Annotated in this window: 50 protein-coding genes (2 of these 50 only partly in view); 35 read left to right on the top strand and 15 right to left on the bottom strand. The window is 63.6% G+C overall.

Annotated elements, in window-relative coordinates; all coding sequences use genetic code 11:
• From ACZYTC_RS12695 to ACZYTC_RS12685, 3 genes are all read left to right on the top strand, one after another.
• Positions 1-43: the final stretch of a CsbD family protein gene (locus ACZYTC_RS12695; RefSeq protein WP_434955728.1), read on the top strand. 140 nt of this gene lie to the left of the window's left edge; only the last 43 of its 183 coding nucleotides appear in the window; its start codon lies off the left edge, out of view; it ends in the stop codon at positions 41-43.
• Between the two features lie 160 nt (positions 44-203).
• Complete coding sequence (locus tag ACZYTC_RS12690) at positions 204-1,733, top strand: PAS domain S-box protein (protein ID WP_441774006.1); 1,530 nt, start codon at positions 204-206, stop codon at positions 1,731-1,733.
• A 146-nt stretch (positions 1,734-1,879) separates the two neighbouring features.
• On the top strand, positions 1,880-2,728 hold the full coding sequence (locus ACZYTC_RS12685) for a transglutaminase-like domain-containing protein (protein ID WP_441774005.1): 849 nt from the start codon (positions 1,880-1,882) through the stop codon (positions 2,726-2,728).
• Between the two features lie 32 nt (positions 2,729-2,760).
• Here the strand turns inward: ACZYTC_RS12685 and ACZYTC_RS12680 are convergent, their stop codons facing one another.
• Positions 2,761-3,795: a DUF4424 family protein gene (locus ACZYTC_RS12680; protein ID WP_488989718.1), complete on the bottom strand. Its 1,035-nt coding sequence runs from the start codon at positions 3,793-3,795 to the stop codon at positions 2,761-2,763.
• Between the two features lie 250 nt (positions 3,796-4,045).
• Between ACZYTC_RS12680 and rsmH the strand changes: the two genes are divergently transcribed.
• The 6 genes from rsmH (at position 4,046) to murD (ending at position 11,556) form a co-directional block, all read left to right on the top strand.
• Positions 4,046-5,083, top strand: a complete 1,038-nt coding sequence (gene rsmH, locus ACZYTC_RS12675; protein WP_488989717.1) for a 16S rRNA (cytosine(1402)-N(4))-methyltransferase RsmH — start codon at positions 4,046-4,048, stop codon at positions 5,081-5,083.
• On the top strand, positions 5,080-5,436 hold the full coding sequence (ftsL, locus tag ACZYTC_RS12670; RefSeq protein WP_434955733.1) for a cell division protein FtsL: 357 nt from the start codon (positions 5,080-5,082) through the stop codon (positions 5,434-5,436). Before rsmH ends, ftsL begins: the two co-directional genes overlap by 4 nt.
• Entirely contained in the window at positions 5,433-7,253 is a 1,821-nt protein-coding gene (locus tag ACZYTC_RS12665) for a peptidoglycan D,D-transpeptidase FtsI family protein (protein ID WP_488989716.1), read from the top strand. Before ftsL ends, ACZYTC_RS12665 begins: the two co-directional genes overlap by 4 nt.
• Before the next feature lie 154 nt (positions 7,254-7,407).
• Positions 7,408-8,859 carry a UDP-N-acetylmuramoyl-L-alanyl-D-glutamate--2,6-diaminopimelate ligase gene (locus ACZYTC_RS12660; RefSeq protein ID WP_488989715.1) on the top strand — a complete coding sequence of 484 codons (1,452 nt, stop codon included), beginning with the start codon at positions 7,408-7,410 and terminating at the stop codon, positions 8,857-8,859.
• Positions 8,860-9,031: 172 nt separating this feature from the next.
• Positions 9,032-10,153 carry a phospho-N-acetylmuramoyl-pentapeptide-transferase gene (gene mraY, locus ACZYTC_RS12655; protein WP_434955736.1) on the top strand — a complete coding sequence of 374 codons (1,122 nt, stop codon included), beginning with the start codon at positions 9,032-9,034 and terminating at the stop codon, positions 10,151-10,153.
• A gap of 14 nt (positions 10,154-10,167) precedes the next feature.
• The gene (gene murD, locus ACZYTC_RS12650) at positions 10,168-11,556 is read left to right on the top strand and encodes a UDP-N-acetylmuramoyl-L-alanine--D-glutamate ligase (protein ID WP_488989714.1); all 1,389 of its coding nucleotides are present in this window, start codon (positions 10,168-10,170) and stop codon (positions 11,554-11,556) included.
• Positions 11,557-11,567: 11 nt separating this feature from the next.
• Here the strand turns inward: murD and ACZYTC_RS12645 are convergent, their stop codons facing one another.
• Complete coding sequence (locus tag ACZYTC_RS12645) at positions 11,568-12,452, bottom strand: LysR family transcriptional regulator (RefSeq protein WP_488989713.1); 885 nt, start codon at positions 12,450-12,452, stop codon at positions 11,568-11,570.
• Between the two features lie 113 nt (positions 12,453-12,565).
• Here ACZYTC_RS12645 and ACZYTC_RS12640 point away from each other — a divergent pair, with 113 nt between their 5' ends.
• Positions 12,566-12,751, top strand: coding sequence for a 4-oxalocrotonate tautomerase (locus tag ACZYTC_RS12640; RefSeq protein WP_434955739.1), 186 nt, complete (start codon positions 12,566-12,568; stop codon positions 12,749-12,751).
• A 92-nt stretch (positions 12,752-12,843) separates the two neighbouring features.
• On the opposite strand, the gene ACZYTC_RS12635 is transcribed toward ACZYTC_RS12640, so the two are convergent.
• Positions 12,844-13,815 (bottom strand): alpha/beta fold hydrolase, encoded by a 972-nt coding sequence (locus tag ACZYTC_RS12635; protein WP_488989712.1) that lies wholly within the window; start codon positions 13,813-13,815, stop codon positions 12,844-12,846.
• Positions 13,816-13,893: 78 nt separating this feature from the next.
• Between ACZYTC_RS12635 and ACZYTC_RS12630 the strand changes: the two genes are divergently transcribed.
• From ACZYTC_RS12630 to ACZYTC_RS12605, 6 genes are all read left to right on the top strand, one after another.
• Positions 13,894-14,511 carry a TetR/AcrR family transcriptional regulator gene (locus ACZYTC_RS12630; protein WP_454816727.1) on the top strand — a complete coding sequence of 206 codons (618 nt, stop codon included), beginning with the start codon at positions 13,894-13,896 and terminating at the stop codon, positions 14,509-14,511.
• A 179-nt stretch (positions 14,512-14,690) separates the two neighbouring features.
• The gene (locus ACZYTC_RS12625; RefSeq protein WP_149251433.1) at positions 14,691-15,860 is read left to right on the top strand and encodes an FtsW/RodA/SpoVE family cell cycle protein; all 1,170 of its coding nucleotides are present in this window, start codon (positions 14,691-14,693) and stop codon (positions 15,858-15,860) included.
• Entirely contained in the window at positions 15,854-16,948 is a 1,095-nt protein-coding gene (murG, locus tag ACZYTC_RS12620) for an undecaprenyldiphospho-muramoylpentapeptide beta-N-acetylglucosaminyltransferase (RefSeq protein ID WP_488990005.1), read from the top strand. The genes ACZYTC_RS12625 and murG overlap by 7 nt, the downstream gene beginning before the upstream one ends.
• A 387-nt stretch (positions 16,949-17,335) precedes the next feature.
• On the top strand, positions 17,336-17,968 hold the full coding sequence (locus tag ACZYTC_RS12615; protein ID WP_441773996.1) for a MarC family protein: 633 nt from the start codon (positions 17,336-17,338) through the stop codon (positions 17,966-17,968).
• Entirely contained in the window at positions 17,968-19,080 is a 1,113-nt protein-coding gene (locus tag ACZYTC_RS12610; protein WP_434955742.1) for an HlyD family secretion protein, read from the top strand. Before ACZYTC_RS12615 ends, ACZYTC_RS12610 begins: the two co-directional genes overlap by 1 nt.
• Positions 19,070-20,122 (top strand): DUF2955 domain-containing protein, encoded by a 1,053-nt coding sequence (locus ACZYTC_RS12605; protein WP_434955743.1) that lies wholly within the window; start codon positions 19,070-19,072, stop codon positions 20,120-20,122. Before ACZYTC_RS12610 ends, ACZYTC_RS12605 begins: the two co-directional genes overlap by 11 nt.
• A gap of 72 nt (positions 20,123-20,194) precedes the next feature.
• Here the strand turns inward: ACZYTC_RS12605 and ACZYTC_RS12600 are convergent, their stop codons facing one another.
• Positions 20,195-20,665 carry a hypothetical protein gene (locus tag ACZYTC_RS12600; RefSeq protein WP_488989711.1) on the bottom strand — a complete coding sequence of 157 codons (471 nt, stop codon included), beginning with the start codon at positions 20,663-20,665 and terminating at the stop codon, positions 20,195-20,197.
• Between the two features lie 212 nt (positions 20,666-20,877).
• Between ACZYTC_RS12600 and murC the strand changes: the two genes are divergently transcribed.
• Both murC and ACZYTC_RS12590 read left to right on the top strand, forming a co-directional pair.
• The gene (gene murC / locus ACZYTC_RS12595) at positions 20,878-22,281 is read left to right on the top strand and encodes a UDP-N-acetylmuramate--L-alanine ligase (RefSeq protein WP_434955745.1); all 1,404 of its coding nucleotides are present in this window, start codon (positions 20,878-20,880) and stop codon (positions 22,279-22,281) included.
• A gap of 51 nt (positions 22,282-22,332) precedes the next feature.
• Positions 22,333-23,013 (top strand): DNA alkylation repair protein, encoded by a 681-nt coding sequence (locus tag ACZYTC_RS12590; RefSeq protein ID WP_488989710.1) that lies wholly within the window; start codon positions 22,333-22,335, stop codon positions 23,011-23,013.
• Positions 23,014-23,044: 31 nt separating this feature from the next.
• Here ACZYTC_RS12590 and ACZYTC_RS12585 read toward each other — a convergent pair whose 3' ends face one another.
• Entirely contained in the window at positions 23,045-23,596 is a 552-nt protein-coding gene (locus tag ACZYTC_RS12585; RefSeq protein ID WP_441773993.1) for a DUF4269 domain-containing protein, read from the bottom strand.
• Positions 23,593-24,180, bottom strand: a complete 588-nt coding sequence (locus ACZYTC_RS12580; RefSeq protein ID WP_434955748.1) for a nucleotidyltransferase family protein — start codon at positions 24,178-24,180, stop codon at positions 23,593-23,595. The genes ACZYTC_RS12585 and ACZYTC_RS12580 overlap by 4 nt, the downstream gene beginning before the upstream one ends.
• A 115-nt stretch (positions 24,181-24,295) precedes the next feature.
• On the opposite strand from ACZYTC_RS12580, the gene murB reads away from it, so the two are divergent.
• The 13 genes from murB (at position 24,296) to ACZYTC_RS12515 (ending at position 39,345) form a co-directional block, all read left to right on the top strand.
• Positions 24,296-25,213, top strand: coding sequence for a UDP-N-acetylmuramate dehydrogenase (gene murB / locus ACZYTC_RS12575; RefSeq protein ID WP_488989709.1), 918 nt, complete (start codon positions 24,296-24,298; stop codon positions 25,211-25,213).
• A gap of 355 nt (positions 25,214-25,568) precedes the next feature.
• Positions 25,569-26,465 carry a cell division protein FtsQ/DivIB gene (locus ACZYTC_RS12570; protein WP_441773991.1) on the top strand — a complete coding sequence of 299 codons (897 nt, stop codon included), beginning with the start codon at positions 25,569-25,571 and terminating at the stop codon, positions 26,463-26,465.
• A complete protein-coding gene (gene ftsA, locus ACZYTC_RS12565) occupies positions 26,462-27,787 on the top strand; it encodes a cell division protein FtsA (RefSeq protein WP_434955751.1) in 1,326 nt (441 codons plus the stop codon). The genes ACZYTC_RS12570 and ftsA overlap by 4 nt, the downstream gene beginning before the upstream one ends.
• Before the next feature lie 238 nt (positions 27,788-28,025).
• A complete protein-coding gene (ftsZ, locus tag ACZYTC_RS12560; protein ID WP_441773990.1) occupies positions 28,026-29,690 on the top strand; it encodes a cell division protein FtsZ in 1,665 nt (554 codons plus the stop codon).
• A 326-nt stretch (positions 29,691-30,016) separates the two neighbouring features.
• Complete coding sequence (gene lpxC / locus ACZYTC_RS12555; protein WP_434955753.1) at positions 30,017-30,976, top strand: UDP-3-O-acyl-N-acetylglucosamine deacetylase; 960 nt, start codon at positions 30,017-30,019, stop codon at positions 30,974-30,976.
• Between the two features lie 263 nt (positions 30,977-31,239).
• Complete coding sequence (locus ACZYTC_RS12550) at positions 31,240-32,106, top strand: outer membrane protein assembly factor BamD (protein ID WP_434955754.1); 867 nt, start codon at positions 31,240-31,242, stop codon at positions 32,104-32,106.
• 117 nt (positions 32,107-32,223) lie between these two features.
• Positions 32,224-33,918 (top strand): DNA repair protein RecN, encoded by a 1,695-nt coding sequence (gene recN, locus ACZYTC_RS12545; protein WP_441773989.1) that lies wholly within the window; start codon positions 32,224-32,226, stop codon positions 33,916-33,918.
• Positions 33,919-33,986: 68 nt separating this feature from the next.
• Positions 33,987-34,550, top strand: a complete 564-nt coding sequence (locus tag ACZYTC_RS12540; protein WP_488989708.1) for an REP-associated tyrosine transposase — start codon at positions 33,987-33,989, stop codon at positions 34,548-34,550.
• Between the two features lie 106 nt (positions 34,551-34,656).
• Positions 34,657-36,795, top strand: a complete 2,139-nt coding sequence (gene ligA, locus ACZYTC_RS12535; protein WP_454813399.1) for an NAD-dependent DNA ligase LigA — start codon at positions 34,657-34,659, stop codon at positions 36,793-36,795.
• Positions 36,788-37,267, top strand: coding sequence for a DUF3828 domain-containing protein (locus tag ACZYTC_RS12530; protein ID WP_488989707.1), 480 nt, complete (start codon positions 36,788-36,790; stop codon positions 37,265-37,267). Before ligA ends, ACZYTC_RS12530 begins: the two co-directional genes overlap by 8 nt.
• Positions 37,268-37,335: 68 nt before the next feature.
• Positions 37,336-38,193, top strand: a complete 858-nt coding sequence (locus tag ACZYTC_RS12525) for a helix-turn-helix transcriptional regulator (RefSeq protein ID WP_434955759.1) — start codon at positions 37,336-37,338, stop codon at positions 38,191-38,193.
• A 119-nt stretch (positions 38,194-38,312) separates the two neighbouring features.
• The gene (locus tag ACZYTC_RS12520) at positions 38,313-39,053 is read left to right on the top strand and encodes an AzlC family ABC transporter permease (protein ID WP_434955760.1); all 741 of its coding nucleotides are present in this window, start codon (positions 38,313-38,315) and stop codon (positions 39,051-39,053) included.
• A complete protein-coding gene (locus ACZYTC_RS12515; protein WP_434955761.1) occupies positions 39,043-39,345 on the top strand; it encodes an AzlD family protein in 303 nt (100 codons plus the stop codon). Before ACZYTC_RS12520 ends, ACZYTC_RS12515 begins: the two co-directional genes overlap by 11 nt.
• A gap of 72 nt (positions 39,346-39,417) precedes the next feature.
• Here ACZYTC_RS12515 and ACZYTC_RS12510 read toward each other — a convergent pair whose 3' ends face one another.
• From ACZYTC_RS12510 to ACZYTC_RS12500, 3 genes are all read right to left on the bottom strand, one after another.
• Positions 39,418-41,229 (bottom strand): aminopeptidase P family protein, encoded by a 1,812-nt coding sequence (locus ACZYTC_RS12510; protein WP_454813402.1) that lies wholly within the window; start codon positions 41,227-41,229, stop codon positions 39,418-39,420.
• Positions 41,230-41,369: 140 nt separating this feature from the next.
• The gene (locus ACZYTC_RS12505; RefSeq protein WP_488989706.1) at positions 41,370-42,293 is read right to left on the bottom strand and encodes a 50S ribosomal protein L11 methyltransferase; all 924 of its coding nucleotides are present in this window, start codon (positions 42,291-42,293) and stop codon (positions 41,370-41,372) included.
• Positions 42,294-42,375: 82 nt separating this feature from the next.
• Complete coding sequence (locus tag ACZYTC_RS12500) at positions 42,376-43,536, bottom strand: aminotransferase (RefSeq protein ID WP_488990004.1); 1,161 nt, start codon at positions 43,534-43,536, stop codon at positions 42,376-42,378.
• Positions 43,537-43,640: 104 nt separating this feature from the next.
• Between ACZYTC_RS12500 and ACZYTC_RS12495 the strand changes: the two genes are divergently transcribed.
• On the top strand, positions 43,641-44,876 hold the full coding sequence (locus ACZYTC_RS12495; RefSeq protein WP_488990003.1) for a cytochrome P450: 1,236 nt from the start codon (positions 43,641-43,643) through the stop codon (positions 44,874-44,876).
• Positions 44,877-45,243: 367 nt separating this feature from the next.
• Entirely contained in the window at positions 45,244-46,605 is a 1,362-nt protein-coding gene (locus tag ACZYTC_RS12490; RefSeq protein WP_488989705.1) for a dicarboxylate/amino acid:cation symporter, read from the top strand.
• A 205-nt stretch (positions 46,606-46,810) separates the two neighbouring features.
• Here the strand turns inward: ACZYTC_RS12490 and ACZYTC_RS12485 are convergent, their stop codons facing one another.
• Complete coding sequence (locus ACZYTC_RS12485) at positions 46,811-49,171, bottom strand: ATP-dependent helicase (protein WP_441773983.1); 2,361 nt, start codon at positions 49,169-49,171, stop codon at positions 46,811-46,813.
• A gap of 140 nt (positions 49,172-49,311) precedes the next feature.
• Positions 49,312-50,229, bottom strand: coding sequence for a DMT family transporter (locus ACZYTC_RS12480; RefSeq protein ID WP_434955768.1), 918 nt, complete (start codon positions 50,227-50,229; stop codon positions 49,312-49,314).
• A 101-nt stretch (positions 50,230-50,330) separates the two neighbouring features.
• Between ACZYTC_RS12480 and ACZYTC_RS12475 the strand changes: the two genes are divergently transcribed.
• Complete coding sequence (locus ACZYTC_RS12475) at positions 50,331-50,972, top strand: LysE family translocator (protein WP_488989704.1); 642 nt, start codon at positions 50,331-50,333, stop codon at positions 50,970-50,972.
• 203 nt (positions 50,973-51,175) lie between these two features.
• On the opposite strand, the gene ACZYTC_RS12470 is transcribed toward ACZYTC_RS12475, so the two are convergent.
• The 4 genes from ACZYTC_RS12470 to ACZYTC_RS12455 form a co-directional block, all read right to left on the bottom strand.
• Entirely contained in the window at positions 51,176-53,155 is a 1,980-nt protein-coding gene (locus ACZYTC_RS12470) for an ABC transporter permease (RefSeq protein ID WP_488989703.1), read from the bottom strand.
• Positions 53,152-54,228 carry a quaternary amine ABC transporter ATP-binding protein gene (locus ACZYTC_RS12465; RefSeq protein WP_441773979.1) on the bottom strand — a complete coding sequence of 359 codons (1,077 nt, stop codon included), beginning with the start codon at positions 54,226-54,228 and terminating at the stop codon, positions 53,152-53,154. The genes ACZYTC_RS12470 and ACZYTC_RS12465 overlap by 4 nt, the downstream gene beginning before the upstream one ends.
• 231 nt (positions 54,229-54,459) lie before the next feature.
• The gene (locus tag ACZYTC_RS12460) at positions 54,460-55,431 is read right to left on the bottom strand and encodes an ABC transporter substrate-binding protein (RefSeq protein WP_441773978.1); all 972 of its coding nucleotides are present in this window, start codon (positions 55,429-55,431) and stop codon (positions 54,460-54,462) included.
• A 108-nt stretch (positions 55,432-55,539) separates the two neighbouring features.
• Positions 55,540-55,719 carry a hypothetical protein gene (locus tag ACZYTC_RS12455; RefSeq protein WP_441773977.1) on the bottom strand — a complete coding sequence of 60 codons (180 nt, stop codon included), beginning with the start codon at positions 55,717-55,719 and terminating at the stop codon, positions 55,540-55,542.
• Between the two features lie 32 nt (positions 55,720-55,751).
• Here ACZYTC_RS12455 and ACZYTC_RS12450 point away from each other — a divergent pair, with 32 nt between their 5' ends.
• Positions 55,752-56,540: the 5' portion of a DUF817 domain-containing protein gene (locus ACZYTC_RS12450; protein WP_441773976.1), read on the top strand. Its footprint extends 21 nt past the window's final position; the window shows 789 of its 810 coding nt (coding positions 1-789); the start codon lies at positions 55,752-55,754; its stop codon lies off the right edge, out of view.

Here is a 56,540-nt window from a genome sequence, read left to right as displayed (position 1 = left end):
TGGCGGTGCCAAGGATGCGGCGCGCGACGCATTGAAGAAGTGACGAGAGCGGGGAGTGTCCAGGGGCGCTCCCCGCATTGAAGCGGTCATTTACCGGCGCCTGGAAGTGGAGCGCTGTTCCTTTCGCCTCACACCGTTCCGGACTATGGTTCCGTCCGTAAGAGATGGCATGCCGCGCCTCTCGCCGGCAGTGGGAATAGGTCATGGCGAACGAGGTTCCGGATGTGAGCATCCTGCGACGACAGGTGGATCGGCGTCAGCTCCAGGAGATCATTGCGGGGCTGGCCGAAGGCATCTTGTTGATAGACCCTGCGGAGGGGATCGTCTGGGCCAATGAAAGGGCCCTCGACCTGCATGATGCGGGAGAACTGGCGGAGTTGGGCAGGACGCCGGACGAATATCGGCGGAATTATATGCTGAAATACCGCAACAACCATTCGCTGGCTCCCGAGCAATACCCTCTGAATCGCCTGCTGGCCGGCGAAGTTTTCAAGGAACTGGTCGTCGAGGTCGTCAAAGCGGCGCCGCGCGGAAGGAAACAGGGGTGGCGCTGCATCCAACAGCTTCGAGGACTGGTTCTCGTCGATGCGGCCGGTAATCCTGAGTCCTACGTGCTGGTCATCGAGGATCTGACCGAGCGTTTCACCGCGGAGGAGCGCTTCGAGCGGACTTTCGCTGCCAATCCGGCGCCGGCCATCATCTGCCGGATATCGGATCTGCGCTATGTGAAGGTCAATCAGGGCTTCCTGGAAATGACCGGCTACAAGCGCGAGGAGGTTCTCGGCCGCTCGACCTACGAAATCGACGTGTTGGAGAATGCCGGAGTCCGGGAGAGTGCGATCACCTCCTTGCGCGAGGGGCGCACGATTCCACAGACCGAGGCAAGTTTACGCCTGGCCGATGGCGACTCGAAGCTGGTCATCGTCGCTGGCCAGCCGATCGAGATCGGTGAGGAGCCTTGCATGCTCTTCACCTTCATGGATATGGAGCCGCGCAGGCGGGCCGAACAGGCCTTGCGGCAGAGCGAAGAGCGTTTCGCCCGGGCCTTTCGCATGACTCCCGTGCCGACCATCGTGATGGCCCGCAAAGATTTCCACGTGCTGGATGTCAACGAGGCCTTCGCCGTGGTCATGGGCTACGCGCGTGAGGACGTGATCGACAAGCCCATCGCGCTGGTACCGATCTGGTCTTCGAGCGGGTCTAGGCGTCAACTCGAACGTGACATCGAGACCGATGGAGCTTTGCGCAACCGGGATTTGGAGCTGCGCAGCCGGCATGGGGAAGTCCTGGATTGCCTGGTCTCGGCCGAGACCGTCGGCATTCAGGGCCAGGACTGCGTCCTGATCGTCCTGCAGGACATTACCGAACGCAAGCGATCGGAAGTCGAGCTGATGTCCGCCATCGAAGCCGTGATGCAGGATACGTCCTGGTTCAGCCGTACGGTAATCGAGAAGCTGGCCAATCTGCGGGGCGGAGGGACGTCGAACGGGGCCTCCACGGAGCTGGCCGACCTGACCCCGCGGGAGTTGGAAGTACTTGGCCTGCTCTGCCAGGGGCTGACCGATGTCCAAATCGTCAAGGCGTTGAAGCTCACCCGCAATACGGTGCGCAACCACGTCGCCCGCATCTATGGCAAGGCCGGTGTGCACAGCCGGGCCGCCGCCGTGGTGTGGGCGCGCGAGCGCGGATTCACCGGCGCTTCGCAAAAAGCCCGGCCCACCCGTTCAAGCTGAAGCACCTGATGCATCCGCACTAGCAATGCTGACGTATCGGCTTCTATTGCTGCAGGTTTCCCGGCGCTAGCTTGCACCCCTCGGCATGCCGCCACCTCCCCAGCGGGATGAGGATGCGGGCCGGTGCCGTTTATGGGAAAGCCAAGATGCATATCCGCTACGGTTTCGATATTGCGATGCAGTTCTCGCAACCGACCACGCTGATCACCGTTCTCGATGTTCACCCCTCACGGCGCGGCGACATCGTGCGCGAGCAGGATCTCTCCACCCTGTCGAACCATCCGACTCAGGCCCACATCGACGTTTTCGGCAATCTGTGCCGGCGCATTCATGTCGAAGATGGTTTCCTGCATCTGCGCTGCGACGGCGTCATCCGCGACAGCGGGGAGCCTGATAAGGCGGTCGAGAGGGCGAAAATCCTGCCCATCATGGCCCTGCCGAAGGAAACGCTGACCTATTTGCATGCCAGCCGTTATTGCGAAACCGATCTCCTGTCCGACTTCGCCTGGGAGCGTTTCGGAGACATAACCGATGGCTGGCAGCGCGTTCAGGCCGTCACGGACTTCGTCCATTCGCATTTGAGCTTTGGCTACGAGCACGCCAGCGCGACGCGTTCGGCCTTGCAGGCCTTCGAGCAGAAGGTTGGCGTGTGCCGGGATTTTGCCCATTTGGCGGTTGCGCTGTGCCGTTGCCTCAACATTCCGGCGCGCTACTGCAATGGTTATCTCGGTGACATCGGGGTGCCTCCCGATCCGGCCGCCATGGATTTCAATGCCTGGTTCCAGGCCTATCTCGGCGGGGAGTGGTATACCTTCGACCCGCGGCACAACCAGCGCCGGATTGGGCGGATCCTCATCGGCTTCGGCCGCGATGCCGCCGACGTCCCGATGATCAGTTCCTTCGGCCGTCACAGCCTGAGCAAGTTCGAGGTTGTGACGGAACGAGTTCCGGACGAACAGGCGGCTGCAACCACGGAGCGGCGGCTGTCACCGTAGCAGCGTCCGGAAAATCGTGATCTGTAAAACGTTTATGGTGCGACGTTCTTATCGAGAATCAGGATGTCGATATTGCGGTCCGGCGCGTAATTGTTGCGCTTGAGCTCGTAGCGGGTGCTGCTGACCTTTTTGGCGCCTTCTGCGCAGAAGGAGACCAGGTTGTCGGGAAAAGCCTTGTCGATCACCAGGCCGAACCGGCCGGCAGGGCCGGACCAGCGGCCATTGCCGACGAAGGTGTAGCCGAAATAGGTCTGCCGGGTTTTGGGCGTCTTCGCGGTCTCGCCTGCCTGTGGCTTGGCTGCCGTCAGGCGCTTGGTCAAGGCGTCGGCCGCACGCAGGAAGCCCTCATTGACGCAATATTTCTTCTGATATTGCGTCAATGACTCGCCGGTCAGGTTGGCGCGGTCGAAATAGAGGCCGGCCGCCGAACCGATGCTCGGCGTGTAGCTGTATTGCAGGATGATCTCCTTGCCAGCTGGCAAAACCTGCTGGCGAACGATCCTGGAACGCAAGGTCCAGAGCGGGACCCAGTTTTCGCCAGCCCCGGCGATATAGCCCGGCGTACTCAGCTTGGTACGGTCCTCGTTGCTCAAGCGCTTGAGAGCCTCGGCGGTGGAGGCGACGGCGGGCAGCAATGGCACGTTCAGGCTCTTGAGCAGATCGGTGATTTCGCTCTCCTTGCCGCCGTCCGGCGTGAAGAAGGCATGTTGTTCCACGCTCGCCTCGACCGATTTGCCGGCCGCCTTGGCCTGGACATCGAGGAAGTTCGGCGAAGCCGGGTTGGGAATGGCTAAATCCAGGTCCGTTTCGCCGGTCACCTCCGGAAGGGGGAAGGCGACTGTCAGCGTCAGGTCCTGGCCGGCTTTGTTGAGGAAACGATAGGCAGCCCGGACCTGCTTGGCCGAGAGGAAGATGTCCTCCGCCTTCAATTCGAGCTGGTCCGCCGGCTCGATGACCAGCCCGCCGGCATCGAGATTGGCAAGACTCTCCTCGGCCGAAGCACCCGTCACGGGCATGGCGAGGGTCAAGGCTGCAGCGCAATAGAGCGCTTTGGCGGGTCGGGGCATTGGCTGCGAATCTCCACACCGTCGAAACGGTTCGGCGCCGATAGTGCCCGCCTTTGCGGCACTGCGAAAGAGGCAGGGAGCAATGGCAGGATCTCGAGTTCTTATCGAAGTGGTGACGTAACGGAATTTTCAAGGAGTGGAGCTGTCTCCACGAACCCTTCATTAACCTTTCATGGGCGTTAATGGGATAGGAGAAATCTGCCCGATTTGCGGGCCGCTTCCGCCTGTAATTCCTGCCTTTGAGAGTTCGATGTCCGCTTCCTCCGCTCCCGCCAACGATGCCGCCCGGCATGTGCCGGTGATGCTCGCCGAGGTGCTGAAGGCGCTCGAGCCGAAGGCGGGCGAGCGCTTCATCGACGGCACGTTCGGGGCAGGGGGCTATACGCGCGCAGTTCTGGCGGCCGCGCCCGATGTGCAGGTGCTCGCCGTCGATCGCGATCGCAACGCCATCACCGACGGCATGGCCCTGGTTTCCGAGATGCAGGGACGCCTCACTTTGGTCGAGGACCGTTTTTCCCATCTCGACAAGCTCGCGCCCATGCTGGGCGAGGGCGGCGTCGACGGGGTGGTGCTGGATATCGGGGTCTCCTCGATGCAGCTCGACGAGGCCGAGCGCGGCTTTTCCTTTCGCCGCGACGGGCCGCTCGACATGCGCATGTCGCGTGAAGGCTTGCATGCCGGGCCGACCGCCGCCGATCTCGTGGCCGAGCTTCCCGAGGAGGTGCTGGCCCGCATCTTCCAGGTGCTGGGCGAGGAGCGCCGCGCGCGTGCACTGGCGCGCGCCATCGTCACCGATCGGCAGAAGGAGCCGTTCCTCACCACCATGCAACTGGCGGATCTGTGCGGCCGGGTGATCCGCTCCAAGCCCGGCGACATTCATCCGGCGACGCGTGCCTTCCAGGCTCTGCGCATTGCCGTCAATGGCGAGCTCGACGAACTCGGCCGGGCCCTGCTGGCCGCTGAGCGGGCACTCAAGCCCGGCGGACGCCTGGTGGTGGTGACCTTCCATTCGCTCGAAGATCGTATCGTCAAGGCCTTCTTCACCGACCGCACCCGCAGCCAGGCCGGCGGTTCGCGCCATCAGCCCGTGGTGGCGGTACCGCCACCGACCTTCGTTCAGACCCATCGGGGAGCGCTGGCTGCGAGCGAGGCGGAAGCCGAGCTCAATCCCCGCGCCCGCTCGGCCAAGCTGCGCTTCGCCATCCGCAGCGAAGCCCCCGCTCGTGACACCGGCACCAGTTTCCTCGGATTGCCTGAGGTGAGTCTTCAATCCGGGAGAGGCCGTTGACCCGCATTCTCAATCTCATCCTGGTCGGTCTGCTGGTGGCTTCCGCCATCGGCGTCTACTCGATCAAATATGAATCGACCTTGCAGGCCGAGAAGGTCGCCAAGCTGCGCCGGGCCATCGAGACCGAACGTCGCGCCATCGAATCACTCAAAGCCGAATGGGCCTTCATGAGTCAGCCCGACCGTATCGGCGCCTTGGCCAAGCGCCATCTCGACCTCGTGCCGATGAAGGTCGTCCAATCCGTCGATGCCACCGATCTGCCCGAGAAGGCGCGCGAAGGCGATTTGATTGCCGAAAAACTCGAAGGACTCGGCCTGGCCGGGGCGCCGCAAGTGACAGGATCGACCCCATGAGTGAGGGGAACATGAGCGACGGGACCATCGTGGACAACCAGGCCAACGCATCAGCGCCCGAAGCCGGGACGAGCTCGGACGCCGCCAGCCCCGCCAAGACGCCGCGCCGGCGCCTTTCCAAGCTCGAAAAGAGCGGCGGGCGCATCGTGCTGATCGTGGTGGGCTTCGTCTGCATCTATATGGCGATCATGGCGCGGCTCACCCAGTTCGGCACCGCTCCCGACCAGCAATATGACGCACGTCGCTCGGCGGCCGACCAGTTGGCGGCGGCTCGCCCGGATATCCTCGACCGCAACGGCCGGATCCTGGCCACGGACGTGCAGGTGCCCTCGCTCTACGCCGAGCCGAAGAAGATCATCGACGTCGACGAGGCGACCGAGTTGCTGACCGCGCAGATGCCCGAGCTCGACGCACGTGAGCTCAGGACCAAGCTTGCCTCGGGCAAGGGCTTCATCTGGCTCAAGCGCGAGATCACGCCAGAACAGCGCAATCGCATTTATGCGCTCGGCCTGCCCGGCATAGGCTTCATCAACGAAAACAAACGCATCTACCCCAACGGGCCGACGGTGAGCCACGTCTTGGGCGCGGTGAACATCGACAACCAGGGCATAGCTGGCCTGGAGAAATACATCGACAACAAGCGCGGGCTCTCCGAGCTGCAGGCGCTCGGCTATGCCTCGACCTCCGACGCGATGAAGCCGGTGCAGACCTCGATCGATCTGCGCGCCCAGGCGGTGATGCGTGACGAGCTCATCGCCGGCATGGAGCATTTCAAGGCCAAGGCAGCGGGCGGCGTCATCATGGACGTGACCACCGGCGAGATGATCTCACTGGTGTCATTGCCGGACTTCGATCCCAACAATCCGGCCGATGCCCTCGATCCCAACAGGATCAACCGTATCAATGTCGGCACCTATGAAATGGGTTCGACCTTCAAGGCGCTGACCCTGGCCATGGCGCTCGAATCGGGCCGGTTCACCACCAATTCCATGCTGGATGCCCGGGCCGGCAGCGTCACCATCGGGCGTTGGACCATCCGCGACTACCATCCGCAGCGCCGCATGCTGAGCTTGCCGGAGGTGTTCACCTATTCGTCGAATATCGGCGTCATCCGCATGGCGCTCGGCCTGGGCGTGCCTGCCCACCAGGCCTTCCTGCGTCAGATGGGTCAGCTCGATCGCCTGGTGACGGAGCTGCCCGAAAATGCCGCGCCGATCCTGCCGCGTCGCTGGGGCACTCTGAACTCCGCCACCATTGCCTTCGGCCAAGGCATCACCGTTGCACCCCTGCAGGCCGTCATGGCGGTTGGCGCAATGATGAACGGCGGCCATCTGATGAAGCCGACCTTCATCAAGCGCGACGAGGACGAGGCTCTGGCCCTGTCCAAGCCGGTGCTCAAGCCCCACACCTCCGACGTGATGCGCTACATCATGCGCCTCAACGCCACCAACGGCTCGGCCAAGAAGGTCGACATTTTCGGCTATCAGGTTGGCGGCAAGACCGGCACGGCCGAAAAGCTGATCGGCGGGCGCTACAATAAGAACCTGAACTTCACCACCTTCATGGCGGTGTTTCCCTTCGACAAGCCGAAATATCTGATCACCGTTCTCTACGACGAGCCCAAGGGCCTGCCCGAGACCTATGGATATTCCACGGCTGCCTGGAACGCCGGCGTCACCACCGGCAAGATCCTGGAGCGCGTCGGCCCGCTCCTCGGCGTCAAACCCCGCTTCATGGAGGTTCCCAATCCGGTTCCGCCGCTCAACGCCCCGAGGGACCAGTTGAACCAGAGCATGGCCTGGCTGGCGGCCCGATAAGATCATCCAATGGGCGGGTCCGACGACCCGCCCATTGCAGTTTGCGGCAATGCATGGCCGGGATGCATCGATCGGCCATTGAAACTGCATTGCCATTGCTCTTAGGCACTCTAATAAAGCCGCCGATTCCGAATCGTCGAAAACCAGGACATTCATGACCAAACGCCTCGCCGACATCGTTTCCGAAGGCTCCCTGGCCGCCGATGCCCGTGCGCTCGAGGTCGCGGGCGTCACCGCCGATTCCCGCGCCGTGAAGCCGGGTTTCGTCTTCGTCGCCATTCCCGGTACGAAGAGCGATGGCGCGGCCTATGTCCCGCAGGCCATTGCCGCCGGTGCGGTGGCTGTTGTCTCCGAAGCCCCGCTCGACGTGCCTGCGTCAGTCGCCCAGATCAAGGTCGGCAATGCCCGCAAGGCGCTGAGCGAGATCGCGGCGGCCTTCTATGACCGCCAACCGGCAACCATCATTGCCGTCACCGGTACCAGTGGCAAGACCTCGGTCGCCGCCTTCGTTCGCCAGATCTGGGCGATATCAGGGTATCAATCGGCGTCCATCGGCACCGTCGGCGTCGTGGCGCCCTGGGGCGAGACCTATGGATCCCTCACCACACCGGATCCGGTCGAGCTGCACCGTCTGATCGACGAACTGGCGGGCAGGGGCATCACCCATCTCGCCATGGAGGCTTCCTCGCACGGCCTCGACCAGTTCCGGCTTGATGGCGTGCGCTTGGCAGCCGGCGGCTTCACCAATCTGTCGCGCGATCATCTCGACTATCATGCGAGCTTCGAGGCCTATCTCGAGGCGAAGCTGCGGCTGTTCCGCGATCTCCTGCCCGATGGCGCCGGGGCGGTCGTGGCGGCCGACCATGCCGAGGCCGCCGCCGTATTGGCCGCGGCGCGCCGGAAGGGCCTGCATGTTCTCAGTGTCGGCGAGGCGGGTGACGGCATCCGCCTGAAATCGGTTGATATCGAAGGCTTCATCCAGCATCTGGAACTCGACTATCAGGGCCGGGCCTATCGGGTGCGGCTGCCGCTCGCGGGGCGCTTCCAGGTGGAGAATGCTCTCGTCGCCGCCGGCCTGTGCCTCCTGACCGGCGGGGAGCCGGATGCCGTCTTCGCTGCTCTCGAGCACCTTCAGGGTGCCAAGGGACGCCTCGACCTTGTCGGCACCGTCGAGGGGGCACCGGTGCTCGTCGACTATGCCCATAAGCCCGATGCGCTCGAAAAGGCGCTGGAGGCCTTGCGTCCCTTCGTGCAGGGCAAGCTGGTGGTGATCTTCGGCTGCGGCGGCGATCGCGATGCCGGCAAACGCCCGATCATGGGTGAGATCGCCACTCGGCTGGCCGACAAGGTCATCGTCACAGATGACAATCCCCGCAGCGAGGATCCCGCCACGATCCGCGCGGCGATCATGGCGGCAGCGCCAGGCGCGATCGAAATCGGTGACCGGCGCCTGGCGATCGAGACAGCGATTGTGGAGCTGGGGCGCGGGGATGTGCTGCTGATCGCCGGCAAGGGACACGAACCAGGCCAGATCGTCGGCAAGACGGTGCTCCCCTTCTCCGATCACGATGTCGCCCGCGAGGCGATCGCCGCGAGGGCCGGGTGATGGCCATCCTTCGGAGCGCGGACATCCTGTCCGCTCTTGGAAACGCCGCGGTTAGCGAGCTAGGAAGAGCGGACAGGATGTCCGCGCTCCAGGAAGAATCAAGCCTTTTGCAGGCTGCTCTATTGTTTCGACGCATTTTTTCAAAAAATGCTCTGAGGTTGAAAGGATTTCCATGTTCTATCTGCTGAGCCGCTTCAGCGAACATTTCGAGCTCCTCAACCTGTTCCGCTACATCACCTTCCGGACCGGTGGGGCTATCTTCACGGCACTTTTGTTCGTGTTCTTCTTCGGGCCGTGGACGATCTCCTGGCTGCGCGTGAAGCAGGGCAAGGGCCAGCCGATCCGCGACGACGGCCCGCAATCGCATCTGTCCAAGCGCGGCACGCCGACCATGGGCGGGCTGATGATCCTGTCGGGGCTGGGCGTATCGACACTGCTGTGGGGCAACCTCGCCAATGTCTATGTCTGGGCCGTGTTGCTGGTAACGCTCGGCTTTGGCGCCATCGGCTTCTATGACGACTATCTCAAGGTGACCAAGCAAAGCCACAAGGGCTTTTCCGGCCGGGCGCGCCTGTCTCTGGAATTCCTGATCGCCGGCGTCGCCGTGATCCTGATGGCACAGGCGGGCGGGGCGCGCTTCCTCGGCTTCCTGTGGGGCAGCGGCGCGCCGATCTCGCAGGCGACCTCGGTCGCCTTTCCCTTCTTCAAGGAACTCTTGATCAACCTCTCCTATTTCTTTGTGGTCTTTGGCGCCTTCATCATCGTAGGCTTCGGCAATGCCGTGAATCTGACGGACGGCCTGGACGGGCTTGCCATCGTGCCGGTGATGGTGGCCGCCGGTACCTTCGGTGTCATCGCCTATCTCGTCGGCAACGCGAATTTCGCCAATTACCTGCAGCTTCACTTCGTACCCGGCACCGGCGAACTCGCGGTGATCTGCGGCGCGATGATCGGGGCGGGGCTCGGCTTCCTCTGGTTCAATGCGCCGCCGGCCCAGATCTTCATGGGCGATACCGGTTCGCTCGCGCTCGGCGGCATGCTGGGCTCGATCGCCGTGGCCACCAAGCATGAGATCGTGCTGCTGGTCGTGGGCGGCCTGTTCGTGGCTGAGACCCTGTCGGTGATCATCCAGGTGCTGTCGTTCCGTTATACCGGCAAGCGCGTGTTCAAGATGGCGCCGATCCATCACCATTTCGAACAACTTGGCTGGAAGGAACCGCAGGTCGTGATCCGCTTCTGGATCATCGCGGTGGTGCTGGCTTTGCTCGGGCTTGCCACGCTCAAGCTCAGATAGGACGAAAGATCGTCATGATCCCGATCACTTCCTTCGGCGACCGTGCTGTTGCCGTGTTCGGCCTAGGCGGGTCGGGCCTGGTGACTGCCGAAGCTCTCGCCGCCGGTGGCGCCAGGCCCATCGTCTGGGACGATGGCGAAGCCGGACGCAAGGCCGCTGGCGACAAGGGGCTCGACGTCCGCGACCTCAATGAGATCGACTGGTCCTCCGTCGCCGCGCTGGTCCTGTCGCCCGGGGTACCGCTCACCCACCCCGAGCCGCATTGGTCGGTCAAGCTGGCCGCTGCACATGGGGTGGATGTGATCGGCGATATCGAACTCTTCGTCCGCGAGCGCCGGGCGAGGGCGCCGGGCTCGCCCTTCATCGCCATCACCGGCACCAACGGCAAATCCACGACCACGGCACTGATCGCCCACCTTTTCGCCGCAGCCGGCCACGACGTACAGCTCGGCGGCAATATCGGTACGGCGATCCTGTCGCTGGATCCGCCGTCGCCCGACAAGGTGCATGTCGTCGAGTGCTCCTCCTACCAGATCGATCTGGCACCGAGCATCGATCCCTCCGTCGCTATCCTGCTCAACGTCACTGAGGATCATCTCGACCGCCACGGCACGCTGGAACATTATGCCGCCGTGAAGGCGCGCCTCGTCGAAGGCGCCCGCACGCCAGTTGTCGGCGTCGACGATGTCTGGTGCGCTGCTGTTGCCGACGAGATCGAGCGCCAGGGCGGCAGGCCCATCCGCATCTCGGTGGAGCGGCCATTGAGCGACGGCGTCTACGCCGTTGGCGACAGGTTGTTTTCGGCCGAAGCGGGCAGGACGGCCGAAGTCGCCAGCCTCGCCGGCATCGGCTCCCTGCGCGGCGCGCATAATGCCCAGAATGCCTGTGCTGCGCTGGCTGCTGCCCGGGCCGGCGGGTTGACACTGGATCAGATCCAGGCCGGCATGCGCAGCTTCCCGGGCCTCGCCCACCGCATGGAACAGGTCGGCCGGCTTGGGCCTGTGCTGTTCGTCAACGATTCCAAGGCCACCAATGCCGATGCCACGGCCAAGGCCCTGTCATCCTTCCCGACCCTGTATTGGATCGCCGGCGGCAAGCCCAAGACCGGCGGCATCGAGGCCCTGACCGAGTATTTTCCCAAGATCTGCAAAGCCTATCTGATCGGCGAGGCGACGGAGGAGTTCGCTGCGACACTGGAAGGGCGGGTGCCCTATGTGCGGGCGGAGACGATCGAGAAGGCGGTGCCTCTGGCGTCTGCCGACGCGGCGGCTTCCGGCCTCGAGGAGGCCGTGGTGCTGCTTTCCCCAGCCTGCGCTTCCTTCGACCAGTTCCGCAATTTCGAAGAACGGGGCAAGGCCTTCTCCCGGGCCGTGCTATCCCTGCCGGGTATCGGAAAGGCCTGACGGCATCTCGATCAGCCGAAGCGGGCCACCAGAAAGTCGATGGCACTGCGCAGCATGGCCGTCGGCCGCCGATCCGGGGCGTAGACGAGGTGCATCGGTGTGGGACGATAGGACCATAGCGGCAGCACGGGTTCGAGCCGGCCGGCGTCGATATCGTTGATCAACAACAGTTCGGGCTGCAAAACGATGCCTGCGCCATGGAGCGCCGCCACGCGCAGCGCCGATCCCTGATTGGTGGTGAAGCGGCCCCCGACATTTACCGTGCAGGTTTCGCCGTGCGGGCCGACGAGATGCCAGATGCCCTGCGTGCGCCAATAGGCATGGCCGAGGCAATCATGATGGCAGAGCTCACGCGGATGGTCTGGCCGCCCGTGCACATCCAGGTAACACGGCGCGGCCGCCAGGATTCGGCGATAGGGCTTCAGCGGACGGGCCACCAGGTTTTCATCCGTGAGATCGCCGATATGAATGCCGAGATCGCAGCCCTCACCGATCAGGTCCGGGGTGCGGTTGTCGAGCATGAGATCGACGGTGACGTCGAGATTGCGCTGCAGATAGTCGATCAGGGCCGGCACCAGGCTTTCGCTGCCGAAACTCACCGGCGCGGCCAAGCGCAGACGCCCACGCGGACTGGCCTGCAATTCGGAGGCGCTCGCTTCGGCCAGGGCCACCTCGGCCATTGCCGTCTTACAGCGTTCGTAATAGAGCCTGCCGACTTCCGTGAGCTGGTGGCGGCGCGTGGTGCGGTGAAGCAGTCGGGCTCCCAGGCGCTGCTCGATCAGGCGGACATGCTTGGCGACCATGGTCGCCGATACCCGGCTGGTCTCCGCCGCGGCGGCGAAGCTGCCTTCTTCCACCACCCTGACGAACATGGCCATGCCGGCGAGCTTGTCCATGATTGCAATCCATATGGTTCTGAATGAAATGCTCAGATGGTTATTTATCAGCAACCGGGTTTGGAGAACATTGCGGGAGGCCCGCTATCGGACCTTTTCATGAGGAAGTGACCATGCCTATCCTGCGACTGGAAATGCATCCCGGACGTACACTCGAACAAAAGCGCGATTTCGTGCAGGCGGCGACCAAAGCTGTCGTCGAGACCCTGGTTTGTCCGCCGGAAGCCGTCGAGATCATCATCACCGAGGTCCCGAAGGATGCCTGGGCCGTTGCAGGAAAGCTGAAATCCGACAGTTGAGCGTGTCTTTCTGCGGCGGGCGATGGTCTTGCTGCGGAATGTGCGGGAGCCGGCAGGATCTGCTTGCCGGATCGAACCGGCTCCACGCGGCATCAGCCTCTTGTCGACGCGGTCGTAAAGGCCGCGAGTTCCCGTCCGAATCGTGCCGGCTCCTCATAGAAGGGGCTATGGCCGCTATCGGCGTAGACCGAGAGCCGGCTATCAGGATGAAGGGCCTTGATCCGTTCGGACATCGCCAGGCGCACCAGCCGGTCATGAATGCCATGCGTCAGCAGGATCGGGCCGGGATAGGCCTGAAACACCGGTTCGAGATCGGGGGTGGCGATCTTCACGAAGCCCTCGTTCACCGCCCGCCCGGTCATGCCGTTGACCACCAGCATGCGCTGCAGCTCGATGCCGGTGAGCGGCTTGTGAAAACAGGCGGCGAGAAAGTCGGCCGTTGCGGCGGTCCGTTCGCCGAGATCCTGTGAGATCGCCGTCTTGGCGAAGCTGACCGCGAGCGGAGTGAGTAGATCCGGCGACAGCTTGGTGACGGCATCGACTAGGTTGATCCCCGCGATCCGCGAGCTGCCATATTTACGCAGATAGGCACCGGCGACATGGCCCCCCAGCGACCAGCCCACCAGGATGGGGCGGCGCAGCTTCGTGGCCGCGATCACCGCGGCAACGTCATCCGCCCAACGATCGGTATCGGAATAGGCGTCGGGCGAGGCTGGCTTGTCGGAATCGCCATGGCCGCGCAGATCGAAACGCACCAGCCGGAAGCCGTCCAGTGCCGGATCGGCAAACTGCTTGTCCCAGCTGAGCCGGCTCTGGCGCAGGCCATGGATGAACAGGATCTCGGGCGTTGCCGGATCTCCCTGTGCCTCGCCGGCGAGCAGCGTGCCATCGGCCGAAGGGACGATGAAGCTCTCACGCCCTGAGCCGGATCGGCCGGCCTTCGCGGCGGCATTCGGTTGTTTCTTGCCGGTCGCGCCCGATGCGGAACCTGTCAGTCCCGATTCGATGGCGAGAGCGGTGAGGGCGGCTGCAGCACCCAGGAAAAGGCGTTTCGAAGGGTCCATTGCTTTCTTCCATCTTGTTTATCGATCGCTATTCAACTTGCTTGACGCTGCCTGTCAAGATGTTGTTTAGTACTCGATATGGAACATGGTTCGAAATCACGTGGCGGGCGGCCCTGGAGCTTCGATCGGGAGCAGGCGGTCGAGACAGCCATGCGGCTGTTCTGGCGCCACGGCTATGAGGGCGTGTCGATCGGGGATCTCACCAAGGCGATCGGGATCGCACCACCCAGCCTCTACGCCGCCTTCGGCAGCAAGACCGGGCTTTATCAGGAGGCGCTCGCCCGCTATGAGGGCAGCATCGGCTTACTCGATTTCGCCGCTGTCGCGGAGGCGAGCGGCCTGCCACAGGCCGTGCGCCTGCTGCTGGAAGCGGCGGTCGGGGCCGTCACCCATCCCGATCGCGAGCGTGGCTGCATGATCTCCAGCGGGATGATCACCTGCCATCCTGACCATGCCACACTGGCCCGCGATCTCGCGGCACGGCGCGACGCCATCCGAGCCAAGATCGCTGAGGCGCTCCGGCCCTTCGCCGACGCCGGGACGATCCCGGGCTTGGCAAGACATCTGGCGGCCGTCATGCAGGGGATTTCGATCCAGGCGCGGGACGGTATCGGCCGGGCTGAGTTGCAGGGGATCGTCGAGGATGTGGTGGCGGGGCTCGACCGCAGGCAGCTCCGAGGCCAGGCGCGACAATAGAAGAGGGCCGAGGCGCAGATCGGTGCCGATCGCTCCGAGCGGCTGGGGGCGGCTGTTCAATCGGTGGTCCAGGGGCATTGCCGGCAAAAGCGCGGTAAAGCCTTCGCATTTAACCCTTCCTAAACCCTGTCGGGAGCACTGCTAGGGCGATCCTGCCTCAGCTGACGGACTCCCTGTTCATGGCCTCGCGTACCGAACGTTCAGCCTTCAATGCCTGGTGGTGGACCGTCGATCGGCTGATGCTGATGACGATCCTGGCCCTGATGCTGACCGGTATCGTGCTCCTGCTGGCGGCGAGCCCCGCCGTCGCCGAGCGCATCGGCATCTCCGACATGTTTCACTTCGTCAACCGCCAGGCGATGATGATCCCGGTGGCGCTGATGGTGATGATCGGGGTGTCCTTCCTGTCGCCGCAGTCGATCCGCCGGCTGGCGCTGGTGATGTTTTTGTTCGCCACAGCCTTGGTGGTGGCGACGCTGCTGTTCGGCGCCGAGGTGAAGGGCTCCAGGCGCTGGATCGCAGGCATCCAGCCCTCCGAATTCCTCAAGCCGGCCTTCGTCGTACTGGCGGCCTGGCTGTTCTCCGAAAACGTCAAGCGGCCGGACGTTCCCGCCAATATCCTCGCCATGCTGCTGCTGGCCTGCTCGGCGGGACTGCTCATCCTGCAGCCCGACTTCGGTCAGACCATGCTGATCTCCATCGTCTGGGGCGCGCTGTTCTTCATGGCCGGGCTGCACTGGTTCTGGATGGTGGGGCTCGGCGGCGTCGGTGTCGTCGGCATCGTGGCGGCCTATCAGTTCATCCCGCACGTGACCTCGCGTATCGATCGCTTCCTCAAGCCCGAGGGCACCGACACTTTCCAGGTCGACGTGGCGCGCGATGCCTTCCTTTCAGGCGGCTGGCTCGGCAAGGGGCCGGGCGAGGGCACCTACAAGCTGATCCTGCCGGATTCCCACACCGATTTCATCATGGCGGTAACCGGCGAGGAGTTCGGCCTTCTTTTCGTCATGGCAGTGGTGGCGATGTTCGCCCTCATCGTGCTGCGCGGCTTCTGGCATGCCTACAAGGTCGAAGATCCCTTCTGCCGCTTCGCCACCGCCGGCCTCACTCTGCTGTTCGGAATGCAGTCCTCGATCAATCTGATGGTCAATCTCCATATGATGCCCGCCAAGGGCATGACGCTGCCCTTCATCTCCTATGGCGGCTCCTCGCTGATCTCGGTGGCCTATGGCATGGGCATGGTGCTGGCTCTCACCCGCCGCCGTCCGCGCACCGACATGCTTGAAAGCGCCTTCAGCTTCCGCGACCGCAGGGCTCAGGCCGCAGCCGGCATCGGATTGTCATCGTGAGCGGCAAGATCGTCCTGCTCTGCGCCGGTGGTACCGGCGGCCATCTGTTTCCGGCCGAAGCGTTGGCGGGTGCGCTCGTGCCACTCGGTTTCCGCCCCCATCTTGCCACCGACGAACGGGTGGAACGCTATACCGGTACCTTCGCCTGGGAGGACATTCATGTCATCCCGTCCGAGACCGTGCGTTCGCGTTCGCCGCTCGCCATGGCCAATACGCTCTGGCAACTCGGCACCGGTACGCTGGCAGCCTGGCGCATGCTGGGCCGGCTGCGGCCGGCTGTCGTCTGCGGCTTTGGCGGTTATCCGACCTTGCCGCCGCTGACGGCCGCGGCCTGGCGCAAGATCCCGACCATGATCCATGAAGCCAATGCGGTGATGGGCCGGGCCAACCGCATGCTGGCGCCGAAGGTGACGCGCATCGCCACCGGCTTTGCCGATGTGGCGATGATGGACGATGTGCCGAAATCGAAGCTGGTCCATACCGGCAACCCGGTGCGGCCGGCTGTGATGGAAGCAGCCAAGGTTCCCTATCCCGACCTGCATGGGCCGATCAACCTGCTGGTCTTCGGCGGCAGCCAGGGCGCGGCGGTGATGTCGTCGATCGTGCCGCCGGCGATCGCGCGGCTGGACGAACAATTGCGCCGTCGGCTCAGGATCGTGCAGCAGGCGCGCCAGGAGGATCTTGCCGCCGTGCGCGGGACCTATGCGGGTCTCGGCGTCACCGCCGAGGTCAGCGACTTCTTTCGTGACCTGCCCGCCCGTATCGCGGGGGCCCATCTCGTGATCAGCCGCTCCGGCGCCTCGACCGTCGCCGAGCTCTCGGTCATCGGCCGTCCGTCGATCCTCGTGCCGCTGCCGGGAGCCCTCGATCAGGACCAGGCCGCCAATGCTCGTACGCTCGCCAATGTCAACGGTGCCCGGATGGTGATGCAACCGGACTTCACTGCCGAGACCCTGGCTGCCGATCTCACGGCACTCCTCGGCGATCCGGTGGGGCTGCAGGCAATGGCCGTCAATGCACGGGACGCCGGTATTCCTGACGCAGCCGGCCGCCTCGCCGACTGGGTGGTCAAGCTGGCGGCGATGTGACGGGAGGGTGGGTCCTCGGACCGGCTTTGCGAACCTGCAGGTGGTGGAGAAAGCCGGGGCTGAGGCGCTCCGGGCCTATTCGTTTCGCGGGCGCTGGCGGGCTTGTACACGACATGAGCCCCAGATCCTCCATAGTTTAAAATCGATCTACGGCATCTCATCCGGGACCGGACACCCACTTCAGGGTAATCGCTTCAAATTGTCGTTCGTCCGGGGCTTGAGAGTTTTCGGGAGTGCGGGCCTCTCGTTCCAGTCTTCATCACGCGATAACCCAAAGCGATTGCCCCCGGGGTCGGAGGCGCTTGATATCCTTGCAATGCAAGCGCAAGTTGTATTCTCGCGGGCAACAATACCGCATTTGGCGAAGCGCCTGCGATTGGGGGGGCGATGAGCACCGATATTGGGCTAGCCGATATTTTCGTCATCCTGCTGATTACGATCGGACCGCTCAAGGCGGCCATCGTCTATGCCAAGCTCACGGGCAAGGCCGATGCGGCGTTCAAGCGCCAAGTGGCCTTCAAGACCGTGCTGGTGGCTGCCATCGTTTGCCTCGTTTTCGTCTTCGCGGGGCAATGGCTGCTCGGTGTCTTCCATATTACGCTTCCGGCGCTGAAGATCGCAGGCGGCCTGATCCTGCTGCTCTTTGCCCTCGACATGGTGATGGGAAGCGAGAAGAAGGCGGAAGATGGCGATGCTCTGCCCTCCGCCGACATCGCTGTATATCCGCTTGCCATTCCGATGATGGCGACGCCCCAGGGTTTGGTGGCGATCACCACTGTCGTCGCCACCAAGGACAGCATCGGCGAACTGATCACCGTTGCGGTGATGGTCCTCGTCATCATGGGCATCAATCTTGCCATCCTGCTTTCGGCTGACAAGCTGCTGAAGAAGGGCGGCGGCGGCGCCATGGTGGTTGTCGGCAAGGTCGTCGGCCTGTTGCTGGCGGCGCTTGCCGTCCAGTTGATGATCTCGAGCTTCCGCGATCTCGGTGTCATCGCTGCGGTGACCGGAGCCCATTGATGAACGAGGCCGCCCGTCCCGATGCGCCGGCTATCACCGATCCGGCGCCACCGCCGAGGAACCCGCTGCGGCGCACGGCGCTCGTGACGGTCCTGATCGTCATCGTTGTGTTCGCGCTTTCGGTGGCGATGGAGCGGTTGACCCCCATCTCCTCGCAGGCCGCGGTTCAGGCCTATGTGGTGCGGATGGCGTCCGAGGTCGGGGGCAGGGTGCTGGAAGTCGGCGTCGGCGACAATGCCCGCATCGCTGCCGGGCAGGTGCTGTTTCGTATCGATCCGAAACCCTATGAAATCGCCGTCGCGGAGGCGCAGGCGGGTCTCGAACGCATCGGCCTGACAATCGGCGCTTCCACTCAGGAAGTGGAATCCGCCCAGGCCAAGCTGGTGAAGGTACAGGCCGATCGCGAGAATGTACGAGCCCAGGTGGAGCGAGCGAGGATCCTGGTGCAACGAGGCATCTATGCACGGGCCAAGCTTGACGAAGCCAATTCGGCCCTTGGCGTTTCGGAAGCGACCGTAACGGGCGCCGAAGCAGACCTCGCCAAAGCGCGCGAGCAGCTTGGGCCGCAAGGCAACGACAATCCGCAGTTCAAGGAAGCACTTGCCGTGCTTGAGCGCGCCCGGCTCAATCTGCTCCATACCACCGTCATTGCTCCGTCGGACGGCGTCGTCACCAATCTCCAGCTCGGCGTCGGCCAGGTGATCGGCACGGGTCAGGCGGCTTTGACCTTCATCGACGCGAACAGCATATGGGTCGCAGCCGCCTACAAGGAAAACAGTCTGGAATATATGGCGCCGGGCAATGACGCCGAGGTCGTGCTGGATTCTCTGCCCGGCACCGTTTTCGCCATGCGTGTCGAGAGTATCGGCTGGGGCGTTTCCCAGGGCAGCATCGACCCCGCCACGGGGCTTCCGACCATCCGCAACCAGAGTGGCTGGGTGCGCGAGCCTCAGCGTTTCCCGGTGCGACTGGTGTTCAAGGATAGCCCGCCGCGCGGCATCCGCTACGGCTCGCAGGTCAGTGTCGTGGTCTACACCGGCGAAAACCCGGCGATGAACGCTGTCGGCCGATTCTGGATCCGCCTGGTCTCGGCGCTGACCTATGTCAGCTGAGGAGAATCCCGGGCTGTCGCGGGCAAAGCGTCAAGGCCTACGCATCGCTTTCGCGGTCGCCATCGGTTTCACGATGAGCACGGCGGAAGGCTCTCCCTTGCCTTTCCTCGCTCCGATGTTGGCGACGCAATTCCTGATCGGTGGCCTGAAGCCGCTCGGACTGCGGCAGGCCGTCGGCTTCGTCGTGCTGATTGCCGTCTGCGGCTTGGCCATGGTGTGGCTGACAGGCATTTTCGGTGACAAGCCGGCCGCGCTGCTGATCTCGCTCGGCCTGATCTACTTTTTCTGCTTCCTGCTGCTGGTACTGGGCATGGGGGGACAGGCGGCATTCCTGGTCTTGATTCTCGCGGTGATGGTGCCCCTGCTCGGCGTCCTGCAAAAGGACCTCGGCGAGGGCATCGTTGTCATCCTGCTGAAGGCCGCCGTGGCCGGCGTCGTCCTTACATGGCTCGCCCACGCCGCCTTTCCCGACACCGGCGGCAAGATACCCCCAACGCCGGTCTCTCCGCCATCGAGCCAGGCGACCATGCGGGCCTTGGCGAACGCGGCGATCCTGCTGGTCATGGTGACGGTCTGCCTCGTCAGCGACCGGTTTTCATCGGCGGTGGTCGTACCGATCACGGTGGCTTCGCTTCTCAACCAGCTCGACCTTGCTGCCAGCGGTCGCGCGGCCTTCGGGCTGGTTGCCGTCAATCTGCTCGGTGGCATCGTCGCCTCCGTCGCTTTTGCGCTGTTGGAATTGCGTCCGGAACTGCCCTTCCTGTTTCTGATCGTCCTCACGGTTGGCTTGCTGTTCGGCGGCAGGGCGGCCGCCGATCCCACATCCGGTAGGATCTATGCCGGCGCGCTGATCATCTTTCTCGTGCTGCTGGGACTGGGTGTGTCGCCGCTGCCCGGCAGTACGGTGGAAAGCTTTGCCACACGCATCGGCCAAGTGCTGTTTGCGATCGCCTGCACGCTTTGCCTGACGGCCTTGTCGTGGCCTGCATCTGTGCCCCGGCGATCGGGCGACATCGACGAGAATGGCGCGGACACGAGATGAGCGCCAGACGTGACGCCGGTCTCAGCGCCCTCCGCTACCTCTTTGCACGCGATATCGGCTCTTCCCACTTTGTCAGGCTTCGGGGGGCACCTCGATTGCCTTTCCCAGTCGCTCGAGTTCGAGCGAATAGCAGAACAAGGCGAAGAGAACGCTCATGACGATAAATCCCTTCACCAGAATCTGGCCGATGGGCGGGAGCGGATCGAGTTCAGGCACGTGCCTGAAGAAAATTACCGAGAAGAGCGCGCCGCCAATGAAAAAGCTGGCGCGGCTGGTAAATTGGAGGAGGTGGCCGACGACTGCACTGTGGAACGGTGTATAGATAGGAAAAAAACGATATCTCGCCCAATAGAAACATAGAAGGGCGAAGGTGTCACCGACAATAATCACCCCAATCCACGGTTGTAAATCCTGCTCCTTACCCATGTTGGCAATCAAATTTCGAAATATCGGAAAAATTATCCAGAATAAGAAAGAGGCGAGAGCCGTTTCGATTGTCACGAACAGAATGTAGAAAATGGAATTTCGGGACAATGGCTGCATATGCGCCCCCTTGCTGCCGGACGATACCGAAGCGCCTCCTGATTTTACATATGTAATCGAACGGATGCCGTGCAGGACAGTCTAATCGACCGAATATCCGGGATAGATCAAAGCGGCGGCAATGGGTCTCCCTGATCCAGCTCCGATGAAGATTTGCCTCCTAGCCTCCGCACCCCTATACGAAGCCAAATCCCATCTTTTCGAGAGATCTCATGAAGCTGCCCCGTGAAATTGGCCCCATCCACTTTGTCGGCATCGGCGGCATCGGTATGTCCGGCATCGCCGAAGTGCTGGTCAATCTGGGCTACACGGTGCAGGGCTCGGACGCGGCCGACAATTACAACGTCAAGCGCCTGAAGGATAAGGGCGTGAAGACCTTCATCGGCCACGCCGCCGAGAATATCGGTGAGGCCGAGGTGGTCGTGGTCTCGACCGCAATCAAGCGCGACAATCCCGAACTTGCCGCCGCGCGCGAAAAGCGCCTGCCGGTGGTGCGGCGTGCCGAAATGCTGGCCGAACTGATGCGGCTGAAGACCTGTGTCTCGGTTGCCGGCACGCATGGCAAAACCACCACGACTTCGCTGGTGGCGACGCTCCTTGATGCTGGCGGTTTCGATCCCACCGTGATCAATGGCGGCATCATCAACGCCTACGGCACCAATGCGCGGCTGGGCTCGAGCGATTGGATGGTGGTGGAAGCCGACGAAAGCGACGGCACCTTCCTCAAGCTGCCGACCGACGTCGCCATCGTCACCAATATCGATCCCGAGCATCTCGATCATTTCAAGACCTTCGAGGCCATCAAGGATGCCTTCCGGGCCTTCGTCGAGAACATTCCCTTCTATGGCTTTGCCGTGATGTGCCTCGACCATCCGGTGGTGCAGGAGCTGGTCGGCACCATCGAGGATCGCCGCGTCGTCACCTATGGCGAGAACCCGCAGGCCGATGTGCGCCTGCTGGATCTCGATCTTTCGGGTGGACGTTCGCGTTTCCGGGTCGTCATTCGCGACCGCAAGACCGGCGCGGTAGTGGAGCTACCCGATCTCGGCCTGCCCATGCCGGGCGGGCACAATGCCCTCAATGCCACGGCTGCCATCGCTGTCGCCCACAATCTCGGCATGGATGCCGAGGCGATCCGCAAGGGCCTGGAAGGTTTCGGCGGCGTGAAGCGGCGTTTCACCCGCACCGGGGAGTGGAACGGCGTTACGGTGTTCGACGATTATGGCCACCACCCCGTGGAAATCTCGGCCGTGCTCAAGGCGGCGCGGGCCTCGACCACCGGCCAGGTGATCGCGGTGGTGCAGCCGCATCGCTACAGCCGCCTGGCGAGCCTGTTCAACGAGTTCTCGGCCTGTTTCAACGATGCCGATATGGTCGTGGTCGCCGATGTCTATGCGGCCGGCGAGGCGCCGATCCCGGGGGCAGACAAGGAAGGCCTCGTTGCCGGCATCCGCGCTCGGGGTCACCGCCATGTCGTCGGGCTCGATCGCCCCGGCTCGCTCGCCGGCCTGGTCGCGTCGGTGGCCAAGCCCGGTGACTATGTCGTGTGTCTGGGGGCCGGCAACATCACCCAATGGGCCTATGCGCTGCCTGGCGAACTGGCGGCGCTGGGGTAGGCCAAAGCGTTTCGCGCCTTATCGGAAAACTCCGCTTAGTAGGAGGAGGGCATGAGCCTCGCCGAGACGATCCACGCACGTCTGGCGGTTGCGGCAGACCCGGCGCGGGCTCCGGGCATGCAAGCCTATATGAAATCGACGATGCGCTATCTGGGTGTCTCCGCCGTGCCGCTGAGGCAGATCTGCAAGGCCGTATTCGCCGATCTTCGCTTTGAGAGCGTCGGGCATTGGCAGGCGGAGGTTCTCGCTATCTGGCGTGGCGCCCGTTTCCGCGAGGAGCGCTACGCCGCCATCGAACTGACCGGCCTGTGTGCTGCCAGGTCGTTCCAGCGCTTCGAAGTCCTGCCGATGTATGAGGAGATGATCGTCACCGGTGCCTGGTGGGACTATGTCGATGTCATCGCCGCGCATCGCCTGCTACCGATCCTGCGCAATGACGGCGCGGCAATGCGCCAGGCCATGCTCGCCTGGTCCGTCGACGCCAATATGTGGAAGCGCCGGAGTGCGATCCTCTGCCAGCTCGACGCCAAGGTGGAGACGGATCTCGAACTCCTCTATGCCTGCATCGCGCCCTCGATCGCCTCCAGGGAGTTCTTCCTGCGCAAGGCGATCGGCTGGGCTCTCAGGCACCATGCCCGCGTCGATCCCGTGGAGGTTGCTCGCTATGTCGAGGAGCACCCCGAGCTCAGCGGCCTCAGCCGGCGTGAAGCCTTGAAGCATATCAAGGCGTAAAGCGGACCCGGCGCGCAAACGTCCTCCGGGTTCACTCCCTTTGCGCTGATGGGGGCAGGCAGCCGGCGGCGGCGAGGAGCGCCTCGAGATGGCCGTCCTTTTGCCGCTCCAGATCGAGAAGGGCCTGATAGGGATCGCGTTTCAGGCCCAGTGCCGCGGCGAAGGCGGGCTCGGTCTTCAGGCCCGCCTCGCGATGATGCATGACGCGGCTGCGAAAAAGCGCTCCTCCCAGCGTGAGCAGCCGCCGCTCCGCCACGAAATGGCGCCAGCCAGCCTGTTCGGCCACGGGTTGCGGGGAGGCGAAGATCTCGAAGCACCAGCCCTCTGCCGTAAAGGTGGCGATCACCGGGCGCCCGCCACCGATCCATTGATGTATGGAGAAGGCAGGCGCTCCGGCAAGAGTCTCCCAGACCGTCCGGGTGAAGGCGAGGGTGTCCGGGGCGTGGCAGAGGATGTCGATATCGCTGGTGGGCAGGTCGACGCCGAGAGGCGGTGTGCCCGCGATATGGGGATCATAGGCGTGCAACAGCTCGAGCAGCTTCGTTGCCCGCAAGGCCTGCGCGTAGTCCAGTCTGGGCGTCATGGTTGCAGATCCACCAGGCGTAATTGCGGCCAGATCGCCTTTGCGCGTGCCGCCTTTGCGGCCAGGCCCTTGTCGTCGCGGCGTCCCGGATTGGGGCGGATGATCATGCCGAAAACATCATCGAGGCCGAAGGGAGCGGCGATGTCGATCGTATCGTCCTCCTCCAGCCGGACACCGACCGCATGCACGACGGCGGCATAATGCCCGAAGGCCTCGTCGGCCGAATTGAGCCGCGGATAGGGCAGGCCAAAACGCCGCTCGAACCATAGATGGACCCGGGCCTGATTGCGGATCTCGACCGGCCAGCGACCGCCGAGAACGGTATCGGCGCGCCGGATCACGGCATCCTCGGCCTCCCAGCTCACATCGTCGGCATCGAAATAGATGAGGTCATAGTCCTTGATGCCGGTGCCTGCGGGTTTCCCGCTCAGACTGTTCCACACGGTCTGATAGACGCAGCCCGCAGCCAGCCGCCATTGCGGCAGCCGCAGCATCCGGGCGGCGACGAGAAAGGCCATGAGGTTCTCATCCTCGCGGACGATGGTGCGCAGGCGCTCTTCAAGAGAAGCGGACGGATGGGGCAAGGTACGAGCTCTCCAAACGGAATCCGCTTAGCAGAATCGCTGGGCTTTTGGGCGAATGTAGGCAATAAAGCGCCCTTGCCAACCCACTGATCAGACCAAGATCTTTTCGGATACCATGCCCTTTCCCGACATCATCCCCTCGCTGCGCCCGCTGATGCCGGGATTGCGCGGTGCGCTGGACGCCAATGCGCCGATGGCACCGCTCTCCTGGTTCCGCACCGGCGGCTCGGCCCAGGTGCTGTTCACGCCGGTGGACGAGGAGGATCTGGCGCTGTTCATGGCCGGATTGCCCACGCAAACCCCCTGGATGGTGGTCGGTCTGGGCTCCAATCTTCTGGTGCGTGACGGTGGCGTTGAGGGCGTGGTCATCCGTCTCGGCAAGGGCTTCGGCGGCATTGCCGTCGACGGTCTGGCCATCACGGCCGGAGCAGGCGCCCCCGACGTCAAGGTGGCGCGCGCGGCGGCGGAAGCGGGGATCCGGGGGCTGTCCTTCCTGCGCGGCATTCCCGGCGCGATCGGCGGCGCTTTGCGCATGAATGGCGGCGCCTATGGCGGCGAGACCAAGGATGTCTTCGTCTCGGCGCGCGCTGTCCGCCGCGATGGCTCCATCGCGCTTTATGATGCTCCCGCCATGGGCTTCAGCTATCGGCGCTGCAGCGTGCCAGCCGATGTCGTGTTCACGCAAGCGACTTTCCGCGGCGAGCCGGGGGATCGCGAGGCGATCCTGGCGGAGATGCAGAAGATCACCGAGACACGTTCATCGTCCCAGCCGGTCAATACCCGCACCGGCGGTTCCACGTTCAAGAACCCGCCCGGCCATTCGGCCTGGAAGCTGGTTGATGAGGCCGGTTGCCGCGGGCTGACCATCGGCGGAGCCCAGGTCTCGCCGATGCATACCAATTTCCTGGTCAATCTCGGCACTGCTTCCTCTGCAGACATCGAGATGCTGGGCGAGACCGTCCGCGAGCGCGTGAAGGACCGTTCGGGCATCGAGCTCGACTGGGAAATCAAGCGCGTTGGGCTGCCTGCCTGACCTTAAGCAAATTCCTCTCATCGTACGATCGAGAGGAATTTGTAAAATATCAGCTATTTGCAGCGTTTTCCGGCGAAATCCGTCCTGTGGCCTTGCGGGGAAACTCTGCTTGATATGGCAGGCAGAGTGACCTTGCGTCATGTCGGGTCGGGCATGGTGTCGATTTCTGAGCCTCCCCAGAGCCTAAAGCGGCAAAGCTGAAGCGCCGCTAACCGATTGTTTACTGATTTGTCCGAAAGCTAACGTTAATGGGGCATGAAGCATTTCCCGCCTGAGGGGGGTGATCAGCTCCTGAGATCGCCCTTCAAAAGACCGCCCTAACGGATGGTTCCTCAAGAGCGTTGGCTTCGAGCATATGCTGCGTTTTTTCAATCTGTCCTCCCTGCGCCAAGCCGGATTCACGACCAGGACGTTCGTGGATCAGCGCTCGTCGCGGCTGCAGCGTCTGCTGGCAAAGCCCCCGCGAGGGCTGGGGCTCATGCTGTCGACCGCCTTTCTGGCGGGAACCATCGTCTATGGCGCCCAGACCGGACCGGTCTGGCCGCAGATGAAGGTCCAATATGGCGCGCCGCTCGACATGGCGGCCAATCTCTTCGGCTTCCGGGTCGAGACCGTCGCCGTCACCGGCCAGCGCGAGCTGACGGATCAGAGGATCTTTGCCGCCGCCGGGGTCACCAACACCTCCTCCTTGCTGTTTCTCGATGCCGAAGCGGCACGCGAAGGGTTGGAGAAGCTGCCTCTGGTGAAATCGGCTCAGGTTCGCAAGCTATTTCCCTCCACGCTCTCGGTTACCATCGAGGAGCGCGCGCCCTATGCCCTGTGGCAGCGTGACGGCTCGGTCAACGTGATCGCCGAAGATGGCGTCGTGATCGAGAGCCACGTCGAGGCCCGTTTTGCCGATCTGCCTCTGGTGGTGGGCGAGGGGGCCGACAAGCGGGCCAGCGAGATCGTCGCGGCGGTCGCCGCCACGCCCGAACTGAGCGGGCGGGTAAGGGGAGCCACCCTCGTCTCCCAGCGTCGCTGGAATCTCACGCTCGACAATGGCGTGGTCGTTCGCCTTCCCGAGGACAACCCGGAACAGGCCCTGAAGGCTCTGGCTGGCCTTGAGCGGAAGGGCAAGGTTTTGGAAAAGGATATTCTGGCAGTCGACATGCGTATGCCCGATCGCGCTACCTTTCGTTTGAGTGAGCAGGCCGCGGCTGCCCGGGCCGACGCGCTGTCCAAGAAAAAGGCAAAGGGGGGCCGCGCATGAGCCCCTTCGAGAATGGCCTGACCCCCAAGCTCAAGCCCTTGGCGCCGCGCCGCACCACGGTGATGTCGGTGCTCGACGTCGGCACCAACAAGATCGTTTGCCTGATCGCGCGGCTGCGTCCGCTCGAAGGGGCCGATCTCCTGCCTGGCCGTAGCCATCAGGCCCAGATCCTGGGTATCGGCCATCAACGCTCACGCGGGCTGAAGTCCGGCGCCGTCGTCGACATGGAAGCCGCCGAGCAGGCGATCCGCCACGCCGTCGATGCCGCCGAGCGCATGGCCGGCGTGCGGGTAGATTCGGTGATCGTCAACATTTCCTGCGGGCGGGTGGCGAGCGAGCACTATTCGGCTACGGTCGAGGTCGGTGGCCATCAGGTCTGCGATCTCGACATTCACCGCGTTCTCGATGCTGGCGCCAGCCATTCCGTGCGCGACGGACGCGCCGTGCTGCATTCGCTGCCGATCGGCCATATGCTGGACGGCGTCGGTGGCATCTCCGACCCCAGAGGCATGCTCGGACGTCAACTCGGCGTCGACATGCATGTGGTGACGGCCGAGTCCACGCCGGCCAAGAATTTGATGCTCGCCATCGAGCGTTGCCATCTCCATGTCGAGGCGATGGTCGCCACGCCCTATGCGGCTGGCCTGTCGGCTCTCGTCGATGACGAGACAGAGATGGGGGTGACCCTGATCGACATGGGGGCCGGCACCACGTCCGTCGCCGTCTTCGCCAACCGTGCCTTCGTGCATGCCGATAGCCTGCCGGTGGGTGGGGCGCATGTCACCACCGACGTGGCGCGCGGCCTGTCGACCAAGCTGTCGGAGGCGGAACGCCTGAAGGTTCTCTACGGCGCTACCATCGCCAGCCCCTCGGATGACCGCGAGACCATCGCCGTGCCACCCGTCGGGGATGACCAGGGCGATGGCATTCATCACGTGCCGCGTTCGCGTCTGGTCCGCATCATCAGGCCGCGCATCGAGGAAATCCTCGAAATGGTGCGCGACCGCCTGCGCGGTTCAGGCGCCTGGGCCGAAGCGGGGCGCCGCGTCGTGCTGACGGGTGGCGCCTGCCAATTGACGGGCACGGTGGAACTGGCGCGCAAGATTTTGGACCGGCAGGTCCGCATCGGGCGCCCTCTTGGCATTGCCGGCATGCCCGAAGCGGCCAAGGGGCCACCTTTCGCTACGGCAGCTGGCCTCCTGGTCTATCCGCAGATCGCCGGAGTCGAGCATTTCGAACCGCAGGTTCGGACACGGGCGCAAGCTACCGGAACAGACGGTTATTTTGGTCGGGTAGGGCGTTGGTTGAAACACAGCTTCTAAACTTCGATTTGCAAAAGGGAAATCGAGTTTCGAATCGAAAAGTAACGTTGAGACATGAAGAATGGTCGGTTTTTCAAGGCCATTTTGACTAATTTTTCCGGTCGAATTTAGCCGGATTACACAAATGCCTGCTTCGCAAATCAGTAACTTTCTGATTCAAAGAGCAGGAAGGGGTCGTAAGGCCTTGATGAAGGTCAATTAAGGGGCGCGGCGACGCGTCTTGCAAAAGAGGCGAACCATGACGATCAACCTCAAAATGCCGGATATCCGGGAGTTGAAGCCGCGTATCACCGTGTTCGGCGTTGGTGGGGCTGGCGGCAACGCCGTCAACAACATGATCGAGGCCGGATTGGAAGGCGTCGACTTCGTCGTCGCCAATACGGATGCGCAGGCGCTGACCCTTTCGAAGGCCGATCGCATCGTGCAGATGGGTATTCAGGTCACCGAGGGCCTCGGCGCAGGTTCTCAGCCTGAGGTTGGTCGAGCCGCTGCCGAGGAGGTGATCGACGAGATCCGCGATCATCTCAATGGCGTCCACATGGTTTTCGTCACCGCCGGCATGGGCGGTGGTACGGGTACGGGCGCCGCTCCGGTGATCGCCCGCGTGGCCCGCGAGGTCGGCATCCTGACCGTCGGCGTCGTCACCAAGCCCTTCCATTTCGAGGGCCTGCGCCGCATGCGCCTGGCCGAGTCCGGCATCGCCGAGCTCCAGAAGAGCGTCGATACGCTCATCGTCATCCCGAACCAGAACCTGTTCCGCGTCGCCAACGACAAGACCACCTTCGCCGACGCCTTCGCCATGGCCGACCAGGTGCTCTATTCGGGTGTTGCCTCCATCACCGATCTCATGGTCAAGCCCGGCTTGATCAATCTCGACTTTGCCGACGTGCGCGCCGTGATGCGCGAGATGGGCAAGGCGATGATGGGCACCGGCGAAGCCTCCGGCGAGCGCCGTGCCATCCTGGCCGCCGAGGCCGCGATCGCCAATCCGCTGCTCGACGACGTCTCGATGAAGGGTGCTCGCGGCCTGCTGATCTCGATCACCGGCGGCCCCGACATGATGCTCTACGAGCTCGACGAGGCCGCGACCCGCATTCGCGAAGAGGTCGATCCGGAAGCCAACATCATTCTGGGCGCCACCCAGGATCCGTCGCTGGAAGGCACGATGCGTGTCTCGGTGGTCGCCACCGGTATCGACTCGGCCATCCTTCCTCAGGCTTCGCCCTCCAAAGACGACATTCGCCTGGCGGAAATGACGCAGCGCGTGCGTGAGCAGGCTGCCGCCCAGGCCGTGCAGGCTGCCCGCGTTGCCGCTCCGCGCAATACCGCGTCGGCGGCTCCGGCACCGATGGCCGCTGAAACAGCCCCGATCCAGCAGGAGATCGCCCAGCCTGCGCCGGCCGCCCCGGTCGAGCCGGTGGCTGCCGCCAATGACGTGACTCTGCGCCCGCTGGCGCCCAAGCCGACCCTGTTCCGTGAGCCGGTGGTCGAGGAAGCGCCGCGTGCTCCCGAGCACCATCCCGAGCCAGAGCATTTCGTGCCGCCGGCACCGGAGCGGGCTGTCGTCCGCCCGCCGCGCATGCCGCGCATCGAGGACCTGCCGATGCCGGCGCAGGCCCAGATTGCCGCGCAGCGTGGTCCCGAGGCACCCCAGGGCGGTGACAAGAAGCGTATGACGCTGCTCCAGCGCTTGGCCGCCGTCGGCCTCGGCCGTCCCGAGGCGGATGAGGTCGAACACGAGCCGGCGCCTGTCGCCCGCCAGCCCGAGCCGCGCCCTGCGCCGCCACGTCCGCCCGAGGCCCAGCGCCGTCCCCCGGCGCCGCGTCCGGCACCCCAGCAGTCCCGTTCGATCGAGGACGACCAGCTCGAGATTCCGGCCTTCCTGCGCCGCCATACGAATTGAGGCCGGTTTTGTCTTCGTGACGGAATCGTAACCATAGCACGGATCAATCACGGCCCGGGTGCATCACCCGGGCCGTAATTTTTTGAAATGATTAAGGATTTTAAAACTAGGCTCTCCAGCCGGAACTTGGCGAGCTTGTGTTACAGACCGTAAGAAAGCGTGATTTGGCTAAACCTTTGGTTTTTGCTTTACGTATTTTCGAAGAAAGGTCCGAGTCCCTGTCCTCGTGGCAGGGAATGATAGGATCAAAAGGTCAAACAGAAAGCAGGCCGGTCTAGTTTCGGTTGGGTACCGCCACCCTGGCGGACGGCTTGTGGAATAAGCACATGAAATCTGGTTTCCAGACGACTTTGAATGACCGGGTATCCCTCGAAGGGATCGGTGTCCATTCTGGCAAGCCCGTCTCCCTCACCTTGCATCCGAGCGAGGCCGACAGCGGCATCATCTTCCTGCGCACCCATCTGGATAATGGGCGCGAACGGGAGATCCTTGCTCATTACGGCAATGTCATCGATACGCGCCTGTGCACCGTCATCGGCGACACCACGCGGGCGTCGGTGGCGACCATCGAGCATCTGATGGCTGCCCTGCGTGGGCTCGGCATCGACAACGTCACCGTGGAAGTCGACGGCGCTGAAGTACCAGTGATGGACGGCTCGTCCGCTCCCTTCATCGCGGCGATCGACCAGGTCGGCATTGCCACGCTGCGTTCGCGCCGCCGCCAGATCAAGGTTCTCAAGCCTGTGCGCGTCGAGATGGGACGCGCCTGGGCCGAGCTGACGCCGTCGGACAAGTCCGGCAATGCGGGCTTCCGCATGGACGTCGAGATCGATTTCGAGACGCCCCTGATCGGCCGCCAGCGCCGTGTGCTCGACCTGACGCCCGACAATTTCCGTCGTGAATTGTCGCGGGCCCGTACCTTCGGCTTCGTCAAGGATGTCGAGCAGCTGTGGGAGCGGGGACTGGCGCTCGGCTCGTCTCTGGAGAACTCGGTTGCCCTGAGCGAGGATCGCATCCTCAATCCGGAAGGCCTTCGCTATGCCGATGAGTTCGTGCGTCACAAAATGCTCGATGCCGTGGGCGATCTGGCACTCGCCGGCGCTCCGCTGATTGGCCAGTTCCGTTCCTATTGCGGTGGGCATCGCGTGAACTACATGATGCTTCAGGCTCTGTTCGCCGATGACAGCGCCTGGACCATGGTCGATGCACCGGTACGCCGCGAGAGCGGCCATGCCGAGCTCTCCAGCGGCCTGGCCGCTGCGGCCTTCGCGCCTGATACCAATTGAGCGCGAAGGCTTTTGCCTCGCTTGACAGCGTCACCGCAAAGCATTGTACAATTTTGCGGAGGCGGTGGCGCTTGGCCGGACAATCGGCTACAAGGACCCCGGAATTGCTGCCGGCATAGCGGCCTATCCATAAGGACGGGCCGGTGGTGGTCGTGATTTGTCGAACCACGAAGTCTTAACGTTGTGGTGCGAAACTGATGGATGGTTTCATCTGCCGGAAGCGCGCGACAATGCCAGTACTAGTCGAAGTAGAGGTCTGAGTGATGCCGCTGCGTTCCCTCTCGTCTTCCCGCACTGTCGCGACGCGGCTCGCGGTTCGCGCCGTCGCCATTGCGCTGATGGCGTCGCCGCTGGCCGCCTGCGGTTTCTGGGATGACGATCCGGGTTACAAGACCCAGGCGACCGATCCGCCGGATCTTCTCTACAATCAGGGTCTGGTCGCCATGAAGGCGGGCGACTATTCGAAAGCCTCGAAGCGTTTCGAGTCGCTCGACAAGCAATATCCGCAGACCGAATGGCAGAAGAAAGCCATTCTGATGATGGCTTATTCGAATTATACGTCGGGCAATTACGACGATGCCATCACCTCGTCGCGCCGCTACGTGACCTTGTGGCCGACCGACAAGGATGCGGCCTATATGACCTATATCTGGGCCAACTCCCAGTATAAGCAGATCCCCGACATCACACGCGACCAGGATCGGGCCAGTCAGGCGCTAGCCGGCTTCCAGAAGGTCGTCACCGACTATCCCAAGTCGGAATATGTCGCCGACGCCAAATTCAAGATCCAGGTCGTACGCGACCAGCTCGCTGGCAAGGAAATGGAGATCGGTCGTTTCTACCAGAAGCAGCAGAACTATACCGCTGCGGTCAACCGTTACAAGGCTGTGGTCAAGGACTATGCTCAGACCCGCCAGATCGAGGAAGCGCTGAGCCGTCTGACGGAATGCTATATGGCCTTGGGCCTTTCCAGCGAGGCGCAGACCGCCGCCGCCATCCTCGGCCACAACTATCCCAACAGCCAGTGGTACAAGGATGCCTATACGCTGGTGAAGTCGCATGGCCTGGAACCGCGCGAAGACACCGATTCCTGGCTGAGCCGGACGTTCCGCAGCGCGATCACGCTCTAAGGCGCTGGCAACGACTGTCGAATTCGTAAAGGGCCGGTCGCAAGATCGGCCCTTTGCTTGTGAGCAGCCTCATGTTTTGTCATGCGGCGCAGGCGCAAGCCCGGTATAGAGGCTGTCATGCTCGTTCAACTGGCCATTCGCGATATCGTCCTGATCGACCGGCTCGACCTCGAATTCATCTCGGGCCTGTCCGTGCTGACCGGCGAGACTGGGGCCGGCAAATCGATCCTGCTCGATGCCTTTGCCTTGGCACTCGGTGGCCGGGGAGATGGCTCTCTGGTGCGGCACGGCACCGGCCAGGGCCAGGTCAGCGCGGTTTTCGATGTTTCGGTCGATCATGCCGCCCGCGCTGTGCTGAAGGCGAACGATATCCCGGATGACGGCGATCTGATCCTGCGCCGTGTGCAGATGGCTGATGGCCGTACCCGCGCTTTCATCAACGACCAACCGGTGAGCGTGCAGGTGCTGCGTGCCACGGGGGCTGCCCTGGTTGAGATCCACGGCCAACATGACGACCGGGCTCTGACTGATCCCGCTTCCCACCGCGCCCTGCTCGATGCCTTCGGAGGGTTGGAGGATCTGGCGGCCAATGTGGCTGGTAAGCATGCGGCCTGGCGCAAGGCGACGCAGTCGCTGGCACAGCACAGGGCCCGGCTGGAAAAGGCACGGGCGGAGGGCGACTGGCTGCGCCATTCGGTCGACGAACTCGGCAAGCTCGACGTCCAGCCTGGCGAGGAAGAGGCCTTGGCCGAGCGCCGCACCCATATGATGCAGGCCGAGAAGATCGCCGTCGACCTCAAGGAGGCCTATGACGGGGTTGGCGGCAATGGCTCTCCCACGCCGTCGCTGGCGGCCATCATCCGGCGTCTCGAGCGACGCGGGACCCAGGCGCCACGCCTGGTCGAGCCGGCCATCGCCTCGCTGGACCAGGCGCTCAACGCCTTGGAAGAGGCCCGCATCGCGCTGCAGACGGCATTGGATGAAGCCGATTTCGATCCGGCCGAGCTGGAACGGCTGGAAGAACGCCTGTTCGCTCTGCGCGCCGCCAGCCGCAAATATGACGTCTCCGTCGAGGATCTGCCGGCGTTGGCCGAGCGTTATACGGCCGATCTCGCTGCCCTGGACGAGGGGGAGGGGCAGCTCCAGACCCTGGAGCAGGCCGATCGTGCCGCCCGTCTCGCCTATGAGGCTGAGGCCGCGGTGCTCTCGGACAAGCGCCGAGCCACCGCAGGCCAGCTCGACGCCGCTGTCAACGGTGAATTACCACCTCTGAAGCTCGATAGGGCGAAGTTCACCACCTCGGTCGAGAGCGACAAGACCCTGGCTTCTCCCGATGGTTTCGACAGGGTCGAGTTCTGGGTGCAGACCAACCCGGGCACCCGCCCGGGTCCGATGATGAAGGTGGCGTCGGGGGGCGAGCTCTCGCGCTTCATGCTGGCCCTGAAGGTGGCGCTGGCCGATCGCGGTTCGGCGCCGACCTTGGTGTTCGACGAGATCGATTCCGGTGTGGGCGGGGCCGTCGCCGATGCCATCGGCCAGCGTCTGGCGCGGCTGGCGGGCAAAGTGCAGGTCATCAACGTCACCCATGCCCCTCAGGTGGCGGCGCGCGCCTCCACCCATTTCCTGATCGCCAAGGAGGCCGAAGGCAAGGACAGGGTCGCCACCCGCGTCTCTCCCCTGGACACCGACAAGCGGCGCGAGGAGATCGCCCGCATGCTCGCTGGCGCTCATGTGACGGATGAAGCACGGGCTGCGGCGGATCGGCTGTTGGCGAGTGGAGGTGGCGCCGTCCGGTCGATACAGCCGCGATAGTCTTCAAGGCCGTCAGTCGCATTTCGGTGTGCCGATCTCCAGATCGGCACGGGTTAGGCTCGGAATGCGTGGTCGAGACGAAGCCACATCTAGGTTGGTATCAGCCCCATTCCTTGCCTCATTTCGATTCACCAGAGGCAACGCAGTTCGTTACATTTCGATTGGTGGACAGCCTTCCCACGAATTTCGCCAATCCGATCGATCGAATGGAGCTCAATCGGCGACAGATCGAACGGGAACTAGATAGGGGTCTTGGTGCATGTTGGTTAGGGATGTCCCAGATTGCGTACCTCGTGCAACAGGCCTTGTTTGCCTTCGATCAGGAGCGCTATCGTTTGTGGGCATGGTGTGTCATGCCCAATCACGTGCATTGCCTATTCGAGACTATTGAGGGACATCGGCTCGGCGATATCATCCGATCCTGGAAGAAATACACAGCCCTAAGAGCGAACCGCGTACTTCAGAGAGACGGAGCCTTTTGGCAGCGCGACTATTTCGACCGCTTCATGCGAAACGAGGAGCAATTCGGGCGAACTATCGACTATATCGAGCGCAATCCCGTGAAAGCGGGACTTTGCCGTCATCCGATCGACTGGAAATGGTCAAGTGCGCGTTTTCGGTCGGGCGAATAGGCCGATCTGGAGATCGGCCCACCGACGCGCAACCCGCTCCGTCCCTCTGCCCCGATTGGAATGGTTGTGTTAAGCCACAGCAAAGCAATGCATCGGTTGGCCTGCCATGAACACTTCCAAATCCGTCTCCGACCTCTCGCTCGCCGAGGCCCGCACTGATTATGAGGCGCTCGCGGCGCGGTTGATCGAGGCCGACAAGGCCTATTTCCAGAACGATGCGCCGATTCTCAGCGATGCCGATTACGACGCCCTGCGTCGGCGCTACACGGCGATCGAGGAGCTTTTCCCCGAGCTCAAATCGGCCGAGAGCCTGTCCGACAGAGTCGGCGCGGCGCCGTCGGAGAAATTCGCCAAGGTAAGGCACCGCGTGCCGATGCTCTCTTTATCCAACAGCTTCTCCGATGAGGATGTCGAGGAGTTCGTGGCTCGCATCCGCCGCTTCCTGGGCCTTGGCGAGAGCGATGATGTGGTTGTAACCGCTGAACCCAAGATCGATGGCCTGTCCTGCTCGCTGCGCTATGAGAAGGGCAGGCTGGTGGTGGCCGCCACGCGGGGCGATGGTGCCGAAGGCGAGGACGTCACTGCCAATGTCCGCACCATCGGCGACATTCCCAACGTGCTCAAGGGCAATGTCCCCGAGACTTTCGAGGTGCGCGGCGAAGTCTATATGAGCCACGCAGATTTCAATGCCATGAATGAGAGGCAGGCGGCTCTCGGAAAGCCCCTGTTCGCCAATCCGCGCAACGCGGCGGCCGGCTCGCTGCGCCAGCTCGACGCCGCCATCACCGCCAGCCGCCCCCTGCGCTTCTTCGCCTATGCCTGGGGCGAGGTGAGCGCCCTTCCGGCCACCACGCAATTCGAGGTGGTGAGGGCTTTCGCCGACTGGGGCTTTGCCGTGAACCCCTTGATGGTACGCTGCCACGGTGCGGCTGACCTGCTTGTCCACTACCGGATGATCGAGGCCCAGCGCGCCACCTTGGGCTATGACATCGATGGCGTGGTCTACAAGGTCGATCGGCTCGATCTGCAGCAGCGGCTCGGCTTCGTCTCGCGCTCGCCGCGCTGGGCGACGGCGCATAAGTTCCCGGCCGAGAAGGCAACCACGCTGCTGCAGGGCATCGAGATCCAGGTGGGACGCACCGGAGCTTTGACGCCGGTGGCGAAGCTCCAGCCGGTTACCGTCGGCGGCGTGGTCGTCTCCAATGCCACCCTGCACAATGAGGACGAGATCGCCCGCAAGGATGTGCGTATCGGCGATACCGTGATCGTGCAGCGGGCCGGCGACGTCATCCCGCAGATCCTGGGGGCCGTGATCGAGAAGCGCCCGGCGGACGCCGTTCCCTATGTCTTCCCTGAAACCTGCCCTTGTTCGCTGAAGACCCCCGTCGTGCGCGAGGAAACGGTGACGGGCGGGGAGGGGGCCGTGCGGCGCTGCTCGGGCGAATTCGCCTGTCCTTTCCAGAAGATCGAGCATCTTAGGCACTTCGTGTCCCGCCGCGCCTTCGACATCGAGGGGCTGGGCGAAAAGCAGATCGCTTTCTTCTTCGAGAATGACGATTTGCCTATCCGCGAGCCCGGCGACATCTTCACTTTGGCAGTCCGTGACGGCCAGAATCTGAAGAAGCTGAAGGATCGAGAGGGTTTTGGCGCGACCTCCACCAAGAACCTGTTCGCGGCCATCGATGCCCGCCGCGAGATCGCGCTGGAGCGTTTCCTCTATGCGCTCGGCATCCGCCATGTCGGTGAGACCACGGCCCGCCAGCTCGCCCGCGCCTATGGTTCCTGGCAGGCCTTCGAGCAGGCGGCGCTGCGCATCGCCGCCAAGGACGAGGAGGCCGGTGCGGAGATGGATGCAATCGACCAGATCGGCGAAACCGTGGTGGAGGCCATCGGCGCCTATTTCGCCGAGAGCCACAACCTTGCCATCCTCGGACGGCTGACGGCGGAGATCCGCATCCTCGATGCTGAAAAGCCCCGCTCCGAGAGCCCTGTCGCCGGCAAGACGGTGGTGTTCACCGGGGCGCTGGAGCGCATGAGCCGTGACGAGGCCAAGGCCATGGCCGACCGGCTGGGCGCGAAGGTCTCGGGCTCCGTCTCCAAGAAGACCGATCTCGTGGTAGCCGGCCCCGGCGCCGGTTCGAAACTGGCGGATGCGCAAAAGCACGGCGTCAAGGTCATCAATGAGGATGAATGGTTCGAGCTCGTGAATGGAGCGGGGAACACGACGAATGACCAGGATGCGTAGACTTTGCCTCGGCCTTCTGCTGGCATCGGGGCTGGCGGTGCCAGTCCTGGCGGCCGAAACCTCGCCCGAGGCGATAGTGAAGCAGATCTATTCGGGAAAGACGCCCGAGACGAAGGGCATCGACATCATCGGCGATGTCAAGCTGCGTGCCAAATATCTCAGCAAGGACCTGGCCGCCGCAGTGAAGAAGGATATCGACGAATCCACCAAGTCGGGCGAGGTGGGAGCGCTCGATTTCGATCCGGTGAGCGATTCACAGGATCCGATGATCAAGGATTTGAAGATCGAGCCTGCTTCGCTGCAGGGTGACCGGGCCCAGGTGGGCGTGAGTTTCAATCGCGGTGATCCCAAACGCGACGAACTCGTCTACGACTTGGTGAAGGAAAACGAGCAGTGGCGTGTTTTCAACATCTCGAAGAAGGGCAGTACTGAGGAGGCTTGGTCCCTTCGTCAGATGCTGTCCTTGAAATAAAGGCGGCCGCTACGGCGGACGCAACTTTCATCCAAGCAATTTGCCGACAAAGTCATTATCTTGTGGCGATGCCGTCGGAATCCACTGCCTTCACCACACTTGGGGATGCCGCCGAACGGGGCGATGCCGTTCGGTTCTGGCGCGAGCAGCGCTATGATGGATTGGAATGCCTGAGCGCGATCTTCCGCCGGCACCGCTATGTGCCCCATACCCATGAGACCTATGCCATCGCCGCCGTGCTCGATGGTTGCGAGGCATTCTCGCATCGCGGTGTCAGGCATTATGCCTCGCCGGGAAGTTTCGCGATGGTCTGCCCCGATGAATTGCATGACGGCGAGCCGGCGGGCGAGGGCTTCGTCTACCGCGTACTCTACCCCACCGTCGATCTGATGCGCTCAATTGCCGAGGACACCTTCGGCCGTTCGACCGCCGGCACACCTTGGTTCGATCGCTCGGTGATCGAGGATCCTGCTCTGGCGGCTGACCTGGTGGAGCTGCAGATTGCACTCAGCGATCCCGCCGTAACCCTGCTCGAACGGGACGCCAGGCTCGGCCGCTTCTTTTCGGCCTTGCTCGGGCGTTGGGGCGGACATGGCGAGCCGATCAAACTCGGTGACGAGAGCGGGCCGCTTGCCAAGGCGCGCGCCTATCTGGACCAGCATTTCGAGCGCGATGTCGGCCTCGACGAGCTTGCCGCTGTGGCCGGCCTCAATCGCAGCCATCTGGTGCGCTCCTTCCGCAAGGCGATGGGGACCACGCCGCATGCCTATCTCACCGACCGGCGCTACCGGGCGGCCCGCCGCCTGCTGGCGGCAGGCGAAGGGCCGGCCGAAGTGGCTGCTGCCTGCGGCTTCTACGATCAGAGCCATCTCAACCGAGTGTTCAAGGCGCGCATGGGTGTGACGCCGGGGGCTTTTCGCGGGTGATGGAGTGTCAGCCTCCGGCCGACAAACGTCAGCCCGAGGCTGACACTCCCGATGCAACTTTTGTCCAAGACTGGCGATTGCGTTGTGCTTAATCAGGGCGCTCCATCAGGAGTTGTCCCTTGTCCGCCCGTTCCGAAATCCGTTCCGCGCTGATCGATATCGCTCCGCCCGCCCTGGCGGCGATTCCGATCGGCTTCCTGTTCGGCGCCATCGCTGTCTCCAAGGGCCTGTCGCCGGCCGAGATCGCGCTGATGTCGACAACCGTCTTTGCCGGCAGTGCGCAATTCGCTGCCCTCGAACAATGGGTGCAGCCGGTTTCCATCCTGACCTTGGCCTTCGGCACCCTGCTGATCAATTGCCGCCATATCCTGATGGGGGCCTCGCTGACACCCAAGACGGCGCTGTTCTCGCCCGCCCAGCGTTTTCTCGGCTTCTTCATGATGGCCGACGAGAACTGGGCGATGTCGGAGCGCCGGGCCGCTAGGGCCGAGCTGACGCCGACCTATTATTTCGCCATGTCGGTGTTCTTCTATCTCAATTGGGCGCTGTGGAGCTCGGCGGGCGGGCTCGTCGGCCAGCTTCTGGGCGATCCTGCCCGCTACGGCGCCGATTTCGCCTTTACGGCCCTGTTCATCGGGCTGATCGCAGGCTTTTGGGAAGGGCGCAGCTCGGCGGCGACCATCCTCACCAGCGCCGTGGTGGCGGCGCTGGTCTATTTGAAGATCGGGGCACCCTGGCATGTGCCCGCGGGCGCCCTGGCGGGCATTCTGGCTGCCTTCCTGACGGGCCATCCCGGCTTCCTGGCCGGGCCTCCCGGCCATAGCAAGCTCGACACCAAGGAGGCCATCGATGTCGTTTGATCCCCATACGGTCGCGGCCATCCTCACCATGGCCTTGGTGACCTACGCCACCCGCATCGCCGGCATCTTCCTGGGCGGCCGCCTCGCTCTGGCGGGCCGCACCAAGGCCGCCTTCGATGCCATCCCGGCAGCCGTGCTGGTTTCCGTGATCGCCCCGGTCGCCCTGGCGACCGGGCCGGCCGAAACCATCGCCGCCGGCATCACCGCTGTCTCCGCCACCCGCATGCCCCTGCTCGTCACCATCGCGGTCGGCGTGGTCAGCGTGGTGCTGTTGAGGATGGCCATGGGGTGAGGAGGGTCTTCAGACCCGCTTCTTCGTTAACGCTTAAGCGTCGCAAGGTTGACCCGAAGGCTAGCGCCCCGATTAACCGATCGCCTGCGTAACCTGCTCCAGCCACTGGCGCTCCGGCTCGTCGAGCAGAGGGGCGAGCGTCTCGCGCACCTGGACATGGTAGGCGTTGAGCCAGTCGATCTCTCTTTGGGTGAGCAGGGACGATTCGATCGGCCTGGTGTCGATGGGCGCGAGGGTGAGCGTCTCGAAGCCGTACATGGTGCGCTCGGCGCCCTTGATCTCGATCTCTTCGACCAGGACGAGGTTCTCGATGCGCACACCGAAGGCGCCGACCCGGTAATAGCCCGGCTCGTTGGACAGGATCATGCCGGGTTCCAGCGGCGTGGTGCCGAGCTTGGAGATGCGCTGCGGCCCTTCATGCACGGAGAGATAGGAGCCGACGCCATGGCCGGTGCCATGGTCGAAATCGGTACCGATCTCCCAGAGCGCGGCGCGGGCGAAGCTGTCGAGCTGGGCGCCCGAGGCGCCCTTGGGGAAGCGCGCCAGGGAGATGGCGATGTGGCCCTTGAGCACGCGGGTATAGCGGTCCTTCATCTCGGGCGAGACCTCGCCTACCGCGATGGTGCGAGTGATGTCGGTGGTGCCGTCGACATATTGCGCGCCTGAGTCGATCAGGAAGAAGCCAGGCGTCACCGGGCGGTTGCTGGCGTGGCTGACGCGATAATGTGGCAAAGCGGCGTTCGGCCCGGCCGAGGAGATCGAGGGGAAGGAGAGGTCCTTCAAGACGCCGGTGCCTTCGCGGAAGCGCTCCAGGGCCTCGGCCACCGAGATCTCGGTTTCCTTGCCGGCAGGCACGGCCTGCTCGAACCAGGCGAGGAAGTTCACGAAGGCGACGCCGTCGCGAATATGGGCGGCCCTGGCGCCGGCCCGCTCGGCCTCATTCTTGACGGCACGCAGGAGGGCCACGGGATCGCCGCCCTTCTGCACCTTGCCGCCGGCCTGCTCGACCAAGGTGGCGAAATGCTCGACCACCATGCCTGGGTCGAGCCGCACCGTCTTGCCCTTCACGCTTCCAGCGAGCACGGCCTCTATCTGGCGCGGCTCGGCGATCGCCATATGCTGGGCGAGATCGTCCCGCACCGCGTTGGAAAATTTGCGGCCATCGGCGAACAAGGTCGGCTGTCCCTCCGCGGGCACCAGCGCGTAGGAGAGGGGCAGGGGCGTGTGGGAGACGTCGCCGCCGCGGATGTTGAAGAGCCAAGCGGAGGCATGGGCATCGTTGGTGAAGACGGCGTCGATCTTCTGCTCGCGCAATTTGGCCTGCAGGCGTTCGACCTTGGAGGAAACGCTCTCGCCAGCCAGAGCGACGTCATGCAGGATGATCTGGGCGAGGGGCGGGGCAGGACGATCCGTCCAGATGGCGTCGACCGGGTTTTCCGTGACAGCAACGAGACTTGCGCCCGCCTTCTCGCAGGCGGTGCGAAGACGTTCGACCTCGTTCATCGATTGAAGATGCGGATCATAGCCGAGTTTCATGCCAGGCTTGAGCACGGCGCCCAGCCATTTTTCCGGCGGCTCTTCGATGAGATGGCGCGGCGTGTATGTCGAAGTGTCCACCTGCTCGCGCACCTGTACGGTGTAACGCCCATCGACGAAAATCGAAGCCTGGTCCTTCAGGACGATGGCGATGCCGGCGGATCCCGCAAAGCCGGTGAGCCAGGCGAGGCGTTCTTCCGAGGGCGGGCAATATTCGTTCTGATGCTCGTCGGAGCGAGGAACCACGAAGCCGTCGAGGCCCGAGGCGGCGAGCTTGCCGCGTAACGCTGCCGCGCGGGATGGGCCGAGGCTGGGCTGGGAAATTTCGTCGAAGGACTGAAAAGCCATTTGATCACCCTTGAAATATAATTGCCTTCTCCGGCAGGCGGATGAGGGAGAGACGCGCCCTTGCAGACTTGGCGCCAACACCTCTCATCCGGCGGCCGCCACCTTCTCCCGCAAGGGAAGAAGGGAATGGTTTTGCTTGCTCACAGCTTCTTTGGCTTGCCACCGCCATACGACAGCACCAGCGTTGTCCATTCGTCGATCTTGATCTGGCGGATGAGATGCAGCCCTTGGGCGCGATATGCCGCCAGTGCGGCATTGGCATGGGAGTGGAGCAAACCCGAGAGGATCACTGTGGCGCCGGGCGCCAGGAGGCGGCTCATCGGTGCCGCCAGGCGGACCAGCGGGCCCATGAGGATGTTGGCGAAGACCAGATCGAACGGCTTGTTGGTCTGCATGGCGCGTGCGGTGGTGCCGCGCGCCACGAAACTCTCCACATAGGCTCCGGCCTTGTTGAAGCGGATATTGTTGCGCGCGGTGGCGATGGCAACCGGATCGATGTCGGAAGCCAGTACGCGCAGGCGCAGGGCGCGCGCAGCCGCGATGGCGAGCACGCCGGTGCCGGTGCCGATATCGAGCGGCCGGCTCGGGCGCTTGCGCTTGAGGAGATCGTCCAAAGCGAGGAGACAGCCCCGCGTGGTGCCGTGATGACCGGTGCCGAAGGCCAGGGCCGCTTCGATCTCGATGCCGATGGTGTTTCCAGGCACGTGCTGCCGATCGTGGCTGCCATGGACGGTGAAGCGGCCTGCATTGATTGGCGCGAGGCCCTCGAGGGAGGCGGCGACCCAGTCCTTGTCGCCGAACGCGTCGAAGATCACCTCCATGTCAGGGCCGGCCGCCAGCGCGATCAGGTCCCTTACGGAAGCTTCGTCCGGCTCGGTACGGAAATAGACCTCGACCAGCCAGGGGGGCTTGGCCGTGCCGTCTTCCCTCTCGAAGGCGGCAATCGCCGTTTCCGTGGGATCGAAGGCCTCGCCGAGCAGGTCGGCGATGCGACGGGCGCGCATCTCGTCGGTGACGATACGCGCGACATGAGTGGGATTGTTGGGATGAAGACCTTCGAGCATGTCGCTTGGCTATCGCGCCGATCGCCGAAGGGCAACGGAAATCGCGATTAACGCGATGTTGTTTCCTGCAGCCCCAAGCTCCCTAGCCGCCGAAACGCTGGAAGCGTTCGCGCAGGGCCCGCAACTTTTCCACGCCGGCATTGGCGAAGGCGACCCGCATATGTCCTTCGAGGCCTGGGCCGAAATAGGGACCCGGCAGGCAGAGCACGCCGGCCTTCTCCACCAACTCCTTGACCACGCTCGCGGCGGTATGGCCATGGAAGGGATGGTGCAGGAAGGCGAAATAGGCGCCCATCGCATCGATCCGCCAGCCGTTGATGCCCTCGAAGGCCGCGCGGAAGCTGGCTGCCCGCCTGTCGATTTCCAGGCGATTGGCTTCACGCCATTCCGTCAGGCCGTCGATGGCCCAGGCGACGGGGGCCTGGGCGGCGCGCGGTGCGCAGATCTGCAACGTGTCGAGAACCTTGCCGACTTCGGCCGCCACAGCGGGGGCGGCGACGAGCGCGCCCAGTCGATGGCCGGGAATGCAGTAGCTCTTCGAAAAGGAGTAGAGATAAATCAGCGTGTTGTCGAAATCACCGGAAGCGATGAGTCCGTGCGGCCTACCGGCGACGAAGTCCCGATAGGTCTCGTCCAGGATGAGGAAGAGGCCACGTTCCCGGCACAGGCGCGCAAAGGCTTCGATGGTTTCAGGCGGGTAGACGGCGCCCGTGGGGTTGTTGGGCGTGACCAGCAGGATCGCCCGCGTGGTGGGATCGATCAGTTCGGCAGCGCTCTCGACCTCGGGCACGAACCCGTTTTCAGGCGGGCAGGACAATGCCCGAGCCTCGATGCCGAGCATGTCGAGCGTCATCTTGTGATTGAAGTACCAGGGGCTCGGCAGCAGGATTGAGTCACCCGCCTTGGCCACTGCCAGGGCGGCGACGAAGAACGCCTGGTTGCAGCCGGTGGTGATCGAGACGGTCTGCCAGTCGACCTTGCCGCCATAGAGGCTGGAGAGGTGCGCGGCATAGGCCTGGCGCAGAACCGTATCGCCCTCGATCGGGCCATAGCTCGCGCTCGACGCCGCGCTTGCATTGCGGCCGAGCCGCTCCAGCAGCTCCGCATGCGGTGGATAGCCCGGAACCGCCTGCGAGAGGTCGATCAGCGGGCCCGCCGCGCCGTCATAGTCGCGCGCCCAGGCCTGCGCTTCCGGGATCGGCGGAGTGGCGGTGTCGAGGAGATTGGGATTGATGGCGGGCAGCGTGCTCATGGGCCCTTAAATGCCTGCGGCGCATTGACATGACAAGTGGATTCCAGATGGCCGCGGCGATGACATTGTCGCAGGAATCTCCTACGCCTTCTCCCATGTCTTTGCCACCCAGCCTCAGGATCGATGCCGCCCGCGCGGCCGTGTCGCTCAGCCCCACCGATGCTGCCTTCGTGCAGCATCCCTATCCCACCTACCGGGCCATCCACGAAGCATGCCCCTTGTTCTTCTGGGAGGAATATGGCTGCTGGTGCGCGGCCTCGCACCAGACGGTGTTCGACCTCTTTCGCGATAAGCGCTTTGGGCGCGAGGTGCTCCACGTGGCCACCCGCGCCGAACTCGGCTGGCCGGAGCCGCAGCCTCATCTGGCACCCTTCGATGCCGTCGATGCCCATTCCATGCTGGAGCGTGAGCCGCCTGTTCACACGAGGCTGCGCACTTTGGTCAATCGGGCCTTCGTCACCCGACAGGTCGAGCGCCTCAGGCCGCGGATCGCGGCCCTTGCCAACCAATTGATCGACGGTTTCGAGGGGCGAGGGAGCGTCGATCTGATCGGGGCCTTCGCCACGCCGATCCCGGTGATCCTGATTGCCGAACTCCTGGGCGTGCCGGTCGAGATGGCGCCGCAGCTGCTCGATTGGTCGCACCATATGGTGGCGATGTATCAGTTCAGCCGCAGCCGTAGCATCGAGGATCAAGCCGTTGCGGCAGCTGAAGATTTCTCCTCCTTCCTGCGCGGCTATGTCGAGCGGCGGCGGGCCGAGCCGCGCGACGATCTCATCAGCCACCTCATCGCCGTCGAAGCCGAGGGTGACCGGCTCAGCGAGGAGGAACTGATCTCCACCTGCATCCTCCTGCTCAATGCCGGCCATGAGGCGACAGTGCATGCCATCGGCAATGGCGTGAAATCCATCCTGCAGGCTGGTCTCGGCAGTGAGGCGGTGCTGGCGGGCGGCGAGGGGCTGGTGGAGGAAATACTGCGCTTCGATCCACCACTCCACATGTTCAAGCGCTATGCGCTGGAGGACGTGACGCTCGGGCCAGCCACCTTCCGCAAGGGCGATGAGATCGGCCTGCTGCTCGGTGCCGCCAACCATGATCCTGATCGCTTCCAGGAGCCCGAGCGTTTCCTGATGACGCGGCAGCGTCCGCCTCATGTCAGCTTCGGCGGCGGCATCCATTTCTGCGTGGGAGCGCCCCTGGCGCGGCTGGAACTGGAGGTCGCGGTACCGATCCTGTTCGAACGGCTGCCCGGCCTGCGGCTGGAGGGAACGCCGGTTTATGCCGATACCTATCATTTCCACGGGCTGAAGGCGCTGGATTTGAGCTGGTAACCCTGGGATCGCAGGCGTTTTCGCCCATGGGCGCTAACTTAGCGGCCAGAGGCGCAGGTAGCGGGAGGGTCGATCTCCACAGCTCCATCAATTGATGGAGCGAGATCGACCACCTTTGTCCTCTATCTGGCTCGACATTTCCAAGATGGTCGATCTGGAGATCGACCCTCCAATCTGGTGCCACCACCCGAAGTTAGCGCCCATGGACGAGGACGCCTGCGATCCCAGGAGCAAGCCCTGCACGAGGGGCGTGTCAGCTTTGTCTTGGCTGTCGTTTTCTTTCAAATCCGCTCATGTTATGGATATTGCAAGTATATAACATACACACTGTGTTATATTGTCATTGACACATTGCAAGGGACTGATCATGGCAACCCCCTCCAGCCCGCAAGCGGCGGCAGCCAAGCCCTTCTATGCCTCCTTCGGTTTCCAGGTGCTCGCCGCCATGGTGGTGGGACTGGTGCTTGGCCTTTACGCCCGCTCACTTGGGCCAGACGTAACGGGCAACCCGAACTGGCTGGTGCAGACGCTGACGACGATCGCCTCGATCTTCGTCCAGCTGCTCTATGCCCTGGTGCCGCCCTTGGTCTTTACTGCAATCGTCGCCTCGATCGGCAATCTGCGTAAATTGTCGAATGCCGCGGCGCTGGTCTGGCAGACGCTGCTGTGGTTCGCCATCACCGCCCTGATCGCCGTGCTGATCGGCATCGCTCTCGGCCTGATCATTCAGCCGGGCCTGCATTCGAGCGTATTGGCGGAGACCGCCAAGGCGCCGGCCACCACCGGTTCCTGGCTCGATTTCCTGAAGGGCCTGGTGCCCGCCAATATCTTTGGCATCCAGGCCTCGACCAAGCTCGTTGATGGCGCTGCCTCCACCTCGCTGCAGTTCAACGTGCTGCAGATCCTGGTCATCGCCATTGCGGTCGGCGTGGCGGCCCTGAGCGTCGGCGAACGGGCCAATCCCTTCCTCACCTTCAACGAGTCGCTGCTCGCCATCGTGCGCAAGATCCTGTGGTGGGTCATCCGCCTGACCCCGATCGGCACGATCGGCCTGCTTGGCAAGGCCGTGGCGCAATATGGCTGGCAGACACTGGGGCAACTCTCCTGGTATGCGCTCGCCATCTATATCGGCCTCGCCATCGTCCTGCTCATCGTCTACCCGCTGCTGCTGGTACTGCATGGGCTGAGCCCGGCTCGCTTCTTTGCGGGTGCTTGGCCGGCGATCCAGCTTGCCTTCGTCTCGCGCTCCTCGGTCGGCACCATGCCGGTCACCGAAGCGGTGACGGAGCGCAGCCTCGGCGTGCCCCGCGAATATGCCGCCTTTGCCGTACCGCTCGGCTCGACCACCAAGATGGATGGCTGCGCGGCGATCTACCCGGCCATTTCGGCGATCTTCGTCGCCCAGTTCTACCAGATCCCGCTCGGCATCGAGCATTACGCGCTGATCGTGTTCGTCTCGGTGATAGGCTCGGCCGCCACCGCGGGCCTCACCGGCGCCACCGTGATGCTGACGCTGACGCTGTCGACCCTGGGCTTGCCGCTCTCCGGTGTCGGCCTCCTGCTCGCCATCGATCCGATCCTCGACATGGGCCGCACGGCGGTCAACGTCGCCGGTCAGGCATTGGTGCCGCTGCTGGTCTCCAAGCGCCAGGGCATCCTCGACGAGGCCCGCTTCAACCAGGCCGGCGGCATCGACAATCTCGACGCCGGCGTGCCGGCCAAGGGGTGAGGGGAGCTGCGACCAACCCTTCTCCCCTTGCGGGTGTCGTCAACTCTCTTGAGTTGACTAGAGGTGCCCCGAAGGGGCGGATGAGGGGGATATGGGACCGTGAAGGATGGGTGCTGGCACCCCTCATCCGGCCCGGCTTCGCCGGTCCACCTTCTCCCGCAAGGGGAGAAGGCTGGTCGCGCCTTAGTTGGCTCTAAAACCAGCTCTATGCAGCCTCGACGAAGCTGTCGACCACACGCTTGCGGCCGGCCTTGTCGAAATCGACGGTGAGCTTGTTGCCGTCGACTTCAGCCACCTCGCCATAGCCGAACTTCAGGTGGAAGACGCGGGCGCCGACCTTGTAGGCCGAGGCCGTGCCGGTGGAGCGGGCAACCAATTCGCCCTCGATGGTCAGGGGCTCGCGGCGAAGCGGCGCCTGGGTGGTACGGAATCCGGACGCCATGTTGTGCTGGGCCCGCTGCCAGCCCGGCGTCGAATAGTTCGAGCCGGAAAAAGGCTGGGCCTTGTCGAAACGGCTCATGCCGAGCGAGCCGCCGGAGCCGTAGGAATTGGAAGCTTCCATCACCTCGACATGGGCGGCAGGCAGTTCGTCGACGAAACGCGACGGCATGGTCGATTGCCACAGGCCATGAATGCGGCGGTTGGAGGCGAACCAGACCTTGGCGCGGCGGCGGGCGCGGGTGAGGCCGACATAGGCGAGGCGCCGTTCCTCTTCCAGGCCGGCGCGGCCGTTCTCGTCGAGCGAGCGCTGGTGCGGGAACAGGCCTTCCTCCCAGCCGGGCAGGAACACGGTCTCGTATTCGAGGCCCTTGGCCCCATGCAGCGTCAGGATCGAGACCTTGTCCTCGCTGGCGCCTTCCTCGCTGGCATCCATCACCAGCGAGATGTGCTCGAGGAAGCCGGCCATGTTCTCGAAGCCTTCCATCGAGCGCACGAGTTCCTTGAGGTTCTCCAGCCGGCCCGCGGCTTCGGCCGTGCGGTCTTTCTGCCACATGTCGGTGTAGCCGGATTCCTCCAGGATCAGTTCCGCCAGTTCCTGGTGGCCGAGCACCTCGCTCTGGGCGGCCCAGCGCGAGAAGGAGGCCATCAGGGCGCCGAGCGTCTGGCGCGGCTTGGGCTTGAGTTCCTCGGTTTCCACCAGCACCCGCGTGGCCTGCATCATCGGCACGCCGTTATGGCGGGCATAGTCGTGCAGGATCTGCACTGTGGCGTCGCCGAGGCCGCGCTTGGGCACGTTGACGATGCGCTCGAAGGCAAGATCGTCTGCGGGCTGCATGGTGGCGCGGAAATAAGCGAGGGCGTCGCGGATTTCGGCGCGCTCATAGAAGCGGGGCCCGCCGATGACGCGATAGGGCAGGCCGAGCGTGACGAAGCGATCCTCGAATTCACGCATCTGGAAAGAGGCGCGCACCAGGATGGCGATGTCGTTGAGGGCGTGGCCCTTGTGCTGCAGCGCCTCGATCTCGTCGCCGATGGCGCGGGCTTCCTCCCCCGAATCCCAGGAGCCGGCGACGGTGACGCGCTCGCCCTCCTCGTCGTCGGTGAACAGGGTCTTGCCGAGGCGCCCCTCATTGTTGCTGATCAGGTGCCCCGCCGCGCCGAGAATATGGCCGGTCGAGCGGTAATTGCGCTCGAGCCGGATCACGGTCGCGCCCGGAAAATCCTTCTCGAAGCGCAGGATGTTGTCGACCTCCGCCCCGCGCCAGCCATAGATCGACTGGTCGTCGTCGCCGACGCAGCACAGATTCGGCTTCTCGCCGGCCGGCGTCTGGGCCAGCAGGCGCAGCCACAGATATTGGGCGACGTTGGTGTCCTGGTACTCGTCCACCAGCATGAAGCGGAAGCGGCGGTGATATTCGGCCAGAACGCCCGGGTTTTCGCGGAACAGGCGGATGGATTCCAGCAGGAGATCGCCGAAATCGGCCGCGTTCAGGGTCTTGAGCCGGGCCTGGTAGGCGGCATAGAGCTCGCCGCCCTTGCCATTGGCAAAGGACATGGCTTCGCCCGCAGGAACCTGCGCCGGCGTCAGGCCACGATTCTTCCAACCGTCGATGGCATGGGCAAGCTGGCGGGCAGGCCAGCGCTTTTCATCGATTCCCGCGGCTGAGATCACCTGCTTCATCAGGCGGACCTGATCATCGGTGTCGAGGATGGTGAAATTGGATTTCAGGTCGACCAGCTCGGCATGGCGGCGCAGGATCTTCACGCCGATGGCATGGAAGGTGCCGAGCCAGGGCATGCCTTCCACGCTCTGGCCGATCAGAACGCCGATGCGCTCGCGCATTTCCCGCGCCGCCTTGTTGGTGAAGGTGACGGCGAGGATCTGGTGGGGGGCGGCACGACCGGTGGCGAGAATATGGGCGATGCGAGTGGTCAGCACACGCGTCTTGCCGGTGCCGGCGCCCGCCAGCACGAGTACGGGGCCGTCCAGCGTTTCCACAGCCGCGCGCTGTTCAGGGTTCAAGCCCGTGAGATAGGCGGCAGGCCTTGCGGCGGCCATGGCGCGCGCAGCGATACCGCCGGCGGCCGGCTGATGGGCAAGGGAAGGGGAACGGGGATCGGACAAATCGGATTTTCGCGTGATTCTGGATTGCCGGATAATGACTTAGATGGGGAGCCGCGTCGAGATTGCGAGCACTTCCCATCGGTATGCGTCAACAGTTGCGCCGCGTATCGGTTAAGAGGAGGCTGAGTGCGCCCTCGGCCTCAGCTTTTCCCAACCGAGCTTGGCGCTGTCGACGGCGCGCGCTGGGCAATGGTGGTGACGATGACGCCTACGGCAATCACCACGGCGCCGAGCCAGGTGAGCAAGTCATAGTGCTCGCCCAAAAAGAAGGTGCCGCTGCCCAGCCCGACCGCAGCGCCGACATAGCCGATCTGGGAAAGATAGACCGGCCCGCCCGCCATTTGCAGGCGGAAGAAGACGGCGAACATCGCAGCGCTCGCTGCGACCTGGATCACGCTGAGCAGCGGGGCTTCGGCGAGGGAAGTGAGGCCGAGTTCACCATTGGCAAGCAGCAAAGCGGCCGAAACCACCAGGGAGGAGGCGAGATTGGTGCCGACCGCCAGGGGCAGCGGGCGGGCATTCGGCGGCCAGTCCAGGGTGCGGTAGACATTGCCGATGGCGAGCGAGAGGGGGATGAGGAAGCCGATGCCGATCCACAGCGAACTGGCATCGCCGACCCGCCCCTTGCCGAGCACGATCAGCATGGCGCCGACGAAACCGATCAGGATGCCGGTGACGCCAAGCAAATTCGGGCGCCGCGCATTCAGAGCCGTCGCCAGGATCGTGGTGATGATCGGCGACAAGGTGAACATGATCGAGGCATAGCCCGAGCCCAGATGCGGAATGGTCAGATAGACCAGGAAATTCGGGATGGCATAGGAAATCGTGCCGCCAATGGCATAGAAGCGCAGATAAGGTGGTGTCAGCGGAAAGGCCTCGCGCTTGAGCGCCAGGACAGCGCCGATGACGAGGGCGCAGCCCGTCGAGATCAGCAGGGTCCACACAGCCGGCTGGATGCCGGCCGCGCCGGCCAGTTTGCCGAGCGGGAAGTTGAGCCCAAGAAAAGTGCCGGTCGCCAGCAGCAGGATGAGAGGTTCGGACGTCTTGGAGACAGGCATGAACAAGCTTGTACGGGCTGGGAAGGGGGAACGCATGCCCGCTTGCGTCGGGACGCCGGCCGTGCGCTATGAAAACTTCTCTAGCCGCCAAGCCGATTCCCATGTTCGATGTTTCCCTGCTCACCGCAACCTTTTTCGCTGGCTTCCTTTATACGATTTCGCCCGGGCCGGCCTTCCTGGCCCTGTTCGCGCTCGGTGCCGCCAAGGGACGCACGCCCGGCGCCTGGTTCATGACCGGTCATCTCGTCGGCGATATCCTATGGTCGGTGGCGGCGCTGGCGGCGATTGTCGGGGTGAGCCAGATCGGCCCGACCCTGTTCGACATCCTCGGCATCGGCTGCGGCCTCTACCTGATCTATATGGGGGTGAGGGCCGTGATGACGCGCCGGGACGGCAAGGCTGCGGTGATCGGCGCCGACCGGCCTCTGGTCAATGGCGTGATCTTCGGCCTGACCAACCCGAAATCCTATCCCGTGGCACTCGCCACCTTCGGGGCGCTGGTGGCGCCCTATGGCGATCACATCACCTGGAGCGCGACGCCCGGCCTGATCGTGGCCGCCTTTCTCGGTTTCGTGGCGGCGGACTTCATCCTCTATGTCGCCATCGGCCTCAAGCCAATCCGGACTTTCTTCGCACGCCATGGCCTGTGGGTGACGCGGATCGTCGGCGTCGTCTTCATCGGTTTCGGCCTGAAATCGCTGTTTGACGGCGCGCGCGGCCTGGCGGATTCCGCGCGCGGGTAAAGCGAGAACCCGGGAAAAGGTAGTCGCTTCACGCTGTCATCCCCGGCAAGCCACGCAGTGGCGAGGGAAGGGGATCCAGGGGGCAAATGCGCCACCTCACCTCCTGGATCCCCTTCCCCTCGCGCTTCCTCGCGATGCTCGTAAGCTGCTCGGCCGGGGATGACAGCTACACTTGTTCGTCGAACTCCCCATGACAGCTGGCATCACCCCAAACGCTTGCGCGCCTTGGCGCTGGCGCCCCCGATCAGGCGGTCGGCGACGATGCCGATGAAGGCGATGGCAAGGCCGGCGACGATGCCGCGGCCGGCATCCGCCTTGGCGAGGGCGATGAAGACCTCCTGGCCGAGATCGCGCGTGCCGATCATCGCGCAGATGATGATCATGCTCAGCGAGAGCAGGATGGTCTGGTTGATGCCGAGCATGATCTCGGGCAGCGCCATCGGCAATTGCACCAGGCGGAAGGTCTGCCAGCGCGTGCAACCGGCCGTCTTCGCTGCTTCAATCAGGGTCGGCGGCACTTGCCGCAGGCCATGATTGGTATAGCGGATGGCTGGGACGACGGCGAAGGAGACCGTGGCGATCAGGGCAGTGACGTCGCCAACCCGGAACAGCATCACGATCGGAATGATGAAGCAGAAGGACGGCAGGGTCTGCAGGGTATCGACAACAGGTTCGATCACGCGATACACCCGGTCGCTCCGCGAGGCCCAGACGCCGATCGGCATGCCGATGAGCGTGGCGAGGATCGCTGACACGCCGCAGAGATAGACGGTCGACATCGTCTTCTGCCACAGCCCGGACGAGGCGCAGAAAAGCACGAGCAAGCCGATGAGGGCGGCGAGGCGCCAGCCTGCAAGGCGGTAACCCGCCAGCACCAGCAGGACCAGGGCGGCGAGCCAGGGAATGGCTTCGCAGAAGGCCCGGACCGGGTTGAGCACATAAACGAGAAGCCCGACGCGCAGGGCCTCGATCACGTCGAAGAAATGCACGGTGATCCAATCGACGCCCGCCTTCCACCACGGCGCAGTCGACAAGGTCCAGCCCGAGGGGATTTTGGCGAGAGCCGGCAAGACGAGACTGGCCAGCGTGCTTGCAATCAGCAGAGCCAGCGCCAGGACGAGATGGGGATGGCGGGCGAAGAGCCCGCTGCCCTCCCGATGCACGGGCTGGCCGCCGCGATAGGCAAAGGCCTGCGAGAGCCGATCGAGGGCGATGGCCAGCACCACGATGGCGAAGCCCGCCTCCATGCCCTGGCCGATCTTGAGGGCGCGCAGGGCCAGCAGCACGTCATAGCCGAGCCCGCCCGCGCCTATCATCGAGGAGATGATCACCATGTTCAGCGCCAGCATGATCACCTGGTTGACGCCGACCATGAGCATGGGCCGCGCCGTGGGGATCAGCACGCGCCAGAGCTTCTGGCGCGGCGTGCAGCCTGCCATGACGGCAAAATCGGAGATCTCGGAGGGAATCCGGGACAGCGCCACCATGGTGGCCCGCACCATTGGCGGCGTGGCGAAGATCGAAGTGGCGATCATCGCCGAGACCGGGCTGTTGCCGAACAGGATCAACATGGGGATGAGATAGGCGAAGGTCGGGATCGTCTGCATCAGATCGAGGGCCGGGGTGACCGCCAGCCGATCCAGCTTCGGAAAACGCCAGGCGGCGACGCCGAGCAACAGGCCTGTCAGCACGCAAAGCGGCACCGAGATCAGGATCAAAGCGAGGGTAAGCAGGGCCCCCTGCCACTGGCCGAAAAGCGCGATATAGCCAAAGCAGGCCGCCATCAGGGCCGCGAGCCGCAGCCCTCCGGCAGCATGGCCTGCGATGATCGCCGCTGAGATCACGCCCAGCCAGGATAATGTCGGCAGCGGGATGCCCCATAATTTCAACGGCTTGGCCAGCAATCCGAAAGCAATCTGGAGAGGAAGGTCGAGGATGGCGGCGATCGCCCGTGTCAGCCAGCTCAGATTGCTTTTCATCCAGGCCATGACGGCCGACATCCAACCCGCGAAGGGAATGATCCAGTCATCGGGCCAGGCGGAAAGCCAGCCTGCATTCGACCTCATGAAGTAGAGCGTGATGGCGAGCAGGGAAGCAAGGCACCAGATCACGGTCCAGGTCGTTACCCGGCCACCAGGCGATGTATGCGGTTGAGCGAGGGAAAGGGGGGCTGACTTGCTCAAGCGGCGTTCCTGCGCTGGTCGCCGCCGGTCAGGATATCGAGCACGGCGTCGGGCATGACCTCGCCGAGCAGGGCGCCGGCAGGATCGCGGACCGCGAAGGGCGCGGCGGCACCGATGATGTCGGCGGCGAAAGAGGAGACCTTGTCCGCCGGGGCGAGATTGCCGGCATAGGCGGAACCGGGCTGGGCGGGACGCATGAGGCCGCGGGCGGAAACCACCTTCGCCCTTTGGACGTCACGGGTGAACTCGGCGACATAGTCGGTTGCCGGCCGGGTGACGAGTTCCTCCGGCGTACCGGTCTGGATGATGGCGCCATCCTTCATGATGGCGACACGATCGGCGAGGCGGATCGCCTCGTCGAAGTCATGGGTGATGAAGACGATGGTCTTGTGCAGCACCTTCTGCAGCCGGACGAGTTCGTCCTGCATCTCCCGGCGGATCAGCGGATCGAGAGCAGAGAAGGGTTCGTCGAGGAACCAGAGTTCGGGCTTGGTGGCGAGGCTGCGCGCGATGCCGACGCGCTGTTGCTGGCCGCCTGAGAGTTCGCGCGGATAGAAGCCTTCGCGGCCGCGCAGGCCGACCAGATCGACCATGTCCTGCGCTCGTTTCAGTCGCTCGGCCTTGGCGATGCCCTGGACGGCCAGCGGAAAGGCGACATTCTCGATCACGCTCAGATGCGGCAGCAGGGCGAAGTTTTGGAACACCATGCCCATCTTGTGGCGGCGAAGTTCGATCATCTCGGCCTCGCTGGCCTTGAGCAGATTCCTGCCGTCGAACTCGACTGTGCCGGCGGTCGGCTCGATCAATCGGGCCAGGCAACGCAGCAGGGTAGATTTGCCCGAGCCGGACAGCCCCATGATGATGAAGATCTCGCCCTCGTGCACGGTAAGGCTGGCCTCGCGCACGGCGGCGACCAGGCTTGCCTTGGCAAGGTCCTCATCCGTCGGTCGCTGGCCGTGCCGGGCCAGTTCGCGGGCGGCATTTGGGCCGAAAACCTTCCAGACGTCGCGGCAGGCCAGCTTCACGGCGCGTGTGGCGGTGTCCGGGCCTGGCGAAGCGATCGCGGCTTGCATCGGTGCCTCTTGGTTGCATCGGGGATTGAGGGACGGGCCTCCGGAGCCTGACTTGGAAATCGAGGCCAGAACGCGGGTGTTCTGATTTTGTCATGCCCTGGCCTGTCCCGGGCATCCAGATGCCGCAGCCTGGAGGGCGCAAGGATCTCCGGGACAGCCCGGTGACGACAAAAACCTTGAGGTTCCTGCGATTTTTCGTTCAGCTTCTCCAGGCTCGCCCGTCTCGGCGAGTCATTGGGCCCAGGCTTTCCAGGCCGCTTCGTGGTCGGTGACCCACTTGGCCGCGACCTCGTCCAGGCTCTTGCCTTCGAGATCGACCTGGCCGCTCAGCTTGTTGAGTTCGTCGGTCTCGATCGTGTAGGCCTTGGCAACCTTGTAGGCCACGGGCCATTTGTCCTTCATGCCGGCCCAGGCATATTTCCAGATCTCGCCATGCGGCTTGCCGCAATCATATTTGGCATCCGGGTTGGTACCCCATTTCGGATCGGTGTAGCAGGCCGGCTCATATTCGGGGAATTTCACCCATTCGCCCTGATATTTCGCCGTGGCCCAATGTGGCGAATAGATCCACAGCATGATTGGGGCCTTGCGCTGATAGGCGGAATCGAGCTCGGCGAACATGGCACCGTCCGTGCCGGCATGGATGACCGTGAAGGGCAGCTTCAGGGCTGCCACGCGCTCGTCATCGAAGCCTTCCCAGGTCACGGGTCCGCCGAGGTAGCGGCCTTTGGGAGCGGTATCGGGCGTGGAGAAGGCCTCGGCACATTTGGGGTCCAGCAAAGCCTTCCAATCGGGCAGACCGGGGCATTTCTCCTTCATATAGATCGGGTACCACCATTCCTCCTTGGCCTTGGGACCAAGCTTGCCCAGGCGTTCGGTCTGCTTGGTGGCGTCGGAGGCCTTCATGGCCTCGCCGGCGGTGGTGTCCCAAAATTCGACGCCGAGGGTCAGATCGCCATTGGTAAGGCCGGTCGACAGGCTGGAGAGATAGTCGGCGGTGGGATATTCGACGGTGTATCCCAGCTTTTCCAGGATGCCGCCCAGGATCTTGGCATTGAGATTGACACTGGTCCAATCGAACAAGGCGATCTTGATGGGATCGGAGGATTCCGGCGAAGCCGCCGAGGCCGGTGAAATTCCCACGAGCAAAGCGGCCGCCACGGCCGCAAGGCCGCTGCGTCGAAATACTTTCAGGCAGTCCATAATAGGCACCCTTCCGTCTCTCTGAATGGCCGGCCGGCGCTTGTGCCTCTTGTGGGGCGAGGTCTTCCGCCCAAGGTCTGTCGCCAATGCCGATCCTGGAAGTGTCGCTCAGACAAAGCCCTTGGGCAAGTTATTTTCGTGCCAAGAATATTGTTTATATTTCAAAGCGTTGATGGTGATTATTTGGGCGCTTTGCTCGAAAATGCGGCGCAGCGGTGCGCTCATTTTCCGCCATGGCGTACGCCGATCCTGCGCCCGGATTTCACGGGCGCGCCATTGCATCTGCATCGAGGCTGCAAACGCGCCTGCAAGGATTGGGCATGGCAATGTTCAGGCTCTTCCTTCGCGAATTCTGGCTCTTCGGCCTCAAGCAGGGCTGGGCCTGCCTGTTCGGCGGTTCCTTTCTCGCCCTCATCCTGGCAACGCGCTTCTATTATCCCGAGGGAGCCTGGGGCAGCCGCTATGATTTCCTCTGCTTTGCGGCACTGGGTATCCAGGGCCTGTTGCTTGCGCTCAAGCTCGAGACCTGGGAAGAAGCCGCCGTGATCGCGGTCTTCCATGTCGTCGGCACCGTCATGGAGATCTACAAAACGCAGGCCGGTTCCTGGGCCTATCCCGAGCCGAGCCTGCTGAAGATCGGCGAAGTGCCGCTGTTCTCGGGCTTCATGTATTCGGCCGTCGGCAGCTACATCGCCCGCGCGGCCCGCCTGTTCGACTTCCGCTACAGTTTCTATCCCCGCATGCGCTGGACGATCCTGCTGGCCGGACTGATCTATGTGAATTTCTTCACCCACCATTTTCTGCCGGATATCCGCCTCGGCCTGTTCGCCGCCATAGTCATCCTGTTCTGGCGCACGCAGATCTATTTTACGGTGGACCGGGAACCGCGCTCCATGCCGCTGCTGCTCGGTTTCTTCCTGGTTGCCTTCTTCATCTGGATCGCCGAGAACATCGGCAGTTTCGGCCAGGTCTGGATCTATCCCAACCAGCGCCACGGCTTCGCCTTGGTTTCCTTCGGCAAGCTCGGGGCCTGGTATCTGCTGATGATCGTCAGCTTCGTGCTGGTGTCGCTGGTGCACCGGCCGGTGCTGCTGGCGCGTAGCGCCCGC

It is taken from the genome of Labrys sp. F242 (genome assembly GCF_057813875.1).
Note: the sequence above shows the minus strand (reverse complement) of the source record. Positions and strands in the feature narration are given on the sequence as shown.

Excerpts from the sequence above, each read along its gene's own strand:
- recN (WP_441773989.1), top strand. The coding sequence starts at position 32,224 with ATGCTCGTTCAACTGGCCATTCGCGATATCGTCCTGATCGACCGGCTC.
- ACZYTC_RS12630 (WP_454816727.1), top strand. The coding sequence starts at position 13,894 with ATGGAACATGGTTCGAAATCACGTGGCGGGCGGCCCTGGAGCTTCGAT.
- lpxC (WP_434955753.1), top strand. The coding sequence starts at position 30,017 with ATGAAATCTGGTTTCCAGACGACTTTGAATGACCGGGTATCCCTCGAA.
- ftsZ (WP_441773990.1), top strand. The coding sequence starts at position 28,026 with ATGACGATCAACCTCAAAATGCCGGATATCCGGGAGTTGAAGCCGCGT.
- ACZYTC_RS12680 (WP_488989718.1), bottom strand. The coding sequence starts at position 3,795 with ATGCCCCGACCCGCCAAAGCGCTCTATTGCGCTGCAGCCTTGACCCTC.
- ACZYTC_RS12615 (WP_441773996.1), top strand. The coding sequence starts at position 17,336 with ATGAGCACCGATATTGGGCTAGCCGATATTTTCGTCATCCTGCTGATT.
- ACZYTC_RS12610 (WP_434955742.1), top strand. The coding sequence starts at position 17,968 with ATGAACGAGGCCGCCCGTCCCGATGCGCCGGCTATCACCGATCCGGCG.
- ACZYTC_RS12525 (WP_434955759.1), top strand. The coding sequence starts at position 37,336 with ATGCCGTCGGAATCCACTGCCTTCACCACACTTGGGGATGCCGCCGAA.
- ACZYTC_RS12605 (WP_434955743.1), top strand. The coding sequence starts at position 19,070 with ATGTCAGCTGAGGAGAATCCCGGGCTGTCGCGGGCAAAGCGTCAAGGC.
- ACZYTC_RS12570 (WP_441773991.1), top strand. The coding sequence starts at position 25,569 with ATGCTGCGTTTTTTCAATCTGTCCTCCCTGCGCCAAGCCGGATTCACG.
- ACZYTC_RS12515 (WP_434955761.1), top strand. The coding sequence starts at position 39,043 with ATGTCGTTTGATCCCCATACGGTCGCGGCCATCCTCACCATGGCCTTG.
- ACZYTC_RS12640 (WP_434955739.1), top strand. The coding sequence starts at position 12,566 with ATGCCTATCCTGCGACTGGAAATGCATCCCGGACGTACACTCGAACAA.
- murC (WP_434955745.1), top strand. The coding sequence starts at position 20,878 with ATGAAGCTGCCCCGTGAAATTGGCCCCATCCACTTTGTCGGCATCGGC.
- ACZYTC_RS12635 (WP_488989712.1), bottom strand. The coding sequence starts at position 13,815 with ATGGACCCTTCGAAACGCCTTTTCCTGGGTGCTGCAGCCGCCCTCACC.
- ACZYTC_RS12600 (WP_488989711.1), bottom strand. The coding sequence starts at position 20,665 with ATGCAGCCATTGTCCCGAAATTCCATTTTCTACATTCTGTTCGTGACA.
- murB (WP_488989709.1), top strand. The coding sequence starts at position 24,296 with ATGCCCTTTCCCGACATCATCCCCTCGCTGCGCCCGCTGATGCCGGGA.
- ACZYTC_RS12585 (WP_441773993.1), bottom strand. The coding sequence starts at position 23,596 with ATGACGCCCAGACTGGACTACGCGCAGGCCTTGCGGGCAACGAAGCTG.
- ACZYTC_RS12530 (WP_488989707.1), top strand. The coding sequence starts at position 36,788 with ATGCGTAGACTTTGCCTCGGCCTTCTGCTGGCATCGGGGCTGGCGGTG.
- ACZYTC_RS12490 (WP_488989705.1), top strand. The coding sequence starts at position 45,244 with ATGGCAACCCCCTCCAGCCCGCAAGCGGCGGCAGCCAAGCCCTTCTAT.
- murD (WP_488989714.1), top strand. The coding sequence starts at position 10,168 with ATGATCCCGATCACTTCCTTCGGCGACCGTGCTGTTGCCGTGTTCGGC.
- ACZYTC_RS12690 (WP_441774006.1), top strand. The coding sequence starts at position 204 with ATGGCGAACGAGGTTCCGGATGTGAGCATCCTGCGACGACAGGTGGAT.
- ACZYTC_RS12460 (WP_441773978.1), bottom strand. The coding sequence starts at position 55,431 with ATGGACTGCCTGAAAGTATTTCGACGCAGCGGCCTTGCGGCCGTGGCG.
- ACZYTC_RS12455 (WP_441773977.1), bottom strand. The coding sequence starts at position 55,719 with ATGCAGATGCAATGGCGCGCCCGTGAAATCCGGGCGCAGGATCGGCGT.
- ACZYTC_RS12645 (WP_488989713.1), bottom strand. The coding sequence starts at position 12,452 with ATGGACAAGCTCGCCGGCATGGCCATGTTCGTCAGGGTGGTGGAAGAA.
- ACZYTC_RS12665 (WP_488989716.1), top strand. The coding sequence starts at position 5,433 with ATGAGTGAGGGGAACATGAGCGACGGGACCATCGTGGACAACCAGGCC.
- ACZYTC_RS12550 (WP_434955754.1), top strand. The coding sequence starts at position 31,240 with ATGCCGCTGCGTTCCCTCTCGTCTTCCCGCACTGTCGCGACGCGGCTC.
- rsmH (WP_488989717.1), top strand. The coding sequence starts at position 4,046 with ATGTCCGCTTCCTCCGCTCCCGCCAACGATGCCGCCCGGCATGTGCCG.
- ACZYTC_RS12510 (WP_454813402.1), bottom strand. The coding sequence starts at position 41,229 with ATGGCTTTTCAGTCCTTCGACGAAATTTCCCAGCCCAGCCTCGGCCCA.
- ACZYTC_RS12660 (WP_488989715.1), top strand. The coding sequence starts at position 7,408 with ATGACCAAACGCCTCGCCGACATCGTTTCCGAAGGCTCCCTGGCCGCC.
- ACZYTC_RS12495 (WP_488990003.1), top strand. The coding sequence starts at position 43,641 with ATGTCTTTGCCACCCAGCCTCAGGATCGATGCCGCCCGCGCGGCCGTG.
- ACZYTC_RS12465 (WP_441773979.1), bottom strand. The coding sequence starts at position 54,228 with ATGCAAGCCGCGATCGCTTCGCCAGGCCCGGACACCGCCACACGCGCC.
- ACZYTC_RS12505 (WP_488989706.1), bottom strand. The coding sequence starts at position 42,293 with ATGCTCGAAGGTCTTCATCCCAACAATCCCACTCATGTCGCGCGTATC.
- ACZYTC_RS12480 (WP_434955768.1), bottom strand. The coding sequence starts at position 50,229 with ATGCCTGTCTCCAAGACGTCCGAACCTCTCATCCTGCTGCTGGCGACC.
- ACZYTC_RS12590 (WP_488989710.1), top strand. The coding sequence starts at position 22,333 with ATGAGCCTCGCCGAGACGATCCACGCACGTCTGGCGGTTGCGGCAGAC.
- ACZYTC_RS12625 (WP_149251433.1), top strand. The coding sequence starts at position 14,691 with ATGGCCTCGCGTACCGAACGTTCAGCCTTCAATGCCTGGTGGTGGACC.
- ACZYTC_RS12685 (WP_441774005.1), top strand. The coding sequence starts at position 1,880 with ATGCATATCCGCTACGGTTTCGATATTGCGATGCAGTTCTCGCAACCG.
- ligA (WP_454813399.1), top strand. The coding sequence starts at position 34,657 with ATGAACACTTCCAAATCCGTCTCCGACCTCTCGCTCGCCGAGGCCCGC.
- ftsA (WP_434955751.1), top strand. The coding sequence starts at position 26,462 with ATGAGCCCCTTCGAGAATGGCCTGACCCCCAAGCTCAAGCCCTTGGCG.
- ACZYTC_RS12475 (WP_488989704.1), top strand. The coding sequence starts at position 50,331 with ATGTTCGATGTTTCCCTGCTCACCGCAACCTTTTTCGCTGGCTTCCTT.
- mraY (WP_434955736.1), top strand. The coding sequence starts at position 9,032 with ATGTTCTATCTGCTGAGCCGCTTCAGCGAACATTTCGAGCTCCTCAAC.